Annotated in this window: 52 protein-coding genes, 4 tRNA genes and 1 other RNA gene (1 of these 57 only partly in view); 20 read left to right on the top strand and 37 right to left on the bottom strand. The window is 69.2% G+C overall.

Features of this window, described 5'->3' with window-relative positions:
* The 11 genes from ACT3SQ_RS05605 to ACT3SQ_RS05555 all read right to left on the bottom strand — a co-directional run.
* Window positions 1-85, bottom strand: a tRNA-Leu gene (locus tag ACT3SQ_RS05605); it reaches 1 nt to the left of the window's first position.
* A 92-nt stretch (window positions 86-177) separates the two neighbouring features.
* Window positions 178-609 (bottom strand): hypothetical protein, encoded by a 432-nt coding sequence (locus ACT3SQ_RS05600; RefSeq protein ID WP_441443000.1) that lies wholly within the window; start codon window positions 607-609, stop codon window positions 178-180.
* Between the two features lie 172 nt (window positions 610-781).
* A complete protein-coding gene (locus ACT3SQ_RS05595) occupies window positions 782-1,657 on the bottom strand; it encodes a shikimate dehydrogenase (protein ID WP_441442999.1) in 876 nt (291 codons plus the stop codon).
* Window positions 1,636-2,823, bottom strand: a complete 1,188-nt coding sequence (gene mltG, locus ACT3SQ_RS05590) for an endolytic transglycosylase MltG (protein WP_441442998.1) — start codon at window positions 2,821-2,823, stop codon at window positions 1,636-1,638. The genes ACT3SQ_RS05595 and mltG overlap by 22 nt, the downstream gene beginning before the upstream one ends.
* Window positions 2,820-3,350 carry a Holliday junction resolvase RuvX gene (gene ruvX, locus ACT3SQ_RS05585; RefSeq protein WP_441442997.1) on the bottom strand — a complete coding sequence of 177 codons (531 nt, stop codon included), beginning with the start codon at window positions 3,348-3,350 and terminating at the stop codon, window positions 2,820-2,822. The genes mltG and ruvX overlap by 4 nt, the downstream gene beginning before the upstream one ends.
* Window positions 3,347-6,055, bottom strand: coding sequence for an alanine--tRNA ligase (alaS, locus tag ACT3SQ_RS05580; protein WP_444600918.1), 2,709 nt, complete (start codon window positions 6,053-6,055; stop codon window positions 3,347-3,349). Before alaS ends, ruvX begins: the two co-directional genes overlap by 4 nt.
* Before the next feature lie 134 nt (window positions 6,056-6,189).
* Window positions 6,190-6,816: a 30S ribosomal protein S4 gene (gene rpsD, locus ACT3SQ_RS05575; protein WP_299305334.1), complete on the bottom strand. Its 627-nt coding sequence runs from the start codon at window positions 6,814-6,816 to the stop codon at window positions 6,190-6,192.
* 277 nt (window positions 6,817-7,093) lie between these two features.
* Window positions 7,094-8,455 (bottom strand): replication-associated recombination protein A, encoded by a 1,362-nt coding sequence (locus ACT3SQ_RS05570; RefSeq protein ID WP_442331675.1) that lies wholly within the window; start codon window positions 8,453-8,455, stop codon window positions 7,094-7,096.
* Between the two features lie 43 nt (window positions 8,456-8,498).
* Entirely contained in the window at window positions 8,499-9,605 is a 1,107-nt protein-coding gene (locus tag ACT3SQ_RS05565) for a quinone-dependent dihydroorotate dehydrogenase (RefSeq protein WP_444501874.1), read from the bottom strand.
* Window positions 9,606-9,638: 33 nt separating this feature from the next.
* Window positions 9,639-10,130 (bottom strand): hypothetical protein, encoded by a 492-nt coding sequence (locus ACT3SQ_RS05560; RefSeq protein WP_442331677.1) that lies wholly within the window; start codon window positions 10,128-10,130, stop codon window positions 9,639-9,641.
* Window positions 10,127-10,489 carry a hypothetical protein gene (locus tag ACT3SQ_RS05555; RefSeq protein WP_441442992.1) on the bottom strand — a complete coding sequence of 121 codons (363 nt, stop codon included), beginning with the start codon at window positions 10,487-10,489 and terminating at the stop codon, window positions 10,127-10,129. Before ACT3SQ_RS05555 ends, ACT3SQ_RS05560 begins: the two co-directional genes overlap by 4 nt.
* A gap of 64 nt (window positions 10,490-10,553) precedes the next feature.
* On the opposite strand from ACT3SQ_RS05555, the gene ACT3SQ_RS05550 reads away from it, so the two are divergent.
* From ACT3SQ_RS05550 to sucB, 3 genes are all read left to right on the top strand, one after another.
* Window positions 10,554-12,044: a leucyl aminopeptidase gene (locus ACT3SQ_RS05550; RefSeq protein WP_444600917.1), complete on the top strand. Its 1,491-nt coding sequence runs from the start codon at window positions 10,554-10,556 to the stop codon at window positions 12,042-12,044.
* Window positions 12,045-12,191: 147 nt separating this feature from the next.
* On the top strand, window positions 12,192-13,595 hold the full coding sequence (lpdA, locus tag ACT3SQ_RS05545) for a dihydrolipoyl dehydrogenase (RefSeq protein WP_441442990.1): 1,404 nt from the start codon (window positions 12,192-12,194) through the stop codon (window positions 13,593-13,595).
* 23 nt (window positions 13,596-13,618) lie between these two features.
* Window positions 13,619-15,451, top strand: a complete 1,833-nt coding sequence (sucB, locus tag ACT3SQ_RS05540; RefSeq protein WP_444501875.1) for a 2-oxoglutarate dehydrogenase, E2 component, dihydrolipoamide succinyltransferase — start codon at window positions 13,619-13,621, stop codon at window positions 15,449-15,451.
* Window positions 15,452-15,575: 124 nt separating this feature from the next.
* Here sucB and ACT3SQ_RS05535 read toward each other — a convergent pair whose 3' ends face one another.
* Window positions 15,576-17,135, bottom strand: a complete 1,560-nt coding sequence (locus tag ACT3SQ_RS05535; RefSeq protein ID WP_444600916.1) for a hypothetical protein — start codon at window positions 17,133-17,135, stop codon at window positions 15,576-15,578.
* A gap of 80 nt (window positions 17,136-17,215) precedes the next feature.
* Here ACT3SQ_RS05535 and lipB point away from each other — a divergent pair, with 80 nt between their 5' ends.
* The 3 genes from lipB (at window position 17,216) to ACT3SQ_RS05520 (ending at window position 19,775) form a co-directional block, all read left to right on the top strand.
* Window positions 17,216-17,914: a lipoyl(octanoyl) transferase LipB gene (gene lipB, locus ACT3SQ_RS05530; protein WP_444600915.1), complete on the top strand. Its 699-nt coding sequence runs from the start codon at window positions 17,216-17,218 to the stop codon at window positions 17,912-17,914.
* Between the two features lie 62 nt (window positions 17,915-17,976).
* Window positions 17,977-18,999, top strand: a complete 1,023-nt coding sequence (gene lipA, locus ACT3SQ_RS05525; protein ID WP_441442986.1) for a lipoyl synthase — start codon at window positions 17,977-17,979, stop codon at window positions 18,997-18,999.
* 32 nt (window positions 19,000-19,031) lie between these two features.
* Complete coding sequence (locus ACT3SQ_RS05520) at window positions 19,032-19,775, top strand: DUF4191 domain-containing protein (protein ID WP_444600914.1); 744 nt, start codon at window positions 19,032-19,034, stop codon at window positions 19,773-19,775.
* Between the two features lie 406 nt (window positions 19,776-20,181).
* Here ACT3SQ_RS05520 and ACT3SQ_RS05515 read toward each other — a convergent pair whose 3' ends face one another.
* A complete protein-coding gene (locus ACT3SQ_RS05515) occupies window positions 20,182-20,616 on the bottom strand; it encodes an RDD family protein (RefSeq protein ID WP_441442984.1) in 435 nt (144 codons plus the stop codon).
* Between the two features lie 175 nt (window positions 20,617-20,791).
* Here ACT3SQ_RS05515 and glnA point away from each other — a divergent pair, with 175 nt between their 5' ends.
* A complete protein-coding gene (glnA, locus tag ACT3SQ_RS05510) occupies window positions 20,792-22,222 on the top strand; it encodes a type I glutamate--ammonia ligase (RefSeq protein WP_441442983.1) in 1,431 nt (476 codons plus the stop codon).
* Between the two features lie 158 nt (window positions 22,223-22,380).
* Entirely contained in the window at window positions 22,381-22,707 is a 327-nt protein-coding gene (locus ACT3SQ_RS05505) for a 2Fe-2S iron-sulfur cluster-binding protein (protein WP_441442982.1), read from the top strand.
* Between the two features lie 99 nt (window positions 22,708-22,806).
* On the opposite strand, the gene ACT3SQ_RS05500 is transcribed toward ACT3SQ_RS05505, so the two are convergent.
* The 9 genes from ACT3SQ_RS05500 to ACT3SQ_RS05460 form a co-directional block, all read right to left on the bottom strand.
* The gene (locus tag ACT3SQ_RS05500) at window positions 22,807-23,148 is read right to left on the bottom strand and encodes a YciI family protein (protein ID WP_441442981.1); all 342 of its coding nucleotides are present in this window, start codon (window positions 23,146-23,148) and stop codon (window positions 22,807-22,809) included.
* A gap of 89 nt (window positions 23,149-23,237) precedes the next feature.
* The gene (locus tag ACT3SQ_RS05495; RefSeq protein WP_444600913.1) at window positions 23,238-24,893 is read right to left on the bottom strand and encodes an ABC transporter permease; all 1,656 of its coding nucleotides are present in this window, start codon (window positions 24,891-24,893) and stop codon (window positions 23,238-23,240) included.
* Window positions 24,890-25,936 carry an ABC transporter ATP-binding protein gene (locus ACT3SQ_RS05490; protein WP_444600912.1) on the bottom strand — a complete coding sequence of 349 codons (1,047 nt, stop codon included), beginning with the start codon at window positions 25,934-25,936 and terminating at the stop codon, window positions 24,890-24,892. The genes ACT3SQ_RS05495 and ACT3SQ_RS05490 overlap by 4 nt, the downstream gene beginning before the upstream one ends.
* Entirely contained in the window at window positions 25,933-26,595 is a 663-nt protein-coding gene (locus ACT3SQ_RS05485) for a TetR family transcriptional regulator (protein WP_444592119.1), read from the bottom strand. The genes ACT3SQ_RS05490 and ACT3SQ_RS05485 overlap by 4 nt, the downstream gene beginning before the upstream one ends.
* 168 nt (window positions 26,596-26,763) lie before the next feature.
* Window positions 26,764-27,681: a PD-(D/E)XK nuclease family protein gene (locus ACT3SQ_RS05480; RefSeq protein ID WP_442331685.1), complete on the bottom strand. Its 918-nt coding sequence runs from the start codon at window positions 27,679-27,681 to the stop codon at window positions 26,764-26,766.
* A 139-nt stretch (window positions 27,682-27,820) separates the two neighbouring features.
* Window positions 27,821-30,976, bottom strand: coding sequence for a bifunctional [glutamine synthetase] adenylyltransferase/[glutamine synthetase]-adenylyl-L-tyrosine phosphorylase (locus ACT3SQ_RS05475; RefSeq protein ID WP_444600911.1), 3,156 nt, complete (start codon window positions 30,974-30,976; stop codon window positions 27,821-27,823).
* A gap of 88 nt (window positions 30,977-31,064) precedes the next feature.
* The gene (locus tag ACT3SQ_RS05470) at window positions 31,065-32,402 is read right to left on the bottom strand and encodes a glutamine synthetase family protein (RefSeq protein ID WP_444600910.1); all 1,338 of its coding nucleotides are present in this window, start codon (window positions 32,400-32,402) and stop codon (window positions 31,065-31,067) included.
* Window positions 32,403-32,498: 96 nt separating this feature from the next.
* Window positions 32,499-33,008 (bottom strand): hypothetical protein, encoded by a 510-nt coding sequence (locus tag ACT3SQ_RS05465; protein ID WP_444600909.1) that lies wholly within the window; start codon window positions 33,006-33,008, stop codon window positions 32,499-32,501.
* 30 nt (window positions 33,009-33,038) lie between these two features.
* The gene (locus ACT3SQ_RS05460; protein ID WP_444600908.1) at window positions 33,039-33,599 is read right to left on the bottom strand and encodes a hypothetical protein; all 561 of its coding nucleotides are present in this window, start codon (window positions 33,597-33,599) and stop codon (window positions 33,039-33,041) included.
* Window positions 33,600-33,766: 167 nt separating this feature from the next.
* On the opposite strand from ACT3SQ_RS05460, the gene panB reads away from it, so the two are divergent.
* Window positions 33,767-34,585: a 3-methyl-2-oxobutanoate hydroxymethyltransferase gene (panB, locus tag ACT3SQ_RS05455; RefSeq protein WP_444600907.1), complete on the top strand. Its 819-nt coding sequence runs from the start codon at window positions 33,767-33,769 to the stop codon at window positions 34,583-34,585.
* 10 nt (window positions 34,586-34,595) lie between these two features.
* On the opposite strand, the gene ACT3SQ_RS05450 is transcribed toward panB, so the two are convergent.
* A complete protein-coding gene (locus ACT3SQ_RS05450; RefSeq protein WP_441442971.1) occupies window positions 34,596-34,814 on the bottom strand; it encodes an SPOR domain-containing protein in 219 nt (72 codons plus the stop codon).
* Window positions 34,815-34,851: 37 nt separating this feature from the next.
* On the opposite strand from ACT3SQ_RS05450, the gene map reads away from it, so the two are divergent.
* Both map and ppgK read left to right on the top strand, forming a co-directional pair.
* Window positions 34,852-35,739, top strand: a complete 888-nt coding sequence (gene map / locus ACT3SQ_RS05445) for a type I methionyl aminopeptidase (RefSeq protein WP_441442970.1) — start codon at window positions 34,852-34,854, stop codon at window positions 35,737-35,739.
* A gap of 128 nt (window positions 35,740-35,867) precedes the next feature.
* On the top strand, window positions 35,868-36,776 hold the full coding sequence (gene ppgK / locus ACT3SQ_RS05440) for a polyphosphate--glucose phosphotransferase (protein ID WP_444600906.1): 909 nt from the start codon (window positions 35,868-35,870) through the stop codon (window positions 36,774-36,776).
* Between the two features lie 74 nt (window positions 36,777-36,850).
* On the opposite strand, the gene rnpB is transcribed toward ppgK, so the two are convergent.
* Window positions 36,851-37,213: RNase P RNA component class A (gene rnpB, locus ACT3SQ_RS05435), an RNA gene on the bottom strand.
* Window positions 37,214-37,417: 204 nt separating this feature from the next.
* Here rnpB and ACT3SQ_RS05430 point away from each other — a divergent pair.
* Window positions 37,418-38,194 (top strand): YaaA family protein, encoded by a 777-nt coding sequence (locus ACT3SQ_RS05430; protein ID WP_444600905.1) that lies wholly within the window; start codon window positions 37,418-37,420, stop codon window positions 38,192-38,194.
* Window positions 38,195-38,196: 2 nt separating this feature from the next.
* Here the strand turns inward: ACT3SQ_RS05430 and ACT3SQ_RS05425 are convergent, their stop codons facing one another.
* From ACT3SQ_RS05425 to ACT3SQ_RS05415, 3 genes are read right to left on the bottom strand one after another with little or no spacing between them, the layout of a single operon-like run.
* Window positions 38,197-39,033, bottom strand: coding sequence for a Nif3-like dinuclear metal center hexameric protein (locus ACT3SQ_RS05425; protein WP_442331699.1), 837 nt, complete (start codon window positions 39,031-39,033; stop codon window positions 38,197-38,199).
* Between the two features lie 32 nt (window positions 39,034-39,065).
* Window positions 39,066-39,521 (bottom strand): Fe-S cluster assembly sulfur transfer protein SufU, encoded by a 456-nt coding sequence (gene sufU, locus ACT3SQ_RS05420; protein WP_441442966.1) that lies wholly within the window; start codon window positions 39,519-39,521, stop codon window positions 39,066-39,068.
* Window positions 39,518-40,795, bottom strand: coding sequence for an aminotransferase class V-fold PLP-dependent enzyme (locus ACT3SQ_RS05415; RefSeq protein WP_442331688.1), 1,278 nt, complete (start codon window positions 40,793-40,795; stop codon window positions 39,518-39,520). The genes sufU and ACT3SQ_RS05415 overlap by 4 nt, the downstream gene beginning before the upstream one ends.
* Before the next feature lie 188 nt (window positions 40,796-40,983).
* On the opposite strand from ACT3SQ_RS05415, the gene ACT3SQ_RS05410 reads away from it, so the two are divergent.
* A complete protein-coding gene (locus tag ACT3SQ_RS05410) occupies window positions 40,984-41,205 on the top strand; it encodes a hypothetical protein (RefSeq protein ID WP_444600904.1) in 222 nt (73 codons plus the stop codon).
* A gap of 157 nt (window positions 41,206-41,362) precedes the next feature.
* On the opposite strand, the gene ACT3SQ_RS05405 is transcribed toward ACT3SQ_RS05410, so the two are convergent.
* The 4 genes from ACT3SQ_RS05405 to ACT3SQ_RS05390 form a co-directional block, all read right to left on the bottom strand.
* Window positions 41,363-42,115 (bottom strand): esterase/lipase family protein, encoded by a 753-nt coding sequence (locus tag ACT3SQ_RS05405; RefSeq protein WP_444600903.1) that lies wholly within the window; start codon window positions 42,113-42,115, stop codon window positions 41,363-41,365.
* The gene (locus tag ACT3SQ_RS05400) at window positions 42,112-42,924 is read right to left on the bottom strand and encodes an alpha/beta fold hydrolase (RefSeq protein ID WP_444600902.1); all 813 of its coding nucleotides are present in this window, start codon (window positions 42,922-42,924) and stop codon (window positions 42,112-42,114) included. Before ACT3SQ_RS05400 ends, ACT3SQ_RS05405 begins: the two co-directional genes overlap by 4 nt.
* 492 nt (window positions 42,925-43,416) lie before the next feature.
* Window positions 43,417-43,490: transfer RNA gene (locus ACT3SQ_RS05395), tRNA-Val, on the bottom strand.
* A 73-nt stretch (window positions 43,491-43,563) separates the two neighbouring features.
* Complete coding sequence (locus ACT3SQ_RS05390; protein WP_444592123.1) at window positions 43,564-43,983, bottom strand: DUF3052 domain-containing protein; 420 nt, start codon at window positions 43,981-43,983, stop codon at window positions 43,564-43,566.
* 306 nt (window positions 43,984-44,289) lie between these two features.
* On the opposite strand from ACT3SQ_RS05390, the gene aceE reads away from it, so the two are divergent.
* The 5 genes from aceE (at window position 44,290) to ACT3SQ_RS05365 (ending at window position 50,790) form a co-directional block, all read left to right on the top strand.
* On the top strand, window positions 44,290-47,037 hold the full coding sequence (gene aceE, locus ACT3SQ_RS05385) for a pyruvate dehydrogenase (acetyl-transferring), homodimeric type (RefSeq protein ID WP_444600901.1): 2,748 nt from the start codon (window positions 44,290-44,292) through the stop codon (window positions 47,035-47,037).
* A gap of 111 nt (window positions 47,038-47,148) precedes the next feature.
* A complete protein-coding gene (locus tag ACT3SQ_RS05380; RefSeq protein ID WP_444600932.1) occupies window positions 47,149-48,096 on the top strand; it encodes an ACP S-malonyltransferase in 948 nt (315 codons plus the stop codon).
* Between the two features lies 1 nt (window position 48,097).
* A complete protein-coding gene (locus tag ACT3SQ_RS05375; RefSeq protein WP_444600900.1) occupies window positions 48,098-49,099 on the top strand; it encodes a beta-ketoacyl-ACP synthase III in 1,002 nt (333 codons plus the stop codon).
* 126 nt (window positions 49,100-49,225) lie between these two features.
* Window positions 49,226-49,474 (top strand): acyl carrier protein, encoded by a 249-nt coding sequence (locus ACT3SQ_RS05370; protein WP_010551652.1) that lies wholly within the window; start codon window positions 49,226-49,228, stop codon window positions 49,472-49,474.
* 74 nt (window positions 49,475-49,548) lie between these two features.
* Entirely contained in the window at window positions 49,549-50,790 is a 1,242-nt protein-coding gene (locus ACT3SQ_RS05365; protein WP_444501880.1) for a beta-ketoacyl-[acyl-carrier-protein] synthase family protein, read from the top strand.
* 171 nt (window positions 50,791-50,961) lie between these two features.
* Here ACT3SQ_RS05365 and ACT3SQ_RS05360 read toward each other — a convergent pair whose 3' ends face one another.
* From ACT3SQ_RS05360 to ACT3SQ_RS05345, 4 genes are all read right to left on the bottom strand, one after another.
* Window positions 50,962-51,453: a DUF3145 domain-containing protein gene (locus ACT3SQ_RS05360; protein ID WP_441442959.1), complete on the bottom strand. Its 492-nt coding sequence runs from the start codon at window positions 51,451-51,453 to the stop codon at window positions 50,962-50,964.
* A gap of 88 nt (window positions 51,454-51,541) precedes the next feature.
* Complete coding sequence (locus tag ACT3SQ_RS05355) at window positions 51,542-52,033, bottom strand: peptide deformylase (protein ID WP_441442958.1); 492 nt, start codon at window positions 52,031-52,033, stop codon at window positions 51,542-51,544.
* Window positions 52,030-52,497 (bottom strand): OsmC family protein, encoded by a 468-nt coding sequence (locus tag ACT3SQ_RS05350; RefSeq protein ID WP_444501882.1) that lies wholly within the window; start codon window positions 52,495-52,497, stop codon window positions 52,030-52,032. Before ACT3SQ_RS05350 ends, ACT3SQ_RS05355 begins: the two co-directional genes overlap by 4 nt.
* A 77-nt stretch (window positions 52,498-52,574) precedes the next feature.
* Window positions 52,575-52,646 (bottom strand) — tRNA-Asn (locus tag ACT3SQ_RS05345).
* A 173-nt stretch (window positions 52,647-52,819) separates the two neighbouring features.
* Here ACT3SQ_RS05345 and ACT3SQ_RS05340 point away from each other — a divergent pair.
* Window positions 52,820-52,893, top strand: a tRNA-Ile gene (locus ACT3SQ_RS05340).
* A gap of 215 nt (window positions 52,894-53,108) precedes the next feature.
* Here the strand turns inward: ACT3SQ_RS05340 and ACT3SQ_RS05335 are convergent.
* The gene (locus tag ACT3SQ_RS05335; RefSeq protein ID WP_444592125.1) at window positions 53,109-53,666 is read right to left on the bottom strand and encodes an OsmC family protein; all 558 of its coding nucleotides are present in this window, start codon (window positions 53,664-53,666) and stop codon (window positions 53,109-53,111) included.
* Window positions 53,667-53,985: 319 nt separating this feature from the next.
* On the opposite strand from ACT3SQ_RS05335, the gene ACT3SQ_RS05330 reads away from it, so the two are divergent.
* Entirely contained in the window at window positions 53,986-54,141 is a 156-nt protein-coding gene (locus tag ACT3SQ_RS05330; RefSeq protein ID WP_442331690.1) for a hypothetical protein, read from the top strand.
* Window positions 54,142-54,279: 138 nt separating this feature from the next.
* Here the strand turns inward: ACT3SQ_RS05330 and ACT3SQ_RS05325 are convergent, their stop codons facing one another.
* Window positions 54,280-55,623, bottom strand: coding sequence for a suppressor of fused domain protein (locus ACT3SQ_RS05325; protein ID WP_444600899.1), 1,344 nt, complete (start codon window positions 55,621-55,623; stop codon window positions 54,280-54,282).
* Window positions 55,624-55,707: the final 84 nt, after the last annotated feature.

The following is a 55,707-nucleotide window of genomic DNA, read 5'->3' as shown; positions in this document are numbered from 1 at the left end:
GTCCGGAGGGGGACTTGAACCCCCACGCCCGATAAAGGGCACTAGCACCTCAAGCTAGCGCGTCTACCAATTCCGCCACCCGGACGGGTGATCGCCGTAGCGACTAGAGCAGATTAGCACGCACCTGCGGATGGTTCGCACCCGAAAGCGGCACTGCCAGGGCGAACGTGAAGACAATCACGCCGGGGCTCCGACGCGGCCTTCCGCCATCATGGAGTGGAGCAGCACCAGGACCGCCTCGACGCGGGCTGCCAGCAGCCCATCGGGGTTCGGTAGCCGTGCGGCGAGGTCTTGGAGGGCGGCCGCACAGAGCACGGTCATCGTTGCGTCGGGCGTCTCCATGAGGTGCGCAGACCACTCCCCCATGGAGCTCAGCAGTGCGGAGAGCTCATCGGTCGCGGTGCGCCGACTCTCGGTGAGCAGCTCCACCCGGGCTCGGGCCGCGAGCGCCGTGCAGCGCCGCAGCACCGCGACCGACTCGTCGGCATCGATGGGGACCCTGTCGGGTTCCGCCGCAGCCCCTCGCCGATCTCCCCTCGAGGAAGGCTGGCCGAGGCCGACCTGGGCCACCGCATCGATCTGTTCGCCCGCTTCGCGCTCCAGCTCCATGAGTCACTTCCCTCGTGCTCTCCCCGGGCCCGTCGGGCCTGTCCGTCGTCCATGACTTTACCCATGCTTTACCTGTGGAGACAAGGGTCTTTACCAGCCGGAAGACGAGGCCTGATGAGAGCTGGAGCCTGCCGGGTGACCAGGCCTGCTGGGGCGGAGCCGAGATGCTCGCTCAGACCTCGGTGACGGACCTGCGCCGGGCCAGTTCCGTGCGCGCTGCAGCGAGCATCTCCCGCACCGGCGCGGCCGGGATCGCGAGCATGGAACGGAGCTGCATATCGGCCTGGTGCGCCAGCATCTCGAGTCCGTCCGCCACCTCGCCCCCGCAGCTCTGGATCACCTCGGCGATCGGCGCGGGCCATGGGTCGTAGAGCACGTCGAGGACCACCCCGGGCACGGCGAGATCGGACTGAGCCCGCCATTGCTCGGCGACCGCACGGGCCCCCTCGATGGCCAAGGCGCTGACCACCACATCTGCGGCGAGCACCTCGTGATGCCGCTCCCAGGGGATCTGCTCCACGGCCACCCCACGGATGGCGGCATACTCCTCGAGCGATGCGAGCTTGTGCGCGCTGCGGGCCGAGAGCAGCACCCTCTGCACACCGAGCTCCGCCAGGGCGGCGAGGGCGCTCAGGGCGGTGGCACCCGAGCCGAGCACGGCACCGGTCTCCGGAGCGGCGGCACCGTGGTCCTGCAGTGCGGCGACGATGCCGTGGACGTCGTGGTTCTCGGCGCGCCATCCCTGGCCGGTGCGGATCAGGGTGTTGGAGATGCCGAGCTGGCGGGACGTCTCGTCGGCCTCGGAACCCAGCGAGAAAGCCTCGGGCTTGCCCGGCATGGTCACGCTGAGGCCCTGCAGCCCCCGCCCGGGACCCTGGCGGAGGAACTGCGCGAGCTCCCCGGCGCGCACCTGATGACGTTCGTAGACGGCGTCCGTGATGCCGAGCGCCTCATAGGCGGTGCGGTGGAGGATGGGCGAGAGGGAGTGCTCGACCGGCGAGCCGACCACCGCGAACCGACGCGGGCTCATCCCTTCGCGTCCGCCCATTCCTGCCACTCCTTGACGTTCTCCTCGTGCTCGGCCCAGGTGGCCGCGAACTTCGTCTCCCCGGTGTCGGTGTTCACGCTGACGAAGTACAGCCAGTCACCTTCAGGCGGCGCGTCGACGGCATCCAGCGCATTGGCCCCGGGCGCGGCGATCGGTCCAGGCGGCAGCCCCTGGTACTTGTACGTGTTGTAGGGGCTGTCCGTGGCGCGCTCCGCATCGGAGGTCCCCACGCTCGCGGACTTCCCGGTCACGTAGTGGACGGTGGAGTCGAACTGGAGCTTCATCGGCTTCCCCTTGGCCTCGCCGGCCCCCTCCAGACGGTTCTCGATGGTCCGCACGACCTTGCCGTAGTCCTCGGGTTTGCGCACCTCCATCTCCGCGAGGGAGGCGATGGTCAGCGACTCGTGCCACTGCTCCTGCGGGATGTCACGAGCGGTCAGCTCCTTCTCCATCCGATCCCACATCATCTGGATGACATCCTCGGCGGTGGCATCCTCGTAGATGTCATAGCGGCCGGGCCAGAGGTAGCCCTCGAGCGATCCGGCAGCGTTCTCGGGGATCCCGTAGCTGGTGTAGTCCTCGGCCGCAGCGGTGAAATCCTCGACCGGGATATCCGTCTCCGCAGCCAGCTGCTCCCAGATCTGGGTCAGCCGCTTCCCCTCGGGGATGATCACCCTCTGGCCGGCGAGGTTCGACGGATCCAGCAGTGCCTCCAGCGCATCCGCGGAGGTCATCTCCAGCTTCAGGCGGTAGATGCCGGGCTCGATGCGAGCGGCCTCGGGAGTGTTGGAGAAGAGGTTGACGAATGGGCCGGCGCTCTTGATCACTCCCATCTCCACGAGCGTGCCGGCGATGTCGGTACCGGTGTCGCCTTCGGCCACCTCGACCACCGCCTCGCCGCTGCCGGGCCCCGGATAGTCTGCGGCCTCCTGCTCGAGGCTGACGTTGGACGTGATCCAGCGGTACCCCTGGATCCCGCCGACGATGAGCCCGCCCACCACCAGCAGCACCAGCAGCACCGGCAGCACCCCCCGCAGGAATCCGTGGCGTCGACGCGACCGCTTGGGCCCTCTGCGACGTCCGCGTGCGCCATCCCGACCCGCCGCTGCGGGCTCGCCGCCCTGAGAATCCGCCAGGTCGACGAAGGAGAGCTCCTCGTCGTTCACAGGGTGTCCTCCTCGGTCGATGGCGGGATGGCGGTGGCGGGCACCCGCTCACCAGCGCGCGCCGCGGTGGACCGTTCGATGTCCAGCGCCTGCTGGAGGATCATCACTGCGGCCACCTGGTCGACGACCTGGCGGTGCTTGCGGCCCTTCCTGCCGGAGCTGTGGAGCGCCTTGTGCGCGGAGACGGTCGTCAGCCGTTCGTCGATGAGCCTGACCTCGAGCTCCGGAGAGCCTGCGGCGAGCTCCACGGCGAAGGTTCGCGCCTTCTGTGCCGCGACGCCTTCAGTGCCGTTCAACGACCGTGGGAGCCCCACCATGATGACATGCGCGTCGAGCTCCGCAGCCTCTGCCAGCACTCGCCCCACCGCCGTGTCACGGGCGAGGGTCTCGACCGGAGTGGCGATCATCCCGTCGAGGTCGCTGCGTGCCAGACCGACCCGCACATCACCGACGTCGACCCCGAGCCTGACCCCGCGGGGCAGCGACGGGGGCTGCTGTCGGGACTCCTCGCCGTTGCCCGGGCTCATGCGTCCTGAGCCGCCTCGATCGCCGCGTGCACAGCGGCCAGTGCCGCAGGCACCTGGGCGGGCTCGCCGCCGCCGCCCTGCGCCATGTCCGGCTTGCCACCGCCACGGCCACCCATCGCCTCGGCCGCGATGCGCAGCAGGGAGCCCGCGGCGAGGCCACGCTCGCGCGCGGCGGCGTTGGTGGCGATCACCAGGGCCGCCCGACCGCTCTCGTGGCCGGCGACCGCGACCGTCACCGGCGAGTCCTCGCCGAGCCGGGAGCGGAGGTCGAGGGCGAGGGTGCGCAGATCTCCTGCGGCGACACCTTCACCGGCATCGTGCGTCAGCACCCGGATGCCGGCGACCTCGGTGGTGGAGTCCACGAGTCGCCCGGCCTCAGCCTGCAGCTGCTGGCCGCGCAGCGCCGCGAGCTGCTTCTCCATGTCCTTCATCCGCTGGGTGAGGACGCGCACCCGCTCGGGCAGCTCCTCGGCGGCGCCGACCTTCAGCAGCTCGGACAGCTGGGAGACCAGTGCGTGCTCCTTGGCCTGGTGGCGGTAGGCGGAGAGCCCCACCAGCGCGTCGACGCGCCGCACCCCGCTGCCGATGGACGCCTCGCCCATCAGCTGCACGGTGCCGATCGCGCCGGTGCTGGAGACATGGGTGCCGCCGCACAGCTCACGGGACCAGTCACCGCCGATGGAGACCACGCGCACGACCTCCCCGTACTTCTCGCCGAACAGCGCCTGCGCGCCGAGGGACTTGGCCTCGTCCAAGGACATCTGCTGGTCGGTGACGGTCAGCTCGTCCTGCAGGAGCGTGTTCACGCGGCCCTCGATCTGCTCGAGCACCGACTTCGGCACGGCCTGGCCGTAGCGGAAGTCGAAGCGCATCCTGCCCGGGGAGTTCTCGGAGCCGGCCTGGGTGGCGCTGTGGCCGAGCTCCTCGCGCAGGGACTCGTGGACCATGTGGGTGGCGGTGTGGGCGCGGGCGATGGCGCCGCGTCGTTCGCCGTCGATGGTCGCGATCGCGGAGGCGCCCTGCGCGAGAGAGCCCTCGACGAGGCGCCCGCGATGGACGATCAGTCCGCGCACGGGCTTCTGCACGTCGTCGACCTCGATCAGGCCGCCGCCGGTGAGCGTGATGCGGCCCTGATCGGCGAGCTGGCCGCCGGACTCCGCGTAGAAGGGGGTGGAGGCGAGGACGACCTCGACCTGGGCCGGGGCCTCGACGGCGGTGACCAGCTTGCCGTCCACCAGCACCGACTCGACCGTGGTGGCGACGGTGTCCTCGGTGTATCCCAGGAAGGGCACCTCGCCGCCGCGCTCGGTGAGCAGCCGGTTGTAGATCGCGGTGTCGGTGTGTCCGGACTTCTTCGCGGCGGCGTCGGCACGCGCGCGCTCGCGCTGCTCCTGCATCGCTCCGCGGAAGGCGTCCGCGTCGACCTGCAGCCCGACCTCCTGCGCCATCTCCATGGTGAGGTCGATGGGGAAGCCGTAGGTGTCATGGAGGCGGAAGGCGTCGTCGCCGGCCAGGACCCGGCCGCCGCCGTTCTTCACCTCGCCCGCGAGCTGCTCGAAGATGGAGGTGCCCGTCTCCAGGGTGCGACGGAACGCCTCCTCCTCGGCGTAGACGATCTCGCTGATCCGCGGGAAGTCCGCCTCGAGCTCGGGATAGGACTCGACCATCAGGGATTTCGAGATCGGCAGCAGCGCGGGCATCGACGGCTGCGCGTAGCCGAGCAGCCGCATCGAGCGCACCGCCCGCCGGATCAGCCGGCGCAGCACGTAGCCGCGTCCCTCGTTGCCCGGGCGCACCCCGTCGGAGACCAGCATCAGCGCGCTGCGCACATGGTCGCCGATGATCCGCAGGTGGACGTCGTCCTCCTCGTCCCCGCCGTAGGCACGGCCCGAGAGCTCCTGCGCCTTCTCGATGACCGGGAAGATCTGGTCGATCTCGTACATGTTCTGCTTGCCCTGCAGCAGGTAGGCGACGCGCTCGACGCCGAGACCGGTGTCGATGGACTTCTGGTCCAGCTCGCCGAGGAGGGGGTAGTCCTTGCCCTTGCCCTCGCCGCGCAGGTACTGGTCGAAGACCAGATTCCAGATCTCGATGTAGCGGTCCTCGCCCTTCTCGTCTCCGGGCCATTCGGGGACGGTGCCGGTGACGGCGTCGGGTCCGTACTCGGGGCCGCGGTCGTAGTGCCACTCGCCGCACGGACCGGCGGGACCGGGCTGGCCGGTGTCCCAGAAGATCTCCTCGCGCGGCAGGCGCACCACGCGCTGCGGGTCCAGGCCCACGACCTCCGTGACGTGGCGGTAGGACTCCTCGTCCTGCTCCCAGACGGTGAACCAGAGGCGCTCGGGGTCGAAGCCGAATCCGCCGTCCTCCTGCGAGGTGGTCAGCAGCTCCCAGGAGAGGTCGATCGCGCCGGTCTTGAAGTAGTCGCCGAAGGAGAAATTCCCGGCCATCTGGAAGAAGGTGCCGTGGCGCGTGGTGCGGCCGACGTTCTCGATGTCATTGGTGCGGATGCACTTCTGGACGCTCGCCGCGCGGGGGTAGGGAGCCTTCTCCGTCCCGACGATGTACGGGATGAAGGGGACCATCCCGGCGATCGTGAACAGGATCGACGGGTCGGAGGACACCAGCGAGCTGCTGGGCACGATCTCGTGGTTCTTCTTCGCGAAGAAATCGAGCCAGCGATGACGGATCTCGGAGGTGCGCATGGTCGGGAGGTGTCCTTCCTGGAACAGCCGGGGTGGGCCCGCTCTGCGGGCGAGGTGCTTCTGCGGACACGAAGGCCCCGGTCAGGGTACCGGAGTACACCCGCCGGGGCCTGTCGCGCCGCGGTGAAGAAAGGTCAGCGAGCGTAGTACTCGACGACCATCTGGACCTCACAGGTCACGGGGACCTCAGCGCGCTTGGGGCGCGCGACGAGCTGGGCCTTCAGCTCGGGAAGCTCGACCGAGAGGTACGAGGGGGTCTTGGCGAGGACGTCGGAGTTGCCGCCCTCAGCAGCGATCTGGAACGACTCCATCGCCTGTGACTTGGGCTTGACCTGGATGGTCTGGCCCGGGGAGACGCGGTACGAGGGACGGTCCACCAGCTTGCCGTCGACCAGGATGTGGCGGTGCACCACGGCCTGGCGGGCCTGGAGGGTGGTGCGGGCGAAGCCGGAGCGCAGGACGAGCGCGTCCAGGCGCATCTCCAGCAGCTCGACCATGCTCTCACCCGTCAGACCGGGCTCCTTCTTGGCGTCCAGGTAGGCGCGGTGCATCTGCTTCTCGCGGATTCCGTACTGCGCGCGCAGACGCTGCTTCTCCTTGAGTCGCACTGCGTAGTCCGACTCGGTACGACGGCGAGCACGGCCGTGCTCGCCCGGGGGGTACGGGCGCTTCTCGAAGTACTTGACGGACTTCGGGGTGAGCGGGAGCCCGAGGGCTCGGGACAGGCGCGCCTGACGGCGCGCGCGGGTGACGTTGGTCACGAGGTATACCTCTTGTTCGCGTGTGGTGAATCCAGTCGTGCAGCCGCGGATTCAGCGACCCACATTACCGCAGCAACTCCTCGAGGTCCACGATCGACGACACTGGTCACGCCTTACTTCCTGTGGAGTGCCTCACGCCGGCTCCCGGCCGGGGCGGCGTGCCTGGTGCGGCGCCTCAGCGCCCCCGCGCATCGCCCCGCGCAGCAGCTCATCGGCGTCCGTGCATTTCAGCATCGCAGCGCCACCTCCGCTATCGCAGCGCCACCTCAGCTCGAGGTCACGAGCGCAGGATCCGTCGCAGCGCCTCGACCCGGCTCCGGGTGCGCTCCTCGTTCCCGTGGCCCTTGGGGTGGTAGTAGTCCACGCCCACCAGGTCATCGGGTGCGTACTGCTGGGCCACCACCCCGTGCGGGGCGTCATGCGCGTACCGGTACTCGGTGCCGTGCCCGAGCTTCTTCGCGCCGGAGTAGTGCGCATCGCGCAGGTGCGCCGGGATGCCCTGGCCCTTCCCCGCCCGGACATCGGCGATGGCCGCATCGAGTGCCTGGTAGGAGGCGTTGGACTTGGGCGCGGTGGCGATATGGACCACGGCCTGTGCGAGCGGGATCCTCCCTTCGGGCATGCCGAGCATCTGCACCGCCTGCATCGCGGCGACGGCGACCTGGAGGGCGCTCGGATCGGCCATGCCGACCTCCTCCCCGGCGGCGATCACCACTCGGCGGGCGATGAAGCGGGGGTCTTCCCCCGCCTCGATCATCCGCGCCAGGTAGTGCAGGGCTGCGTCGACATCGCTGCCGCGCATCGACTTGATGAAGGCGCTGGTGACGTCATAATGCTGGTCCCCGGCCCGGTCGTAGCGCACGGCGGCTCGGTTGACGGCCTGGGAGAGCACCGCAGCATCGATCTCCGGGGTCTCCTTCATCAGCGCCGCCGCCGCGGCCGCCTCGAGGGATGTGAGGATCTTGCGGGCGTCCCCGCCGCCGAGCCGCAGCAGCGCCTCGCGAGCGTCGTCGGTCAGGGTCACGGAGCCCGCCAGGCCGCGCTCGTCCTCGAGCGCACGATCGACGAGCGCGTCGAGGTCCTCCTGCTCCAGCGACTCGAGGGTGAGCACGATCGAACGGGAGAGCAGCGGCGAGATGACCGAGAAGTAAGGGTTCTCCGTGGTCGCGGCGATCAGCGTGACCCAGCGGTTCTCGACGCTCGGCAGCAGGGCGTCCTGCTGGGATTTCGAGAAGCGGTGCACCTCGTCGACGAACAGCACCGTCTCGCGACCGATCGTCCGCAGCCGGGAGCGGGCCTGGTCCACGACCTCACGGATGTCCTTGACGCCGGCGAGGACGGCGGAGACCTCGACGAACTCGCGATCGCCGGACTGTGCGACGACGTAGGCCAGGGTGGTCTTGCCGGTGCCGGGCGGGCCCCACAGGATCAGGGAGCTGGGCGCGGTGCGGGAGTCGTCGGCTCCGACCAGGCGCCGCAGGGGGCTGCCCGGCTTGAGCGCGTCGCGCTGCCCCACCACCTCCTCGAGGGAGCGCGGGCGCATTCGCACCGCGAGCGGTGCGCGGTGGTCGCGGTTGCGATCCGAGAGCGTGCGCGGTGCGGGTTCATCGCCGCTCAGCGAGAAGAGGTCCTCGTCCATCCCCCCAGCCTAGGCCGAGGTGGCGACGCGGGCGCGCCGGGGCTCAGCGGCGGGGATCGAGCTCACGGGAGAGCCGTCCGGGCCACGCGGGGCCCTCGTAGATCATCGCGGTGTAGCCCTGGACCAGATCTGCGCCGGCATCGAGGCGGTCGCGCACGTCCTGGGCGCTGGTCACGCCGCCGCAGCTGATGATCACCGCGTCCTGCGGAAGGGTGGTGCGCAGCAGCTGCAGCACCTGCATCGAGCGGTCGGCGAGAATCGGCCCGGAGAGCCCGCCGGCACCGATCTGCTCGACCCGAGAGCGCGCGGTCGCCAGTGAGTCCGGGCGGGCGATGGTGGTGTTGGTCGCGATCACGCCCGCCAGCCCCACCTCGGCGGCGAGCCGGGCGACCGCCTGCACATCGCCGTCATGCAGATCAGGGGCGATCTTGACCAGCACCGGCACCTCCCGACGCAGCCGGGTCCGTACCGCAACAGCTTCCTGGACCACCGCCTCGAGGATCGGTCGGAGCATCTCGACGCTCTGGAGATCCCGCAGTCCGGGGGTGTTCGGGCTGGAGACGTTGATGGCGAGATAGCTGGCGTAGGGGGCGAGCAGCCGGGCGGAGAAGCGGTAGTCCTCAGCGGCGTCCTCGAGGGCGGTCACCTTGGACTTGCCGATGTTCACGCCGATCACGGCGCGCTGGCCACGTTCGGTGCGGCGCGCTCTGGCCAGCCGACGCGCCAGCGCCTGAGCTCCGTGGTTGTTGAAGCCCATACGGTTGATCAGGGCCCGGTCCTCGATCAGCCGGAAGGATCGCGGCCGGGGGTTCCCGGGCTGTGCCTTGGCGGTCACGGTGCCCACCTCGACATGGCCGAAGCCGAGATCGAGCAGTGCCAGCGGCACCTCGCCGTCCTTGTCGAAGCCTGCGGCCAAGCCCAGCGGGCTGCGGTGCTCGGCGCCGAGCACCCGGCGGGTGGGCCCGGTGTCCCGCAGCGGGTCCGTACCGCCGAACAGGGCCCGCAGCAGCTGCGGGCCTCCCGGCAGGCGATGAGCGTTTGCGAGCGCCCGCACCGTGAGCCGATGAGCCTGTTCCGGGTCGAGCCGGCTCAGCACGCGGCGGAAGAGCACGTCATAGGGCCCACGTCGAGGGGCGTCGTCAGGGGTCACGAGGGATACCGTACGCGTTCCTGGTCGCGGATCTCAGTCCACAGGTCCCGAACGGCGTACTCGCGGTGCTCGCGACAGGTAGAACAGGGCGAGCACGGGCAACAGCAGGGGGACGAAGCCGTAGTCCTTGCCGTAGACGCCCCAGACCGTCCCATCCGGGAACAGCGCCGGATCGAGCAGGGTGAGGGTGCCGACGATGAGCACCCCAGCGAGTTCCGCGATGCACAGCGCCCTCGCCACCGGGGAGCCGCGGCCGCGACGCACCAGAGCGATGGTGACGGCGATGTAGGTCACGGCGGCGAGCAGGGAGAGGCTGTACGCGACCGGTGCGAAGGAGAAGTCACGCAGCACCTGCACCAGGCTGCGCGCGGTCGCCGACAGCGCGAAGATGCCGTACACCGCGATCAGCACGATCTCGAAGCCGCGCCCGGCGCGCTCGGGGCGACCCGGCGACGCCGCCGCCGCGCCCTTGCCGTGCTCAGCGCCCTTGACGTTCTTGACGTTCTCGACGTTCTCGACGTTCATGCGAAGCCTCCCGGCCAGATCTGCTCCAGCCTCATCAGCAGCACCATGGAGACCGCCGCGCAGACGGCGATGACGAGGCTTCCCCAGCGGCTGCGTTCGAACAGTCCCATCCAGCCGCCGCCGACCGCCATCAGCAGAGCCGTGAGGAGATAGCCGTAGAGCGTGACCCGCTCGGGAGGGTTCCCGCCGGCGAGGTCCTTGAGCCCCAGGGCGATGCCCAGCACGGCCCAGGACGCGGCCAGCAGGGCGCACGCGCCCAGCAGCACCAGATCGGCGTTCAGGTCACGCGCTGTGTAGTAGATCCCGAGCAGGGCGGTCAGCCCGCCCAGCACCAAGACCACGATGCTCAGCACCGTCATCTGCTTCTCCGCCCTCCTCCGTGGTACGCCGACATCGTGTCCGGCCCGCCCCTACGATAGAGCCATGCCCACCATCACCATCACCATCACCATCACCGATGCATCTCTGCGCGACGTCGCTGCCGACGTCCTCATCCTCCCCCTCCTCGCGGGCGCCGACGGCGCCCCCGCGACGGTGCCCGGCGCACCGGAGATCTCCGAGGCCATCTCGGGTCTCGATGCCTCCTCCGCCCGAGGCGATCTCCACCGGATCCCCTCCTACGGACTGGCCTCCGCAACCTCGCTGCTGCTGGTCGGCCTCGGTGACGAGGATCTCGCCAAGGTCGAGGACGAGGACTTCCGGCTCGCCTTCGGCGCGGCCACCCGCTCGCTCGCCGGGGTCGAGAACGCCGCGATCGCCGTGCCCACCGCCACCACGCAGCAGCGCGCCGCAGCCCTCGAGGGCGCCGCGCTCGGCGCCTACACCTTCACCACCTACAAGACCGGCACCGGTGCCGGTGCACCGAAGGCCGCCCTCGCAGCCCTCACCCTGATCACCGAGGGCGACGCCGACGCCGCCCAGACCGCGGTCGACCGCTCCGGCGTGCTCGCCGAGATCGTCGGCATCGTGCGCGACCTCGTCAACACGCCCCCGAACCTGCTCCATCCCGCCGAGTTCGCCCGCCGCGCCGAGGAGCTCGTCGCCGAGCTGCCGATCACGGTGACCGTCCTGGACGAGAAGCAGCTTGCCGAGGGCGGCTACGGCGGCATCGTCGGCGTCGGCCAGGGATCGACTCGCCCGCCGCGCCTGGTGCGCCTGGAGTACGCCCCCGCGAAGGCCACCAGCTCTGTCGCCCTGGTCGGCAAGGGCATCACCTTCGACACCGGCGGCATCTCGCTCAAGCCCGCGGCCGGCATGGACGACATGACCTCCGACATGACCGGCGCCGCCACCGTGCTGGCGGCAGCTGTCGGTGCCGCCCGCCTCGGCCTCGAGGTCAAGGTCACCACCTACCTCGCCCTGGCCGAGAACATGCCCGGCGGTGGGGCTCAGCGCCCCGGTGACGTGGTCACCATGCGCAATGGGAGGACTGTCGAGGTGCTCAACACCGATGCGGAGGGGCGGATGGTGATGGCCGACGCGCTGGTCGATGCGGTCGCCGAGAACCCCGATCTGGTGGTCGACGTCGCCACCCTCACCGGTGCGGCGGTGGTGGCGCTGGGCAAGCGCACCGCCGGCGTGATGGGCACCTCCGAGGGCCGCGACCTCGTGATGGCGGCCTCTGAGACCACCGGCGAGCCGTTCTGGCCGCTCCCCTTCCCCAGCGAGCTGCGTGCCGATCTCACCGGCCGCGTCGCTGATCTGCGCAACATCGGGGACCGACCGGGCGGTGCGCTCTCGGCGGGCATCTTCCTGGCCGAGTTCGTGGGCGATACCCAGTGGGCGCATCTGGACATCGCGGGACCGGGCTACGCCTCCTCGCCCCTGGGCTACATGGGCAAGGGCGCCACCGGGATGAGCACCCGCACCGTGCTGCAGATCCTCGCGGACGTCGCCTCACGCCCCGCACCGTGATGCGCACCGCACCACAGCACTGAGAGATCGCGCGAAGCAGTCGGCCCGGCGCCGCCTGGTGGCCTAGCATGGGACACGCAGGCGGCGCCGTCGGCCATCCAGGTCCGGGCGGGTCGCGGAGTGACGTATACACCGAGGAGCACACAGGTGGCGGAGACAACCACTGACCAGTTCGACGTCGTGATCCTGGGCGGTGGCAGCGGCGGCTATGCGGCCGCGCTGCGCGGAGCCCAGCTCGGCCAGAAGATCGCGCTCGTGGAGAAGGACAAGCTCGGTGGCACCTGCCTGCACCGCGGCTGTGTCCCGACCAAGGCGCTGCTGCACGTCGGCGAGCTCGCCGACGCCCCGTCCGAGGCCGCTGATGCCGGCGTCGACCTCACTCTGAACGGCATCGATGCCGCGAAGGTGCTCGGCTTCAAGGACAAGATCATCGGCCGGCTCTACAAGGGCCTGCAGGGCCTGGTGAAGTCGCGCAAGGTCGAGTACGTCGAGGGCTTCGGCACGCTCACGGGACCGAACACCGTCTCGGTCGAGACCGAGTCCGGCACCCGCACCCTGACCGGCAAGAACATCATCCTGGCCTCCGGCTCGTACTCGAAGACCCTTCCGGGCATCGACCTCGGCGGCCGCTTCCTCGACTCCGAGGCCGCGTTGCAGCTGCCCGAGATCCCCAAGAACCCCATCATCCTGGGCGGCGGCGTGATCGGGGTCGAGTTCGCCTCGATCTGGAAGTCGCTCGGCGCGGAGTCCGTGACCATCATCGAAGGCCTCCCCCACCTGGTCGCCAACGAGGACGAGGCGCTGTCCAAGGCACTCGAGCGCGCGTACAAGAAGCGCGGGATCAAGTTCTCGCTGGGCATCTTCACCGAGAAGGCCGAGCAGACCGAGTCCGGGGTGAAGGTCACCCTCGCCGACGGCAAGGTCTTCGAGGGCGACTACCTGCTGGTCGCTGTGGGTCGTGGCCCGAACACCTCAGGGCTCGGCTACGAGGAGCAGGGCATCGAGATGGATCGCGGCTTCGTGCTCGCGAACAACGAGACCCTCGAGACCAACGTCCCCGGCGTCTACGCCGTGGGTGACATCGTCCCCGGCCTGCAGCTCGCGCACCGCGGCTTCGCCCAGGGCATCTTCGTGGCCGAGCGGATCGGCGGCCTGAACCCGGCACCGATCGTCGAGTCCGGCATCGAGCGGATCACCTATTGCGAGCCCGAGCTCGGTTCCGTGGGTCTGTCCGAGAAGCAGGCCAAGGAGCAGCTGGGCGAGGACGCCGTCGAGGTCTACGAGTACAACCTCGGTGGCAACGGCAAGTCCCAGATCCTCGGCACCACCGGCTTCATCAAGCTCGTCCGCGAGAAGGACGGGCCCATCATCGGCGTCCACATGATCGGCTCGCGCACCTCCGAGCTCATGGGCGAGGCGCTGCTCATCGTCAACTGGGAGGCCTACCCCGAGGATGTCGCCTCCCTCATCCACGGCCACCCCTCGCAGCACGAGGCCCTGGGCGAAGCTGCGCTCGCCCTCGCCGGCAAGCCGCTGCACGCCCACGCCTGAATCTTCCAGGAGGAGAAAACCCCATGTCTGAAACCGTGAAGATGCCGGCACTCGGCGAGTCTGTCACCGAGGGCACCGTCACCCGCTGGCTCAAGGCCGTGGGCGACACCGTCGAGGTCGACGAGCCGCTGCTGGAGGTCTCGACCGACAAGGTCGACACCGAGATCCCCTCGCCCGTCGCGGGTACCATCGAGAAGATCCTGGTCGAGGAGGACGAGGACGCCGAGGTCGGCGCCGATCTCGTCGTCATCGGCGATGGTTCCGGCTCTGAGGCTGCCGGATCGGCTGTTTCCGGTGCTGAGGCCGCTTCCGAGGAGGCCCCCGCCGAGTCGGAGGACGCTCCCGCCGAGGGCGAGGATCTCGCCTCCGACGAAACCGTCGCCCCGTCCACCGATGAGGAGGCTCCGGCCGGCGAGGACGAGAAGCCTGCCGAGGCTTCCGGCGATGCCGATTCCGGCACCTCCGGCGGCGCCGCCTCCGGTGAGGAGGTGACGATGCCCGCGCTCGGCGAGTCCGTCACCGAGGGCACCGTCACCCGCTGGCTCAAGGAGGTCGGCGACACCGTCGAGATCGACGAGCCGCTGCTCGAGGTCTCCACCGACAAGGTCGACACCGAGATCCCCTCCCCTGTCGCGGGCACCCTGCTGGAGATCAAGGTCCAGGAGGACGAGGACGCAGAGGTCGGCGCCGTGCTGGCAGTGGTCGGCTCCGGTGCTGCGGCCTCTGCTCCCGCAGAGCAGCCCTCCGCCCCGGCGCCCAAGGCTGAGGAGAAGCCTGCTGAGGCTCCCGAGGCCGAGGAGAAGCCTGCCGAGGCACCCAAGGCTGAGAAGGCTGAGGCTCCGAAGGCAGAGCCCGCGAAGGCTGAGGCCCCCAAGGCAGAGGCAGCTGCGGCGGCGCCGAAGGCCTCCGATGCCGTCTCCGGTGCGGAGTCCTCCGGCTATGTCACTCCGCTGGTACGGAAGATGGCGGCCGAGGCCGGCGTCGACCTGTCGAACGTCAAGGGCTCCGGCCTGGGCGGACGCATCCGCAAGCAGGATGTGCAGCAGGCGATCGATGCGCAGAAGGCCGCCGCTTCGGCTCCTGCCGCCGCCGCAGCGCCCGCAGCCGCCCCGGCAGCCCCCAAGGTCGAGGTCTCCTCGAAGCGTGGCACCGAGGAGAAGATGCCGCGCATCCGCAAGGTCATCGGCCAGCGGATGACGGAGTCGCTGCACGGGATGGCCCAGCTGACCACCGCGGTCGAGGTCGATCTGACCCGTATCGCGAAGCTGCGCGCCCGCGCCAAGGAGGACTTCGCCGCCCGTGAGGGTGCGAAGCTCACCTTCCTCCCGTTCCTGATGATGGCAGCGGTGGAGGGTCTGAAGACCTACCCGCAGCTGAACTCCAGCATCGAGGGCGACAAGATCGTCTACCACGGCTCCGAGAACATCGGCATGGCGGCGGACACCGAACGCGGTCTCGTGGTTCCTGTGATCCGCAATGCCGGCGATCTGAACCTGGCGGGCCTGGCTCGTCAGATCGGCGATCTGGGTGGCCGTGCCAAGGGCAACAAGCTGGTTCCGGACGATCTCGCCGGTGCCACGTTCACCATCACCAACACCGGTTCCGGCGGTGCGCTGTGGGACACCCCCATCGTCCCCGCGCCGCAGGTCGGCATCCTGGGCACCGGCACCATCACCAAGCGTCCGGCGGTCGTGCAGAACGCCGAGGGTGACGACACCATCGCCATCCGCTCGATGATGTACCTGTTCCTCTCCTACGACCACCGCATGGTCGACGGCGGCGACGCCGCACGCTTCCTCACCTTCATGAAGAAGCGGCTCGAGGAGGGCGCGTTCGAGGCAGAGCTGGGCCTGTGAGGTCCTGAGCTTCCTCGTCTGGGCGCGTCCCGCGCACTGAGCGATGTTGAAGGGCCCCGATATCAGTTCTCTGGTGTCGGGGCCCTTCGGCGTGCCCGGTGGAGGTGCGGCTGCATGGGGACGATCAGCTCGCTCCGGTATCCCCCGGCGCTGGCTCCGCTAGCTGGTCCGGTTCCACTGGCTCACCCGGCTGCACTGGCTCGTCCGGCTCCACCGCCTCGACCTCCTCGACCGCCTCGACCGCCTCGACGAGCCATCGCTCGCCATTCCAGTGGAGGGTCAGCCGGACTTCGCGCGGGGCAGTCGCGGGAACGTGCGTGAGCTGCCCGGCGCGGTCCTCGAGCTCATGCTCTGCGGTCGAGGTGACCGCGCGCAGCACCACGGTGCCGTCGCCGTCCGGTCCCGCGAGCAGCTCCGCCTCATGGACCACCGGCCCACCGCCTCGGACCTGATGGCCCTGGTATGCGAGGCGGGTCTCCTCGTCAGCCGTGAACGCCTCACTCCCCGGCACAGCCACCGGCTGCGCGGATACTCCGGAGATGTAGGCGTGCCGGGCTCCGGCGACGTCTGCGACCAGGGCCCAGGGATCCTCGATCCGGGGCGCCCCGCTGGGCGGTGCTGGCGTCGCGACGGGAAGCTGTTCATGACCGGGAGCCTGCGCGGGACGCTCACTGGCCCACCACGCACCCATCGCCGCAGTGGATCCCAGCAGCAGAACCACGAGGGCACTCCCGACGGCAACTCGTCGCAGCGGAGGCTGACTCAGCACCTGACGGATCGCTGACAACCCGCGTCTCCCGGTCCCCGTCAGCGGGCCGACCAAGGTCCGAAGGCCAGCGGGGTGCGGCGTGCGGCGTCCGTACACGCCCACCGCTGCAAACTCGCCCCGCTCCCGCCGCCGGAGCCGGCGGGGTCGCGGCAGAGCCGCACCCGCGTGCTCCACCTCCGGACCCTCCACCCCGTCCGGCCCCTCCAGCTCCGCCTCGGCCTCCTGTCCGGACGCCGCTTGTCCGGACGCCGCTTGTGCGGCCGGCTCCATTAGCACTTCGGCAGCAGGGCCGGGACCGAGCAGCGAGCGTTCCTGAAGCGGCCAGGAGGGGGCCACGAGATCGATCCGTCGGCGCAGGGTCCGCTCCTGGTCCCCGAGCACCGAGTCGACCCAGCGGCGGTCAGCCTGCCGGGCGGAGAGCGTCTCATCCCGCCGCAGCCCGGCCAGGTCGAGGGCCACCACACTCCCGTCTGGACGGACACCGAGCCCCTGCCCCGGTCCCGCTCCCAGCACCCATCCCCGCTGATGGACCGCATCGATCAGATCATCGAGATCGTCCCGGGCCCGCGCGAGGGCGAGACGCTCAGCGGTAGGTGGGGCGCAGTCCTCGGCAGCCCGCCGGCCGGAACGACGCCGCAGAGGAGGTGCGGCTTCGCGAAGGTATCCGTCGTCCTCGATCTCGAGCACGTTCGGTGCCGCCGTGATCCCCGCGACCTCGAGCGTCGCCAGCAGCTGGAGCTCATCGCGGATGCTGTGGCGGGCGTCTTCATCCAGCCCCTTGACCTCCACCTGCTGGCCGTGCCCGGCAGATTCTCGCTGCCTCTCCTGCCGCGCCGTTCCGGCGCGAGGCGGGCTCACGCCCGGTCCGAACGTGCCGGGGCCCCGGCGGGAGCTCTCCTCGTCGTTCTCGTCCATGACAGCAGTGAACCGCATCGCAGTGAGCTCTCCGCGATTCATCCACAACGCGCAGGTGGGAGGCGGAGTAGCCTGGGTCGATGCTCGACGTGATCCGTCTCGGTTTCAGCGAACCCGTCCCCGGTGGGGACCGCTATGAGGAGTTCGGCCTGCCCCCGGGCCCGGTCGAGTACCGAGCTGCCTGGGCGCTGCAGCGCGAACTCCACGCCGAGGTGGTCTCGGGCAGCCGTCCCGACACGCTGCTGCTGCTCGAGCATCAGGCGGTCTACACAGCAGGCAAGCTCACCGAGGACCACGAGCGCCCCCGTGATGGTGCTGAGGTCGTGGACATCGACCGCGGCGGGAAGCTCACCTGGCACGGCCCGCAGCAGCTCGTCGGCTACCCGCTGGTGAAGCTTCCGATCCCGATCGATGTGGTGGGCTTCGTCCGTGATCTCGAGCGGACCCTGATCGACGTCTGCGCCGCCGTCGGCGTGGCGACGATGCCGGTGGCCGGTCGCAGCGGCGTCTGGGTCGCGCCGGAGGGCGAGGAGTCGCGCAAGGTGTGTGCGATCGGCATGCGGGTCTCGAAGCGTGCCACGATGCACGGTTTCGCGCTGAACTGCGCGAATGATCTCTCCTGGGCCGCGAATGTAATCCCCTGTGGGATCGATGATGCCGGAGTGACCAGCCTCAGCCGAGAGGCCGGGCACCGGATCGCGGTTGCCGACGTGGTGGACATCGCCGCGACGGCCATGACCGAGCTCGTGGCACACCGCACCTCGCCCCGCGTGGGCTGAGTGCCCTGGGACCTGGCCAGGTCGATAGACTCCAGGGAACGTCGAGATGAGGAGGCATCAGGGTGACATTCGCCCCCGAAGGCCGACGCATGCTGCGCGTCGAGGCTCGCAACGCCGAGGTCCCGATCGAGCGCAAGCCCGAATGGATCAAGACCCGGGCCGTGATGGGCCCGGAGTACACCGCGATGAAGAAGCGCGTGCATGGTCAGGGTCTCCATACGGTCTGCGAGGAAGCCGGCTGTCCGAACATCTTCGAATGCTGGGAGGACCGCGAGGCGACCTTCCTCATCGGCGGTGACACCTGCACGCGGCGCTGCGACTTCTGCAACATCGCCACCGGCAAGCCGATGGCCGTCGATCCGATGGAGCCCTTCAAGGTCGCCCAGTCCGTCAAGGAGATGGGTCTTCGCTACTCGACCATCACGGGTGTGGCCCGCGATGATCTCGAAGATGGGGCGGCCGGTCTGTTCGCCCGCACCTGCGAGCAGATCCATGCGATGAACCCGGGCACCGGTGTCGAGCTGCTGATCGATGACATCAAGGGCAACGGCCAGCACCTGCAGCAGGTCTTCGAGGCCAAGCCCGAGGTGTTCGCGCACAACCTCGAGACCGTCCCGCGCATCTTCAAGCAGATCCGTCCCGCGTTCCGCTACGAGCGCTCCCTCGACGTGATCTCGATGGGGAAGGAGGCCGGGATGATCACCAAGTCCAACCTCATCCTCGGGATGGGTGAGACGGATGAGGAGATCCTCGAGTCGCTGCAGCGTCTTCACGATGCCGGCTGCGACATCATCACCATCACGCAGTACATGCGCCCGTCGAAGCTGCATCACCCGATCGACCGCTGGGTCAAGCCCCAGCAGTTCGTCGAGCTGTCCCAGGCTGCTGAGGAGATGGGCTTCCTCGCGGTGATGGCCGGGCCGATGGTCCGCTCCTCCTACCGCGCCGGCAAGCTCTGGGCGCAGTCGATGCGGAAGCTCGGCCGCGAGATCCCGGAGAACCTCCGCCACCTCGATTCGAACCAGCCCGCCCGTCAGGAAGCTGCGAGCGTCGTCGCCCGCACCCAGCAGGCCGTCGCGAGCTGACGCCCGCCCGGCCCCGAGAGGACCCACCGCACATGGCTCGCAAGTCCGAGACCAAGCCCGAGAAGGGCACGAAGAAGAACGCCGACGGCTCCAAGAAGCAGGGTCGGATCAAGCAGATCATCGAGGTGTACAAGTACACCCAGGAGATCGATCGCACCACCTTGCCGTGGATGATCGGTGCGATCCTCGGTGCGATCGCGCTGGGTGTCCTGGTGAGCTGGCTGGTGCTGAACAGCCCCTGGTACGGCATCTTCATGGGCCTGGCCATCGGTGTGCTGGTCGCGATGATGATCCTGGCCCGCAAGGCGGAGCGTGCCGCCTTCGGCCGCATCAAGGGTCAGCCGGGGGCGGCGCTCGCGGCGATGCAGTCGATCCGTCGCGGCTGGAACATCGACGAGGAGCCGGTCCAGATCGACCCCCGCAGCCAGAAGATGCTCTTCCGCGCCTCGGGCCGGGCGGGTATCGCGGTGGTCGCTGAGGACTCCTCTGCGACCTCCATGAAGCTGCTTGAGAAGGAGCGTCGCAGCATCCGTCGCGTGCTCCAGCACGACAACGTCCCGGTCCATCAGATCGTGGTCGGCGACGGCGATGGCGAGGTCCCGCTGCACAAGCTGCCCAGCCACATGCAGCGGATGAAGAAGCAGCTCACCAAGGATGAGGCCGCCCAGGTCACGAAGCGGCTGAACGCTCTGCGCCGCTCGCTGCGGCAGTCAATCCCTAAGGGCGTCGACCCGATGCGCGCCCGCCCCAATCGCAAGGCGATGCGAGGCCGCTGAGCCCCTCTCCCCTGCTGTGAAGCCCCCGCCTGGAGTTCCAGACGGGGGCTTCGTCGTGCCCAGTCGGGCGAGGCCTCCTGCTGGGCCGCTCCACGTGCGGGCGCGGCCCCACCTGCGCGCACTGACCCTCCTGCGGGCTCGGCTCTCCTGTCGGCGCGGGCCTCCCATCGGCACGGGCCTCCCGTCGGCGCTGCCATCAAGCTGACGCGGCTCTCCTGCTGGCGCCGCCCGCCGGCCACCACGCCGTTACCGTCCCGTTACCTCCGTGATCTTTTCGTGACATTGACTATCGTCGCAGGTCAGCGGCTTGAGGAGGGGCGATGTTCATGAAGGGTCGGAGCGCACAGCGGCCGCGGATCGGGCACCTCGGAGGCCAGCTGTCGCGCCTCAGACGGGGATGGACAGCTCAGACGGTGACGACAGCCGTACCCGCGGCCACGTCGTGCAGCGGCTGCGCGTCCTTGTTCCAGACCACCGTCGGGAGCAGCAGCAGGATCATCCCCGTGCGGATCATGGACCTCAGCAGCATCGGGCTGCGCCCGCGGACGGGCCGCACTCGCAGCTTCAGCACGAACTGTCCCACGGTTGCCCCGAAAAGCGTCAGGAACAGCACGTTCATCGCCACGAAGAGCACCAGGTTCGCCAGCGCATCACCGTCGAACACGAGCGCCGAGGCCAGCATGCACAGCCCCCAATCGATCACCACCGACAGCGGCCGGCGCCAGAACGGCGCCACGGAACCGGGCCCTTCCGCGGGCAGCCCGATGGAGGAGCCCTTGACGTAGCCGGTCTCGTGGGGGGCGCCTTCGAGCCAGGCACCGAGGTCCTTGCGTTCGATCACGAGCACGACCATAGTGCGCCGATCTGGGAGCGCCGGTTCCCGGAGTGCTGCGGGACACAGCATTAGGATTGGGCGCACCCGAGCTCAGGTCCCTTGGGGGCCGACGGAGCTCATCAGGTGACGCCCATCGGGGTCAGACAGCACAACACGCGCCACGGGCGCGAATGGAGGGCATGTGTTCAACAATCCCAGCGAGGTCGTGAAGTACGTCGAAGAAGAGGGTGTCGAGTTCATCGACATCCGGTTCTGCGACCTTCCCGGCGTCATGCAGCACTTCAACATCCCCGCGAGCACCTTCGACGCGGAGGCCATCGCGACCGGCCAGCTCTTCGACGGCTCCTCGATCCGCGGATTCCAGGCGATCCACGAGTCGGACATGAAGCTCGTCCCGGATCTGGAGACCGCCTATCTCGATCCCTTCCGCGAGCGCAAGACCCTCATCATCAACTTCTCGATCGTGGACCCGTTCACGGATGAGCCGTACTCCCGCGACCCCCGCACCGTGGCGTCGAAGGCCGAGGAGTACCTGAAGTCGACCGGCATCGCCGACACTGCGCTGTTCGCCGCGGAGGCCGAGTTCTACATCTTCGACGATGTGCGCTTCAAGACGACGGTGAACTCCGGCTTCTACAGCATCGACTCCGACGAGGCGGTCTGGAACACCGACCGCGACGAGTCCGAGTTCGGCGGCAACCAGGGCTACAAGACGCGCCTGAAGGGCGGCTACTTCCCGGTCCCGCCGAACGATCAGATGGCGGATCTGCGCGATGAGATCTGCGCTGTGCTGGAGGAGACCGGCCTGCAGGTCGAGCGGGCCCATCATGAGGTCGGCACCGCAGGCCAGCAGGAGATCAACTACCGCTTCAACACCCTGCTGCAGGCAGCGGATGACGTCATGAAGTTCAAGTACGTCGTCAAGAGCTGCGTGTGGGATGCCGGCAAGACGGCGACCTTCATGCCCAAGCCCCTGTTCGGCGACAACGGTTCGGGGATGCATACCCACCAGTCGCTGTGGAAGGACGGCGAGCCGCTGTTCTACGACGAGCGCGGCTACGGCGGACTCTCCGACATCGCCCGCTGGTACATCGGCGGGATCATCGAGCACTCCCCCTCGCTGACGGCCTTCACCAACCCCACGGTGAACTCCTTCAAGCGCCTGGTGCCCGGCTTCGAGGCGCCGGTGAACATGGTCTACTCGGCTCGCAACCGTTCCGCCGCGATCCGCATCCCGGTCACCGGTTCCTCGCCCAAGGCCAAGCGCGTCGAGTTCCGTGCGCCGGACCCCTCGGCGAACCCGTACCTGGCCTTCGCCGCGCAGCTGATGGCCGGCATCGACGGCATCCGCAACCGCATCGAGCCGCCGGAGCCGATCGACAAGGATCTGTACGAGCTGCCGCCGGAGGAGCACAAGCAGATCAAGCAGCTGCCCGAGTCCCTCGGAGCAGCACTCGATGCCCTCGAGGCCGACAACGACTACCTCACCGAGGGTGACGTCTTCCCGGCGGACCTCATCTCGACCTGGATCGAGCTCAAGCGCACCACGGAGATCGATCCGTTCCGCTACCGCCCGCACCCCCACGAATTCGAGCTCTACTACGACATCTGAGTTCGACTCGTCTGAGGATGGGCCCCTGCTCCGCGTCGCCGCGGGCCGGGGGCCCTTCTCGTTCACCGCACTCGTTCACAGCCCTCGTTCACCGCGTCGTGGGCCAGCCCTCCTGGACCCGACTGGCCCCAGAGCCTCGGAGGGTGTGGAATAGGGGCATGAGCAGTATCGAGATCACCGTCATCGACCGCGAAGGCGTCGAAAACCCCGGCGTCGAATGGGAGGACGACGAGTCCCTCATGGAATGCCTGGTCCGCAACAGCTTCCCGATCCTCGCGATCTGCGGAGGGAACGCCTCTTGTTCCACCTGCCACTCCTTCCTCGACCAGGTCTCCTTCGAGACCGCAGGCGAGATCGATGAGGACGAGGCCGATGTGCTGGACAGCCTGACCGAGGCGGAGCGCGAACCCACCTCCCGGCTGACCTGTCAGATCGCCTGGGACATGGATCTCGCGGGTGCAGTGGTGCGGATCGGCCCGTTCTGATCCTTGGCTCCCGGTGAACCTCAGCTGGCTCTGAGTCACCGTCGGTGCCGGGCCGCGGGTGCTCCCGCCCCGGTCCGCACCCACCACGGCCACTGAGGTTCAGCTCTCCGGATCGTCCCCGAACACCCGCACCTCCTGGGCGCAGCGGCAGGCGACGGCGAGCTTCTGGGCCCAGTCCAGCGCTTCCTCCCGGTTGGCCAGCTCGAGTACGGCATAGCCGCCCTCGATGTGGCGGGTCTCGGCGTAGGTGCTCTCGAGCACCGTGCCGGTGCCGTCGACCATGACGGGCGGCACGCTCTCGTCGATCCCGCCTCCGAACACCCACACGCCAGCCGCCTTCGCCTCGCGCACCACGGCGTGGGAGGCGTCTGCGGCTGCCTGCAGGTCGGGTCCTCGCACGGTCATCGCACTGCTGGGGAAGGAGATCAGGTACTTCGACATCGGGTCCGCCTCTCGTCGGCCGCGGAGTATTCGTCCCGCGGGGTCACGTGCCTGCGTCCGGGCAGTCTCCTCCCCGCGCGCGAGCGCCGCTAGCCCGCTGCGAGATCCCGTCGCCGCAGGAGCAGCAGCCCCGCCACCACGAGCACAGCTGCCAGTCCGCCCATCACCAGCAGCGGCAGGCTCTCGAACTCCGCCGACGGCAGCAGCGGGACGTGGCTCAGCGGGGAGAGGTCCTTCACCCCGTCGGGCAGTCCCAGCATGTCGCCGAGGAAGGTGACCAGCGCGGTGAAGACGACCAGCAGCCAGGCGAGTCCCGTCGCCCGCAGATGCAACCCGTAGGTGGCGAGTGCGAAGGCACCGTAGAGCGCGATCGCGGGCAGGTACGCAAGAGCGGCGAAGGTCATGTCCCCGATCCAGGAGATGTCATCGGTCGCGGCCCACACGCCGATCCCCACCCCGAAGCCGAGCAGCACCTGCATCAGCGCGACCTCGACCAGCACGACCAGGAACCACATCACGGCCAGGCGCACGCGGGAGGTCCCCGCCACCAGCACCCCGGCCAGACGGCCGGCGACCTCCTCGGTGCGCATCCGCAGCACCCCGGAGACGATGAGGGCGGCGGGCCCGATCGCGAGCATCATCAGCACGAAGGCGGAGAACGAGCCGGTGAGGTCATCCAGCGAGATGGGAGCGAACTCCTGGATCGTCGGCATCTCCTCGACGAGGTCCGTGAGCGAAGAGGCGAGGGAGCCGAAGGCGAGGGAGAACAGGAACAGTCCGATGCCCCAGGCGAGCATCGACCCGCTCACCAGACGCCGGGCGAGACCGCCGGGAGCCAGCAGTGCGGATGACGCGCGGCGCGGCCCGCCCGAGGCAGCTCGCAGCCCGGCGCCCACATCACGGCGGCGGGACAGCGCCCCGGCGAGCACCAGCAGGGCGATCACCGCCGCGAGGGAGACCAGCAGCGGCCACCAGCGCAGATCCACGAAGACGCGGGTCTGCTGAGCCCAGGTCAGCGGCGAGAGCCAGGAGAGCCAGGAGCCCTGCCGGTCGATCACGTCGCCGATGCCGCGCACCATGAACGCGAGGGCCAGCAGCCCGAGCGCCATCCCGGAGGCGGTGCCGGCATGCTCGGTGACCTGCGCGGCGACAGCTGTGATCGCGGCGAAGACCATCCCGGTCAGCGCTGTCGCGAGGCCGAGCGCAACAGACCCCGCGACCTCTCCGCCCATGGCAAGGGTGCCGATGGTGATGGCCGCGCCGAGTGCGAGGTTCGCGGCGGTGACGATGAGGAGCGCGGCCACGGCGGGGGCGAGCCTGCCGGTGGGCAGCGCCCGGATCATCTCCAGGCGCCCGGCCTCCTCCTCTGCGCGGGTGTGGCGCACGGTCAGCAGCACGCTCATGATCGCGGCCGGTATCAGGATGTAGAGGAAGAGCTCATTGGCCACCATCGCCCAGAAGGTGTACTGCTCGGTGGCGAAGAACGGCCCGGTCATCATGACGGCCGACGGGTTGTCCAGCAGCATCGCCCGCGCATCGAGCGCCCCTTGATCGGGGTAGGCCTCCTGCATCGCGTAGATCGAGGCGGGCACGAGGACGAGCAGGGCGAGCGTCCAGACGATGATCGCGCGGCGTGAGATCCGCCCGTAGAGCCGCACCAGGGAGCCCAGACCCGTCAGCGGCGATCCCGCCACCGGTGGGGCCCGATGCGTGTGCAGTGCGGGCGTGCCGGTCACGGCGCTCATGACTCCTCCGTCCCGGTTCCGCGGGGCCCTGCAGTGAGGTCATCTCCGTAGTGGCGAAGGAAGAGGTCCTCGAGCGAGGGCGGGGTGATCGTCAACGCGGTGACGTCCATCCGGGTCAGCGCCGGCAGGACGTCGTGCATAGCGGCGTCGTCGACGTCGAAGCGGAGCCGATCGCCGTCGACCACGAGGTCGTGGACGCCGTCCAGGGCGGTGAGTCGGGCGGGATCCGCGCTCGAGGTGGCCGCGACGGTCGAGCGGGTCAGGTGCCGCAGCTGGGCGAGGGTCCCGGATTCGACGTCCTTGCCGGCGCGGATGATCGTCACCGTGTCGCAGAGCTTCTCGACCTCGGCGAGGATGTGGCTGGACAGCAGCACGGTGCGGCCATCGGCCCGCAGGCGGGCGACCTCGTCGGTGAAGATCGCCTCCATCAGGGGGTCCAGGCCCGAGGTGGGCTCGTCCATGATGTACAGGTCCACGTCCCGAGACAGCGCTGCGACCAGGGAGACCTTCTGCCGGTTGCCCTTGGAGTAGGTGCGGGAGCGTTTGGTGGGATCGAGCTCGAAGCGCTCGATGAGCTCGCTCCGGCGACGCTGGTGGGCGGCGCCCTTCTCGCCGCGGGTGAGCACGTCGATCGCCTCTCCCCCGGTGAGGTTCGGCCAGAGGTTCGTATCTCCCGGCACGTAGGCGAGTCGGTGATGAATCTGCACGGCGTGGGACCACGGATTCATGCCGAGCACCTCGGCGGTGCCCGAGCTGGCCCGCAGCAGTCCGAGCAGGACGCGGATGGCGGTGGACTTCCCGGCGCCGTTGGGTCCGAGGAAACCGGTGACCTGGCCGCGGGGCGCGGTGAGGTCGAAACCGTCCAGGGCTCGGGTGGTGCCGAAGGTCTTGGTGAGACCTCGGACCACGACGGCGGCATCGGTGGTCGGCGGCGCATCGGTGGGGGCCGGAGCATCGGTGGTCGGCGGCGCATCGGTGGTCGCCGGAGCTGAGCCGGTGCGGCCGGCGGCGGGGTCGGGGTCGGGGGCATGGGCAGTGTTCATGAGGTGTTCCCTTCGGTGGTTGTCGGGGTGTGGTCGCCGCTCGCTGCGGCAGTGCGATAGGCATCCAGCAGCGAGCTGTCCTGCAGCAGGGGCGTCGTGAAGAGCTCGAGCATCGGGAGCATCAGCGAGTCGGTGTAGCTGCGCAGCCAGGTGGGGAGGTCGGCGAGATCGAGATGGTCCCGCTGGGCGGGCAGCTGGAGCAGCAGTGCGCCGAGTGCCATCTCCGTGAGCACGCGGGCGCGCGCCACAGGATCGCGGCTGGGGCTGATCAGCCCGGCGTGCACGCCCTGCTCGAAATAGTCGGTGGCGTCGACGACGAAGTCCGCGACCAGCTGCTGTGCCAGGGGTCCGCCGGCCTGGAGCCGGCGCAGCACGTAGCCGACCACCGGGGCGTAGCGTTCGGTCTCGGCGAGCTGGGCGAGCATCACCCCGGAGCCGCCGGTGAAGGCGTCGAGCTTGTTCTCGTGGGTCACCTCGAGCGCCTGTCGGTCGCACGCCTCGAGGAGGCGCTCACGAGAGCCGTAGTGGTGGATGATCAGACCCGCGCTGACCCCGGCGTCCTGGGCGACGGCACGCAGTGGCGCGCTGAGCCCGTCGACGGCGAAGCGCTGCAGAGCGGCGCGAAGGATGCGCTCCTCGGCAGGTGGGGTGGGTTCCATGGGCGCTCCCTCGGCTCGCTTCGAGCCTCGAACAGGGGCTCCATTGAACTGACGTTCAACACCCTATACGCGTGTTCAATGTAGGGCAAGGGAAAATCACAGAACGTCCGTAGCGTGCTCGCCGCGGACTGGTGCGGGGAACGGGCAGGGAGGGCCTCCCGCAGGGCGTCAGCCCAGAGTGTCGAGCCCGCCCTTGCTGCGCAGCAGCGAGAGCAGCAGATCCTTGGGCCCGTCGGCCGGCTCGAGCGCACACTCGTCGGGCTCGAAGGACCAGGCCGCGCGCAGGGAGCGGAACACCTCGAACTCGGCGTCCCCGGTGCGCAGCGGCACCGCCTTGTAGCCACCGGCTTCGGGCAGGTGGATGATGAACGCGCCGGTCAGCTCGGGCATCTCGCGCGTGGTGCCGTCGTCGTCCAGCAGCAGCTCGGCGCGGCACACGGCGACCCCCTGCAGGGCGTAGTCTCCGCGCACCTTCTTCGAGGTCTTGATGTCTGCGCTGAGCACGGTGTTGCCGATCTTCACGATCGCATCGGTGGTGCCGGCGTAGCCCACGGTGTGGTTCACGACGGTCTGCTCGATCTCGAGGAACTCGGGCTGATAGTCCTCGAGGAAGCGGCCATAGCCGTCCAGGCGCACCTCGGCGCGGGAGATGAGGGCCCGGGGATCCTTCTCGTCGGCGAAGCTGCCGTGCGCGGTGCGCATCTGGTCGATGAGCGCTCCGAGGTGGGCGGCATCGGGACGGGCGCCGCTGGTGCTCCAGTCCTCGCAGGCGGTGTGCACGAGGGTGCCGAAGTCTGCGGCGGAGCGGGTGTACTCCGGGGCGGCCGCCGCGATGCGCTTCTGCGTTCCCCAGCGGTCACGGGTCACCCGGGAGATCTCTGCGGAGGCACGCTGCGGGTTCCGGTCCAGCCAGGCATACATGTCCAGCGCCCGCTTGGAGGCCATCGTCGCGTACCAGCCCTGCAGGAAGTCCTTCGCACGCGCTCCCGCGACCGTGGTGATCGAGGGGTACATGAGCGGCCCGTCGGGCTCGAGTCGGTACATGCGGCCGCGCGGGGTGTCAGCGCTGAGAGAGGGCGTGGTCATGAGTCCTCAGGAGGGGAACTGGCGTCGCCAGGGCGACGAGGATGATGGACGACGCCCACCGTACGCCGCGGCGCGCACAGGTGAGCCCAGCCGGTGCGCGGACGCGCCGGGCCGCTCCCCCGGATCACACGCGAGCCGCTCATTCCTCCTCACCGAAGATGAGCCGCTCGGCGATGATCCTGGCCCGACGGGTCAGGCGGAAGTAGCGCTCTTCGAGCTCGGAGGCGGAACCATCCTCGCCATCGATCAACAGCGCCAGGGCGCGCAGGTCGTGACGGTCAGTGGGCAGCACATCCCCCTCGCGGCCCTTCCACAGGAACAGTCCGCGCCGGATCTGCCAGGCCAGGGTCCAGGCATCGGTGAGCTCCTGGGCCTCGCGGGCGGTGAGCAGGCCCGCTTCCGCGGCGGCCGTGAGCTGGTCGAGGGTGCGGGGCGTGCGCAGCCCCTCGACCTCGTGGCCGTGCTCAAGCGCCAGGATCTGGGCGGACCATTCCACGTCCGTCATCCCGCCCCGGCCGAGCTTCACATGGAGAGAAGGATCCGTGTTCCGGGGCAGCCGCTCGGACTCCACCCGCGCCTTCATCCGGGTGATCTCACGGCGGGCCGACTCCGGCAGCCCGCCCTCGGGATAGCGGTAGCGGTCCATCTCCTCGCGCAGCTGCTCGGCGACCGCTTCGGAGGCGACCACGGGCCGCGCCCGCAGCAGGGCCTGCTTCTCCCAGGTCTCCGCGTCGCGGCGGTAGTAGTCGCTCCAGGAGTCGAGGCTGCGGGCGAGCGGACCCACCTTCCCCTCGGGGCGGAGGTCCGCGCTGACCCGCATGTCTGAGCGTGCGGTCGGGGCGTTGAGGATCTTCTGGATCTGGGCGGCGACCGCACCGGCGATCTCGACCGCAGACTTGCCGGCGCCGCGGTCGATCACGACGAACTGGACATCGGCGTCAGAGGAGTAGCCCATCTCGCGGGCTCCGAAGCTGCCCATTGCGATGATCGCCATCTCGATCCCCAGCGCCCGTGCCGGGTCGGAGCGCTTCTCGCGCAGGCGCAGTGCGGTCTCGACATCCACCTCCGGCTCGCTGTCGAGGGTCTCGGCGTCCTCCCCCACCACCTCCCGGTGCCGGGCCACGACGTGCAGGGCGACCAGCATTCCGGCCTCGAGCACCGCCTCGGCGAGGTCGGTCAGGGCCCGAGCGACCACGGCCGGGCTCGCCACGCCGGTGAGGTGGGCGAGGGCGATGCGCAGCAGTTCGCGGTTGCGGGTGCGGCGCAGCACATCACGGGCCACCTCCGCGTCATCGACCCGGGAGATGACGGCGAGGAACTCCCGCCCCAGCAGGTCGCGGGCGAGGGGTCGCAGCTGTTCATCGCGGGCGAGCCAGCGCACCCCTTCGGGGATCCGCTCGAGCTGCTCGCCGACGTAGCGGCCGGAAGCGAGCACCCGGGTGAGGCGTTTGGCGGCGAGGCCGGAGTCGCGCAGCAGGCCCAGGTACCAATGGGCGGAGCCGATCGTGTCCGAGAGCCGGCGGAAGCCCAGCAGGCCGAGGTCCGGGTCGACGCCGTCAGCGAACCATTCGAGCATGGCGGGCAGCAGCTGACGCTGGATCTTGGCGCGGCGGGAGATGCCCTCGGTGAGCGCGGAGATGTGGTCGAGCGCCCGGGAGGGGTCGCGGTAGCCGATCGCCGAGAGGCGGGCGGCGGCGTCCTCCTGGCTCAGTCGGATCTGCCCGTCGCTGAGCTGCGAGGCGGTCAGCAGCAGCGGCCGGTAGAAGATCTCCTCATGCAGCTGCCGCACCCGGCGCCGGGTGCGCTGGTAACGCTGATGGAACTCGTCGGTGGACAGGCCCACGCTGCGCGCGAGCCGGCGCAGATCGGAGGCTGCGGTGGGCAGCACCTGGGTGCGCCGTAGGCGGTGGAGCTGGAGGCGGTGCTCGATGCAGCGCAGGAAGCGGTAGGCCTCGTCCATCTCCGCCACATGATCCCGTGAGATGTATCCGCCCTCGCCGAGCCGGGCGAGGGAGTCGAGGGTGGAGCGGCCCTGGAGCACCTCATCCGCGCGCCCGTGCACCATCTGCAGCAGCTGCACGGTGAACTCCACATCCCGCAGCCCGCCCGGTCCGAGCTTCAGGTTCCGCTCGACCTCCGCACGCGGGATGTGGGCCACCACCCGGCGTCGCATCGCACGGGCATCCTCGACGAAGCCGTCCCGGGTGGAGGCCTGCCACACCCAGGGCTCCACCATCGCCTCGTACTGAAGCCCGAGCTCGCGGTCCCCGGCTGCGGCGCGCGCCTTCAGCAGCGCCTGGAACTCCCAGGACTTCGCCCATTCGGTGTAGTAGCGACGGTAGGAGGGGATCGTGCGCACCAGGGGCCCGTCCTTGCCTTCAGGACGAAGGTTGGCATCGACCTGCCACAGAGACCCCTCCCCGGTGCGCTCGGAGCAGGCCCGGGCCAGCTCGCGGGCCAGCGCCGAACCGATCGCGATAGCGTCCTCCTCGCCCTCACCCTCGCTCTCGCTCTCCGCCTCGCCCTCGTTCTCCCTCTCGTCACCGTCATCAGCGCGCGGCGCGGCGGGGGCGACGACGTGCATCACGTCGACGTCGGAGATGTAGTTGAGCTCGCGCGCACCGGTCTTGCCGAGCGCGATCACCGCCCAGCGCACCTTCTCCTGGCCCTCGATGGTGGCGCGTGCGATCGCAGCGGCGGCCTCGAGCGCCGCGTCGGCGAGGTCGCTGATCGCGACCGAGACCCGAGGCTGGAGCGCTGTTGGATCCACGGCGCCGACGTCCGCTGCAGCGATCTGCGCGAGCCGGCCGTGATAGGCGATGCGCAGGGCGTCGCGCACCTCGCGGCCGCTCTCGCCGGCGACCGGGACCTCAGCCTCGGGGTCCGCGCCGACGGCCTCCAGCAGAGTGCGCCGCACCTCGGCGCCGGTCATCGAGAGCTCATCATCTCCCTCACGCAGCAGAGTCAGATGCTCAGGATGGCGGGCCAGGAAGTCTCCGAGGGCAACAGAGGTGCCCAGCAGCGTGATGAGCCGGTGCCCGGCGGTGCCCGCCGTCCCGATGCCGCCGAGGAACTCCTGCATCAGCGACTGCTCGCCCGCCTCCTGGGCGGCTTCGGCCAGCCGCAGCAGCCCCAGCACCGCGTCATCACCGTCGGCGGTGCGGCCCAGAGCCCGGGCGGCGTCGCCGCCGAGCCCGGCGAGGGCGGGCTCGGCCAGGAAGCGGCGGACCCGATCAGTGCTGCTGAAGCCGAGGCGCGCGAGGGCCCCGGTGGTGGTCGACGGTTCGCTGCTCACGTGCTCTTCTTTCACTGACGCGGCCTACACTCACGCGGCTCTCACTCACGCGACTTCCAATGACGCGGCGTTTTCAGCGCCGGTGTCCTCAGACCCGGCTGAAGGTCGACCGCAGCTCGTAGTCGGTCACCTGCTCGCGGTAGCGCTGCCATTCCTGGCGCTTGTCCCGCAGGAAGAACTCGAAGACCTGCTCGCCGAGCGTGCTGGCCATCAGCTCGGAGCTCTCGAAGACCTCCAGCGCCCGGAAGAGATCGGTGGGCAGGGGGTCGATGCCCATCGCCCGGCGCTCCCGCTCGGAGAGATCCCAGACCGCGTCCTCCGCCCCCTCGGGCAGCTCGTACTCGCCCTCGATGCCCGCCATGCCGGCGGCCAGCAGCACCGAGAAGGCGAGATAGGGGTTGGCCGAGGAGTCCAGCCCCCGGAACTCGACGCGCGAGCTGGTGCCCTTGGTGGGCTTGTGGAAGGGGACCCGCACCAGCGCGGAACGGTTGTTGTGCCCCCAGCACACGTAGCTCGGTGCCTCCTGCGCGCCCCATAGGCGCTTGTAGGAGTTCACCCACTGATTGGTCACCGCGCTGTACTCCGGGGCATGGCGCAGAAGTCCTGCGATGAAGTGCCGGCCAGTCCGCGAGAGCCCGTATTCGGCGCCCGGCTCGTGGAAGGCGTTCTTGCCGCCCTGGAAGAGCGAGAGATGGGTGTGCATGCCGGAGCCGGGCTGGTCGATCATCGGCTTGGGCATGAAGGTGGCGACCTGGCCCATCGACAGCGCGACCTCCTTGACCACGGTGCGGAGGGTGACGATGTTGTCCGCCGTGGTGAGCGCGTCGGCGTAGCGCAGGTCGATCTCGTTCTGCCCGGGCCCGTTCTCGTGGTGGGAGAACTCCACCTGGATGTTCATCGCCTCCAGGTGCTGGATCGCGGTGCGCCGGAAGTCCTGGCCCTGCCCGCGGTGGACGTGATCGAAGTAGCCGGCGTTGTCGATCGGGCGCAGCGGCTCGCCCTGCGCATAAGGCTCATCGAAGAGGTAGAACTCGATCTCGGGGTGGGTGAAGAACTCCAGCCCCTTCTCCTCCGCTCGGCCGAGGGCCTGGCGCAGCACCCGCCGTGGATCCGAGGCGGCCGGTTCACCGTCGGGGGTCAGCACGTCACACATCATGCGGCCGGTCGCGTTGGTCTCGCCTCGCCAGGCCAGCAGCTCGAATGTGCCCGGATCCGGGCGCAGGAGCATGTCCGATTCGTAGCTGCGGGTGAGGCCCTCGATGGTGGAGCCGTCGATGCCGATGCCCTCGGTGAATGCGGTCTCGAGGTCCGAGGGGGAGATCGCGATGGACTTCAGCGTCCCCGCGATATCGCAGAACCACAGCCGGATGAAGCGCACGTCCTGATCGGAGACGGTGCGGATGACGTCATCGTGGAGATGTCCCATGCGACCAGTGTGCCTCAGGCTTCAAGACTCCCGGAGACGGAACGCCCCGGCATCCGAATGCTGGATGCCGGGGCGCCGATCTCACGGGTGGGAGACTCAGATGTAGTCGCTGCCGTCGATGTACCACTGGCCGTCTTCGGCCTTGATGAAGGTCATCCCCGCATCCTGACCCATCATGCTGACCCCGGCGGTGCCGTCTCCATTGTCGACGCCCTCGAACATCGAGCGGTCGAGCGATTCGAGCAGGGAGGGGTCAACGTCTGTCTCCCCGGCCTCGCCCTCGAAGCCGATGGCGCACTGCTCAAGCACGGTGCCCTCCATCGGTTCGTCGGTCATCGGGTTGAGGATCATCGTGCACGCGGCCGTGCCGTCGCTCTGGGCGGCAGCCTGCAGGAACTCGTAATAGCGGTCACCCACTACGGTGAGATCCTGCTCGCTGATGGCCTCGCCAGCGGCGGCGTCATCGCCAGCAGCTGCGTCGTCGCCCTCGTCGGTGCTCGCGTCTCCGTCACCTTCATCGGTGCTCGCGTCGCCGCCGACGCGGATGCCGACTGCGCACAGATTGGCACAGCAGATCCTGCGCTGTCGCTGGGGAGAACTCCCCATCGCGCACCGCCGCGATCCCTCACGGCAGGCTCAGAAGGGGAGGGAGAAATACCATTCCTGGTCGTCACCCTGCACCATCGGGATGTCCACCGGCTCCCCGAGCAGGCTGAGCGAGACGGTCCCGTCACCGTTGTCGGTGGCCTCGACCATGGAGGTGTCGATCACGTCGAACCGGCCCGGCACCAGCAGCTCGGAGTAGGAGGCGAGGGCGGGTTCCACCCCGTCGGCGCATTCCTGGAGCCGCTCTCCCTCGGGGGCAGTACGGGTGGTGGGATCCAGCACCAGGGCGCATGCCGCGTCCCAGTCCTGGTCATCCAGCAGCTGCAGACCCTCGACGAAGCGCTGCGAGGCGGCCTCGAGCTGCTCGTCGCTGAACGGGCTGCCGGCGGCCTGCCCCCCGCCGTCGCTCGCAGCGGGGGTGCTCTCCTCCGCCGGCGCAGGTCCCGGTGCATCCTGCGGCGAGGTGCTGGCCCGCGGCGACTCGGGCGGTTCGTCCTCACCGCCGGTGCAGGCCGCGGCGCCCAGCGCGAGCGCCAGCATCCCGGCGCCCGCGGTGATGCGGCGGCCGATGCCTTGCTTCCTCGTTCTCACGTCGCCTTCTCCTCCTGGCCGACCGATGAGTGGGTCGGCACCAGAGTGGCACACTCCGGGACCTCCTGCGGCAGGAGACCGGCGACCGGGCGGAGGCGCTGGGGGTGGCCCCGACGGCGATAGGCTGGAGTGCAGTTCCCCACCCGTTCACTGCCCAGGAGCACCTCGTGAGCACTGAGTCCCCCACCGGTCCGGCGAAGATCCGCCTGCGTCATCTGCAGCTGGCCAAGTCGCAGGGACAGCCCTTCGCGATGCTCACGGCCTACGACCAGTTCGCCGCTCAGGTCTTCGAGGCGGCGGGCATCGAGGTGCTGCTGATCGGGGATTCCGTGGGCAGCACGGTGCTGGGTCACACCTCCACCACCTCGACCACCCATCAGGACATGCTCACGTTCACCGGTGCGGTGGCCCGCAGCGTGCGCCGCCCGCTGGTGATGGCGGACCTCGCCTTCGGGACCTATGAGAGCGGGCCAGCGGACGCGCTGCGCCATGGCGTCGAGCTGATCCGTGCCGGCGCGGAGGTGGTCAAGCTCGAAGGCGGAGCGGAGGTCACCGCCCAGGTCCGAGCGCTGGTCGATGCCGGGATCCCGGTGTGTGGCCATCTCGGCTTCACCCCGCAGTCGGTGAACTCGCTCTCGGGCCACCGGGTCCAGGGCCGTGACGAGGCCGGCGCCGAGAAGCTCCTCGCCGATGCCCTCGCCCTCGAGGAGGCAGGAGCCTCCGCCATCGTGCTCGAGCTGGTCCCCGCCGCGCTCGCCGCACGCGTGACCGAGGCGGTCTCCGTTCCCACCATCGGGATCGGCGCCGGGCCGAGCTGCGACGGCCAGGTGCTGGTCTGGCAGGACATGGCCGGGCTCTCCGGCTTCCAGGGCAAGTTCGTGAAGGCGTTCGCGGATCTGCGCGGAGATCTCCAGCAGGCCGCGCAGCAGTACCGCGCCGAGGTCCGGGAGCGCAGCTACCCGGGTCCTGAGCACTCCTTCGAGTGAGCCGGGAGGCTCAGCGCGCGCCGTCGGGCTTCGCCGGCGGGGTGCCGTAGTCCTCCCACTTCTCGTCGGCCTCCTCCCACTTCTCATTGCGGGCGGCAGCGGTCTGCAGTGCCCGCTCCGCCTCCTGTCGGGTCGCGTACGGCCCCATCAGGTCCGTGCCGGGGGACTGCTGCCCCTCCTCCACGTTCCCGGTGCTGAGGTTGTAATAGAACTGCGTGCCCTCGCTCACGTCTGGCTCCTTCTAAGTCGGTGAGAGACTGGTGGACATGACTGTAGAGCAGGAATGGACCCGTCCAGAAGGCCGCGCGCTGCTGGTGCCCGGCACCATCGGCCCCCGTCGCAGCGTGCCGGCGCGCATCGAGCGCCCCGAGTACGTCGACAAGGACGAAGCGGTCTCGGACAGCGGTCCCCGCGTGCAGACCCCTGAGGTGATCGAGCGGGTGCGCGAGGCCTCACGCATCGCCGCTCTCGCCCTGCAGGCCGCTGGCGAGGCGGCTCAGCCGGGGGTGACCACGGACCGGATCGACGAGGTCGTCCACCAGGTGCTGATCGAGCACGGCGCCTACCCCTCGACGCTGGGCTACCTGGGCTTCGAGAAGTCCTGCTGCACGAGCCTGAACGAGGTCATCTGCCACGGCATCCCGGACTCGACCGTGATGGAGTCCGGGGACATCCTCAACGTGGACGTCACCGCCTTCATCCATGGAGTGCATGGGGACTGCAACGCCACGTTCGCGGTGGGCGAGATCCACCCCCGCGCGCAGGATCTGATCACCGTCGCGCACGAGACGATGATGCGCGGCATCAAGGTCGCCAAGCCCGGCCGTGAGGTGAACGTGATCGGTCGCGTGATCGAGAAGTACGTGGCCCGCCACGGCTACGAGTCCGTGCAGGACTACACCGGCCACGGCGTCGCCGAGGGCTTCCACAACGGGCTGATCATCCCCCACTACGACTCCGCTCCGATGTTCGACGACGTCATCGAGGAGGGCATGACCTTCACGATCGAGCCGATGGTGACGATCGGTTCGCAGGACTGGGAGCAGTGGGACGACGGCTGGACCGTCGTGACCAAGGACCGCTCCTTCACCGCGCAGTTCGAGCACACGATGGTGATCACCGCCGAGGGGCCCGAGCTGCTGACCGTCGTCTGAGGCGGCGCGGACCGCGCGCCGCCGCCACCGCTGCGCCGGGTATTCTGAACCGTTGTGAGCACCGCCACGTCCGGTGCACAGATCCGCGGGGCCTCTTCGCGCCCCGCCCACGGCAACCAGGAGACACGATGAGCAAGAAGGCCTTCGGGATCGACATCGGCGGCAGCGGCATCAAGGGGGCCCCGGTGGATCTGGCCACCGGTGAGCTCCTCGCGGAGCGGGTGCGGATCGCGACCCCGCAGCCCTCGACGCCCGATGCCGTCGCGGACACGGTCGCGGAGCTGATCGCCTCCTTCGACATCGACGACGACATGCCGGTGGGCGTCACCTTCCCCGCCGTGATCCAGGCCGGGGTGGCCCAGACCGCAGCGAACGTGGACAAGTCCTGGATCGGGACCGACGTCGATGCGCTGCTGACGAAGCGCACGGGCCACGACGTCTTCGTGGTCAACGACGCGGACGCCGCCGGCATCGCCGAGATGACGTTCGGCGCGGGCCAGGACACCTCGGGGGTGGTGCTGGTGGTCACGCTGGGCACCGGCGTGGGCAGCGCGACCTTCGTGGACGGGCGGCTCGTGCCCAACACCGAGCTCGGCCACCTGCTGCTGCACGGGGACTCCGCCGAGAAGTACATGGCCAGCTCCATCCGTGAGAAGGAGGACCTCGACTGGGAGACCTGGGCCGGCCGGCTCCAGGAGTACTTCTCGCACGTCGAGTTCCTCTTCAGCCCCACCCGGATCATCGTCGGCGGCGGTGTGTCCAAGAAGCATCAGAAGTTCCTGCCGCTGCTGGATCTCAAGACCGAGATCGTGCCGGCGGAGCTGCGCAACGAGGCCGGGATCGTCGGCGCCGCAGCCCTCGCCCGCCACGAGCAGAAGTCACTGAAGAAGGCCGCGAAGAAGGCGAAGAAGGCTGGGAAGACGTCCGACGGAAAGTCAGACGAGAAGTCCGCCAAGAAGGCTGCGAAGAAGGCCGCGGAAAAGTCCGAGCAGCAGGCGGGGGAGAAGGAGAAGGTCAAGCGCGAGGCAGCGAAGTAGGCCGCTGCCTTCTGCCCCCTGCACACGGCTCGCGCCGCGCCCCTTCAGGGTCGCGGCGCCTGGGCCCCGAAGGGCGGACCAGCCGGCCTATAAGCCGGGTTCTGTAATCGGCAGCCATCCCTCTACGATCGCCGTTGCCGACGACCTCCAGCGGTCTACCCAGGGACTCGGGCCGGCGCCCTCGAACATCCCCTGTCTGACCTTGCTCCCGGTGGGGTTTACCGTGCCGACCTCGTCACCGAGGCCGCGGTGGTCTCTTACACCACCCTTTCACCCTTACCGCCGCTCCCCGAGGGGTGCGGCGGCGGTCTGCTTTCTGTGGCACTGTCCCGCGGATCACTCCGGGTGGGCGTTACCCACCACCGTGCCGGATGGAGCCCGGACTTTCCTCGGCCCCGAGGCCGGAGCCTCGAGGACGCGGCTGCCCGGCCGACTGGTCCGGCTGCAGTCTACGGGCAGCAGCGGTCTCGACTGCACTCGCAGGGGCACTGACTGCGCGCACTCGCCGCTCTCACCCGCACAGACCCGCACCGACCGCGAGCTGGAGCACGGGCTGGAGCACGGGTTGGACAGGGCCGACGTGCGGAACCTCTCCCCGAGCCCTGACCAGCGGGCGCGCGCGGCGGGACCAGAATGGTCGGATGCTGATCCTGCTGCCGCCCTCGGAGACGAAGACCCGCCCCCCGGAGATCACCGCGGGTCGGCTGGATCTCGAGGAGCTCTCGCTCCCGGCCCTGTTCGAGGCGCGGCAGACGATGCTGCGGGCTGCCCAGCGCACGGCTGCGGGAGCTGATGCCGCGCTCCGCCTCGGCGTCCCGGCCTCCGCACCGGAGCTGGTGGGGCGCATGCTCCATCTCGAGCAGGAACCCGTCGACCGGCCGCTCACGGTCTACTCAGGGGTGCTCTACGACCAGCTCTCAGAGGGCCTCTCCCCTGCTGCGGACCGTCAGGTGCTCGTACAGAGCGCCCTGTTCGGGCTGGTCGACGCCGCTCATGACCGCATCCCCGCCTACCGGCTCTCCGCCGGGTCCTCGCTCTCCCGGCTGGGCAAGGCGGGCACGTGGTGGGCCCGGCAGCTGCGGCCTCTCGCCGCGCAGCTGCGAGCCGAGCAGGCCGAGAGCGGCTCTCCCCTGGTGATCGACTGCCGCTCGGGCTCGTACGGGTCGATGATGCCGATGCGCAGCGGAGACGGGGTGCGGGTGCTCGACGTGGCACCCGTGCAGGAGCGCGCTGGTGTGCGCAAGGTGATCTCCCACGACGCGAAGCGATATCGCGGACTGGTCACGCAGGTGCTGATGGATCTGGAGCGCGCACCGGCCACGCCGGATGAGGCCGTCGACGCGGTCAGCTCCGGGTTGCCCGGCCTGCAGGTCGAGCTCGACGGCGACACCCTCGTCCTGGTGGATCGCGCGGCCTGAGCTCAGCCGGCGCGGCCGCCCCAGGGGTCGGTGGTGTGCTCGCTGAGGAGCACCTCGAGGCCTGGCACCGCGGTCTCGAGCAGGTCCTTCGCGAGCGGAAGCCAGAGCGCCTCGCTCGCGGCATGGGGCACATCGATCAGGGCCGGCACCACCGCGGGATCAGCGGCCGATTCGAGATGCTCGAGCGCCGGATGGTGGCGCAGGTCCGAGGTGATGTACACATCGACCTCGGCGCCGGCGGCGGCGTCGAGGAAGGAGTCCCCGGCCCCCGGGCAGACGGCGACGCGGCGCACCGGACGGTCGGCGTCACCGGTGTGAAGGATTCCGCGGGCGGTCGCGGGGACGAGGCCTGCGATCGCGGAGGTCAGCTCCCCCACCGTGGTGGGCGCGGGGAGGGTGCCCACGGCGCCGAGTCCGAAGCGGTGGGAGCCGTGCGCCGCCTCCGCGGGCACCTCCCCCGGGATCAGCGCGGAGGCGTCCTGCAGGCCGAGCTGCGAGATCCATGCTCCGACGGTGCCGCGGGTGGAGCGGTCCACGTTCGTGTGCCCGCACCACAGGGCGGTGCCGTGCCGCAGCAGGTGGGTGACCACGGCGCCCTTGCCGTCGTCGGCCGGGAGGAAGCTCGCGCCGCGCAGCAGCAGAGGATGGTGGGTGACCAGGAGCTCTGCGCCTCGGTCCACCGCCTCGCGCGCCACCGCGACCGTCGGATCCACCGCCAGCAGCACGCGCTGCACGGCGGCGCCCCGCTCCCCCAGCACCAGGCCCACCCGGTCCCAGGACTCCGCCCACGCGAGCGGGTAGGCGTCCTCGAGGGCGCCGATCACGGAACCGACGGTCATGTTGCCGGCAACCCGGTGGCTCTCCACGACGCTCACGCTCCCAGCATCTGTGCTTCGACCAGTGCCGCCTGGTAGGCCTTCCAGGGCATCAGCACACACTTCACGCGGGCAGGGAACTTCGCCGCGCCGAGCAGCGCGATGCTGTCGCCGATGAGGTCCTCGTCGCCCTCGAGCCGCCCCCGGGAGCGCATGGCCGCCTCGAAGTGGTCCTGCGCGGGGGCGACCTCCTCGATGGTGCGACCGATCAGCAGGTCCGCCATCATCGAGGCGGCGGCGCGGCTCATCGCGCAGCCGACGGCGTCATAGGAGATGTCCTCGATCCGCTCACCCCCGTCGGCGAGCTGCAGACGAAGGGTGATCTCGTCCCCGCAGGTGGGGTTCACGTGATGGACCTCGGTGGAGAACGGCTCGCGCAGCCCGGCATGCAGGGGGCGCTTGTCGTGCTCGATCACGAGCTCGGTGTACAGGGCGGACAGCTGGCTGCTCATGAGAGGGATCCGAAGAAGTCGATGGTGTGGGCGACGCCGGCGATGAAGGCGTCGACCTCGGCGGCGGTGGTGTGGACGGAGAAACTGGCACGAGTGGTGCCGTGCACGCCGTAGCGGCGATGCAGGGGCCATGCGCAGTGGTGCCCCACACGCACCTCGATGCCCAGCGAGTCGAGCACCTGGCCGACGTCATGGGGATGCCGGCCGGCGACGTCGAAGGCCACCGCGCCCGTGCGTGACGGGGACGCCGCAGGGCCGATGATCCGCACCCCGTCGATCGCGGCGAGGCCGGTCAGCGCCTGCTGGGTGAGCGCCTGCTCATGGGCGGCGATCCGCTCCATCCCGAGAGCGTCGAGATAGTCGCAGGCCGCTGCGAGCCCCACGGCCTGCGAGATCGGCGGGGTGCCGGCCTCGAAACGGGCGGGCGGCTCGGCGAAGGTGGAGCGCTCCATATCGACCAGCTCGATCATCGAACCGCCGGTGAGGAAGGGCGGCATCTCGGCGAGCAGCTCGTAGCGTCCCCACAGCACACCGATCCCGGTGGGGCCCAGCATCTTGTGCCCGGACGCGGCGACGAAATCCACCCCGAGCTCAGCGACGTCGAAGGGCATGTGCGGCGCGGACTGCGCGGCATCCAGCACGGTGAGGGCGCCGACGGCGCGCGCGGCCTCGACCAGCGTGCCGACCGGGTTCACGGTGCCCAGCACATTGGACTGATGGGTGAAGGCGATGACCTTGGTGCGCTCGGTGACCAGCGAGTCGAGATCGGTGAGGTCGAGGGTGAACTCGTCGGTCACCGGGATCCAGCGCAGGGTCGCGCCGGTGCGCCGGGCGAGTTCCTGCCAGGGCACCAGGTTCGCGTGGTGCTCCATCTCTGTCACCAGGATCTCGTCCCCCTCGCGCACCCGCAGCCGGGCCGGGGTGGACTCGTCGCCGTTGCCGAGTGAGTATGCGACCAGGTTCAGCGCCTCGGTGGCGTTCTTGGTGAACACCACCTCGTCCGGAGAAGGGGCGCCGAGGAAGTCCGCGATGCGTTCGCGGGCATTCTCGTAGGCGTCGGTTGCGAAGCCCGCCATCCGATGGGCGCCGCGCTTGACCGCGGCGTTGTCGCTGAGGAGGTAGGCGACCTCGGCATCGATCACCTGCTGGGGGCGCTGCGAGGTGGCACCGCCGTCGAGGTAGATCAGGGGGGTGTCCGGATCGAGCATCCGGGTGAGGATCGGGAAGTCTGCGCGAATCGTCTCGACGTCGAACTCTCTGCTGGGTGCACTCACCTGCGCGGCTCCTCCTTCAACGGGGCTCCGGCCGAGGCCCCGCGAGCTGCGGAGCACGCCGGTCATGGCTGCCCTGCCAGTATAGGAAGCGTCCAGGTGGACGGGCCGGGCCGTGAGACCCTGTGCACAGTCCCTGACCCCTGCGACCTTCCGGAGGCACCGCCATCACGAATCTCATCCTGCTCGCCATGGCCGTGGCAATTCTGGTCTCGGTGGTCGTCCTGGTCGGACAGCTCCTGGTGCGGCGCCAGCGCGCCCGCGAGGAGTGGGAGAAGTCCGGACGGCCGGAGGCCCCCGCGCCGACGCCCGAGGAGAAGGCGAAGGAGCGTCAGACCGCAGTCATCTGGGGCTGCCTGATCGTCGCGGTGCCGGTGGTGCTGGTGCTGCTGTATGCCGTGACCGGCCTCTAGCCGCGTCATGAGCGCGGATGAGAAGCCGGGCAGGAGGTAGCCCCTGGCCCTCTGCGAGGCGCAGAGTTCGGTGCCACGCCAAGCCAGAGGTACCTTCCGGACGCCGGTGCGGCACCGAAACCGTGAACTGTCCGGAAAGTCGAGCCCGGCACCGCTCTCAGCGCGTGAGCAGTCGGATTCCGTCGAGAACCGCTTCGTGCACTCGAGCATCTCCGAGAGGCAGGAAGTGCCCGCGCGTCTCCAGCTGCACGTTGTGCGCTCCCTCCAGGTGGCTGCCGCCCGGGATGTGCGGGTCGAAGCGGCCGTAGATCGAGATGATGTCCTGATCCACGTGTCGGCTGGCGGCCAGCTCGGCCAGCTCGGGGGAGTGTGGCAGGAAGACGCGGATCGCGGGCAGCGGCAGCAAGCGGGCCAGCGGGGAGCCTTCGAACGGCGTGTTGAGGGCCACGAGTCCCTGGATCACGCCGGTCTCGTTGTACCGGGCGAGCAGGAGCTTGCCGATCAACCCGCCCTTGCTGTGGGCCACCAATACGCAGTGCCCGATGCCTTCACGGCGGATGAATCCGTCCACGAGGTTCGCCATGTCTTCGATGCTGCCGCCGTTGTACCCCATGTCGACGACTGCACGCACGTCGTAGCTGTGCTCGCGCAGCACGTCAGCCACCGGACGCATGAAGGACCAGGTCTCGTAGACCCCGGGCAGAAGAACGACGACGAGCTTGTCCGGACCAGGCTGGCGGTAGGTGTGGGGGTCGGGCCGGCGGACCAGCGCGGTGATCTGCCAGCGGAGGGCGTAGGCGTAGTCGCGGGCCCAGGCATCGAGATCGGCTCCGGCCTCGGCGAGCATCTCAGGCAGGCGACTCAATGGACCGGGAGAAAGCTCTTTCAGGCGCAACCTGCGACCGGTCATGCGCTCGGGGAGGTGGTCTGCGGACCGGGACGGCCGCCGTTGACGGCGGCGAGGAACGGTGCGCAGGCGGCGGCGAGATCGTGCGGCCGAATGTGCTGGACGTTATGGGAGCCGCCGGGGATCTCCCGCAGGGCGGCGTCCGGGGCCAGGCGCACCAACAGGCGCACCCACTCGGCGGACGCGATCGGATCCCGCGCCCCGCGGACCACAAGTCCCGGAACGGTGCACCGTGGAATGGTCTCCTCGGTGTGGTCAGCGAGCATGTGCCGGGCAGTGCGCAGATACCGCAACGGGCCCATCCGCAGATAGTTGCGGAACACCACGGCGTTGCTGAGGGGCGACTCGATCAGGGTGTCCCGCAACAGCCGCATGCCTTGGGCGTGCAGGCTGCGCGCGGCCGGGTCCACGGTCGGGCCGATCAACATATAGCCGGCGCACAACCCCGGATGGTCGGCGATCGCGTCCGCGACGATCTGGCAGCCCATGGAATGACCTACGAGGACGGGCGCATCCAGCCCCAGCGTCGTGACCACCCCCACGACCACGTCGCTCAGCTCCGGGACGGTGAGCGCGCGGACCGGCTGCGGCGTGCTGCCGTAACCCGGCAGATCGAGGGCGTACACGTCGTGAGTGACTGCGAGCAGGTCGGCGTACGGCAGGAAGTACTCCCCCGACATGCCGATCCCATGCACCAGCACGATCGGTGGGCGCTCCGGGGTGAAGGTACCGCGCACGTCCACGGTATGGCCGCCAACGTGCACACGCCGTGTGTGGAGCCCGGCGCCCGGCTCATCCTTCTGGCACACCATCGTCCTTCCTGAACCCCATGGGGGCCTGCTGGAGGCGCCGGTCATCTGTTCTCGCTCAGGACCCGGTCGCACTGCTGGGTAGCATAGAGGGTTCCGTCGAGCTCCGCCGGCGGGACGTCGTCGAGCTCGCCGTGGGGGCTCGTCGTCCCCGGACTCCGTATTCCTCGAGCGGTCCGCGCCCCACCGGTCCCACGCATCCGACCGCGGTCCGCCGCCCACAGGCCCGGCACGCCCAGGTGCGATGGCCTCCCTCAGTCGGCCCGGCGCCGCACCGGCAGGCGCGCCAGCCGATCGTGTGGCAGTCGCTGCCGCAGTCGCACGGCGGAGGCATCGGCTCGACCCATCCGCGGGATGCGCGGACCAGCCAGGTCGTGGTGATCATGGGCCCGAGTCTGCGGCTCGCGCCGGACAGTCGACGCCGCCCTTTTGCTCAGAGCAGCTCGGGAATCCTGGCTCTGCGCTGTTCGTACAGGCCAGAGGCCTTTCGTGAAGTGGGTCGTGAGGGGCTCGAACCCCCGACCTCCTGGGTGTAAACCAGGCGCTCTGACCAACTGAGCTAACGACCCGGACGGGGGCGGACCCCCGTGGCCTCCAGCACACCGGAGACCGTGACGCTCCTCACCGGAGCGTCGTCTCGGCTCAGCTGGGGCGGCTGGCCAGGCGGGTGCCGTTCCAGTCCGGGGCGAGGCTCACCGAGCTCATCACCCGCAGCCCGGCGATGCTCGCACTCTCCTGGATGTCTCCCGGCATCACGTGACCGGGGCGGCCTGCCTTGGGGACCAGCATCCACACCGGCGCACCGGGCTCGATGTTCCGCAGGGTGTCCACCATGGCGTCGGTGAGGTCACCGTCGCCATCGCGCCACCACAGCACCACGGCGTCCACGATCTCCTGGGTGTCCTCATCCTCGAGCTCGTCGCCGATGAGATCCTCGATCGCATCGCGCAGGTCAAGATCGACATCATCGTCGTAGCCGATCTCCTGCACGATCTGGCCCGTGGTGAAGCTCAGCACCTCGGCGAGGGAGCTGGACGAAGTGGCGTCTGCCGACGGTGACAAGAAAGGACTCCTTCAGAGCGGGGGTATGACGAACTCGGCAGCGACGGGGGCCTGCAGGGCCCGAGGCCGTGCTGCGCGGGCCTGATTCTATGTCACGCGCACCTCACATGCATTCCGGGACGAGAGTCCCGGTGCCAGCACCGGAGAATTCGATGTCCGACGTGTCACAGATGCGGACGGTGCGTGGAGGTCCCGCGCCCTCCTGGCAACGGTAGGCTTGCACGCACCGAGGCCGACGGAGCAGGGCCCACCGGCGATTCCCGCTCCCCCGGCCGGTCCGCCCCCTCCCGTAGAGAGAAGGACAGTGTGACTTCGCACGAGACCCCTCGTCCCATCGGCATCAACCTGCCGAGCCATGCCCAGGATCCGGATCCGGAAGAGACCCGGGAATGGTTGGACTCGTTCGACGGTCTCGTCGAGCACCGCGGTGCCGAGCGCGCCTCCGAGATCGTCCAGAGCGTCATCCAGCACGCCCGGGAAGAGGACATCCACCTCCCGGAGTCGCTCACCACGGACTACGTGAACACCATCTCGGTCGAGCAGCAGCCGGAGTACCCCGGTGACCTCGAGCTCGAGAAGGAGCTGCGCAACATCAACCGCTGGAACGCGGCGATGGTGGTGCACCGGGCGCAGGCTCCCGGGATCGGCGTCGGCGGGCACCTCTCGAGCTACGCCTCGATCGCGACCATGTACGAGGTCGGCTTCAACCACTTCTTCCGCGGACGCAACCATCCCGGCGGCGGCGACCACGTCTTCTTCCAGGGCCATGCCTCCCCCGGCATCTACTCACGCGCCTACATGATGGGCCGCCTCTCCCAGGACGACCTCGACGGCTTCCGCCAGGAGGTCTCCAGCGAGCACGGGATGCCCTCCTACCCGCACCCGCGGGCGATGCAGGACTTCTGGGAGTTCCCGACCGTCTCGATGGGCATCGGCCCGGTCGCCGCGATCGAGCAGGCCTCCTTCGACAAGTACCTCCAGAACCGTGGCCTGAAGGACACCAGCGAGCAGCACACCTGGGCATTCCTCGGCGACGGCGAGATGGACGAGGTGGAATCCCGCGGCGCCCTGCACATCGCCGCCAAGGAGCACCTGGACAACCTCACCTTCGTGGTGAACTGCAACCTGCAGCGCCTGGACGGCCCTGTCCGCGGCAACGGCAAGATCATCCAGGAGCTGGAGAGCCAGTTCCGCGGTGCCGGCTGGAACGTCATCAAGGTGATCTGGGGCGCGGGCTGGGATCCGCTGCTCGAAGAGTCCACCGACGGCGCGCTCATCGACCTGATGAACGCCACCCCGGATGGCGACTACCAGACCTACCGCGCCGAGTCCGGCGGGTTCATCCGCGACAACTTCTTCGGCCGCGACCCCCGCACCAAGGCACTGGTCGAGGACATGTCCGATGAGGACATCTGGTGGAAGCTGAACCGCGGCGGTCACGACGCGAAGAAGATCTACGCAGCGTTCAAGCAGGCCACCGAGAGCAACGGCAAGCCGACCGTGATCCTGGCCCACACCGTCAAGGGCTACCGCCTGGGCAAGAACTTCGCGGGCCGCAATGCGACCCACCAGATGAAGAAGTTCACCCCCGAGGACCTCATGGCCCTCCGCGACACGCTGCGCATCCCGATCAGCGACGAGCAGCTCGAATCCGCCGGCAGCGTCTACGACGCACCGTTCTACCTGCCGGACGACGATGCACCGGTGATGAAGTACCTCAAGGAGCACCGCGCCGCCCTCGGCGGTCCGGTCCCCTCACGCCGCACCGAGCACAAGCCGCTGAACCTCCCCGGCGACAAGGCCTACGAGGTCGTCAAGCGCGGTTCCGGCAAGCAGGAGATCGCCTCCACGATGGCGCTCGTGCGGCTGCTGAAGGACCTCATGCGCGACAAGGAGACCGGCAAGCGCTGGGTCCCGATCGTCCCCGACGAGGCCCGCACCTTCGGCATGGACTCGCTGTTCCCGACGGCGAAGATCTACAACCCCGACGGTCAGAACTACCTCTCCGTCGACCGCGATCTGCTCCTGGCCTACAAGGAGTCCACCTCCGGCCAGATCAAGCACATGGGCATCAACGAGATCAGCTCCACCGCAGCCTTCACCGCGGCAGGCACCTCGTACGCCACGCACGACTTCCCGATGATCCCGTTCTACATCTTCTACTCGATGTTCGGGTTCCAGCGCACCGGTGACTTCTTCTGGGCCGCCGGCGACCAGATGGCCAAGGGCTTCGTGATCGGCGCGACCGCCGGCAAGACGACGCTCGCGGGCGAGGGCCTGCAGCACATGGACGGCCACTCGCCGATCCTCGCGTCGACCAACCCCGGGGCCGTGATCTACGACCCCACCTATGGGTATGAGCTCGGCCACATCATCCGCGACGGTCTCCAGCGCATGTACGGCGAGGACGACCGCGTCGCAGAGGTCTTCTACTACATCACGGTCTACAACGAGCCGATGGTGCAGCCCAAGGAGCCCGAGGGCCTGGACGTCGAGGGGCTGCTCAAGGGCATGTACCTGCTCGAGGCCAAGCCTGACGGCGATGGCCCCGAAGCTCAGCTGCTCGCCTCCGGCGTCGGTGTCCCGTGGGCGCTGCACGCCCGCGAGCTGCTGGCCGAGGACTGGGGCGTGAAGGCGAACGTCTGGTCGGTCACCTCGTGGACCGAGATGCGCAAGGAGGCCCAGGAGGTCGAGAAGCACAACCTCCTGCATCCTGAGGATCAGCGCACCCCGTGGATCTCCCAGCGACTCGAAGGCGTCGAGGGTCCGTTCGTCGCGACCTCCGACTACGACTTCATGGTCCCGGACATGATCCGCGAGTGGATCCCGGGTCGCTACGGCGTTCTCGGAGCCGACGGCTGGGGCTTCTCGGACACCCGTCCGGCAGCTCGCCGTCACCTGAAGATCGATGCGCACTCGATGGTCGTCAAGGCCCTCCAGCTGCTCGCCAAGGAGGGCAAGGTGGACCCCTCGGTGGTGCGCCAGGCCATCGACAAGTACGACCTGACGAATGTGAACGCCGGCCAGTCCGGCTCCTTCGGCGGCGAGTCCTGATCGCCCCGTCGGGCCGCCCATCCTCGTGACGGGAGGCCCGACGGTCTCTCCCCCAGCCGGCCCGTCTCGTCCTCCGAGCGGGCCGTGCCCCGTCTCTCCCTGGAGGTACCAGTGCTCGCGATCGTCTGTCCCGGACAAGGGGCGCAGAAGCCCGGATTCCTGAGCCCGTGGCGTGAACTGCCCGGCGTCGAGGAAGCGCTCTCAGCCCTGTCCGAACCGGCAGGCGTCGACCTGCTCCGTCACGGCACCGAGTCCGATGCGGACACCCTCCGCGACACCGCCGTGGCCCAGCCGCTGCTGGTCGCCGCGGGCATCATCGCCGCTTCGTCCCTGTACCAGGAGCAGGGCCTGCCCGCCGCTGACGCCTTCGCCGGCCACAGCGTCGGAGAGCTCACGGCCGCTGCACTGGGCGGGGTGCTGAGCAACGAGGACGCGATGCGTCTGGTCGCCGTCCGCTCCCAGGCGATGGCGAAGGCCGCGGCGGCGGAGCCCACTTCGATGGCGGCCGTCGTCGGCGGTACCCGCGAGGACGTCATCGCGACGATCCGGCGCCACGGCCTGCACCCGGCGAACATCAACTCCGCCGCCCAGGTGGTCGCAGCCGGGACGGGTGAGAAGATCGCCGCCCTGGTCGAGGACGGTCCCGCGAAGGCTCGCGTGATCCCCCTCCAGGTCGCCGGCGCCTTCCACACCCCGTACATGGCCGGGGCCCGCGAGGAGCTGGCAGCGTTCGCGCCCGGCCTGCACCCCTCGGACCCGTCGGTGCCGCTGATCTCCAACGCCGGTGGCGAGGTCATCACCTCCGGTGCCCGCTACCTCGAGCTGATCGTGAACCAGGTCGCCTCCCCCGTGGACTGGGAGGCCTGCATGGCGGCGCTGCGCGAGCGCGGCGTGACCGCGCTGATCGAGGTCGCCCCCGCAGGGACCCTCACCGGGCTCGCCAAGCGCGAGCTGAAGGGGATCGCGCTGGCGAACCTCAACACCCCTGACGATCTCGAGTCGGCCCGTGCCCTGGTGCGCGAACATGCTGGCGTCGCCCCCACGGATCAGGAGAACTGACATGACCGTCGCCCTCACCTCTCAGAAGACCGTCCCCGGCTCGCAGGTCCTCGCCTATGGCGCGGCCCGCGGCGATGTCGTCGTACCCAACGACGACCTGGTCGGTCCGATCGACTCCTCCGATGAGTGGATCCGGCAGCGCACCGGCATCATCACCCGCATGCGGGCCAGCAAGGACGTCGGCGTCAAGGACCTCTCGCTCACAGCGGCCAAGGAGGCGATCGAGCGTTCCGGTATCGATCTGGAGACGCTCGACGCGATCATCGTCTCCACCATCTCGTTCCCCTACCCGACCCCGTCCCTGGCCACGCTGCTGGCCGGAGAGCTGGGTCGGCCCGACGTCATCGCCTATGACATCTCCGCCGCCTGCGCCGGCTTCGCCTACGGGATCGGTCAGGCGGATTCGCTGATCCGCTCAGGTGCCGCCCGTCATGTGCTGGTGATCGGCGCGGAGAAGCTCTCCGATTTCGTCGATCCCACCGATCGCTCGATCTCCTTCCTGCTGGGTGATGGCGCGGGAGCCGCGATCGTCGGACCGAGCGACGCTCCCAAGATCGGCCCCACCGTGTGGGGCAGCGACGGCGACAACTGGAACACCATCCGGATGACGAACTCGCTGGTGAACTTCCGCGACGGCAACGGCCCGTGGCCCACCCTCGAGCAGGACGGCCGCACGGTGTTCCGCTGGGCCGTCTGGCACACCGCCGAGAAGATCCGCGAGATGCTCGAGAAGTCCGGGATCGGCATCGAGGACATCGACGTGTTCGTGCCCCACCAGGCCAACATGCGGATCATCGACGAGCTCGCCAAGCAGCTGAAGCTGCCTGATTCCGTGGTGATCGGCCGAGATATCGCCGAGACCGGGAACACCTCTGCCGCCTCGATCCCGCTGGCCACGCACCGTCTGATCGAGGAGGGCGCCGCCAAGAGCGGCGACGTGCTCGTGCAGTTCGGCTTCGGTGCCGGCCTCGCCTACGCGGGCCAGGTCCTGATCCTGCCGTGATCCGTCGCGGGCGCACTGTCGCCCGCATCACGCCTCACGGGGGACACGATCCCCGCTGGCCGATTACCGCGCGGTAGCACGGGTAGTCTGTGACCGCCACACATCCGCACACCTGAAGGAGCACCCATGGCACACACGGAGAACGAGATCCTCGAGGGCCTCGCCGAGATCGTCAACGAGGAGACCGGTGTCGCCACCGAGGACGTCAAGCTCGAGAAGTCATTCACCGACGACCTCGACATCGACTCCATCTCGATGATGACCATCGTCGTCAACGCCGAAGAGAAGTTCGACGTCCGCATCCCCGACGAAGAGGTCAAGAACCTCGCGACCGTCGGCGACGCCGTCAAGTACATCGCGGGCGCCCAGAACTGAGCCCCGCCTGACGCCCGGGACGATCCCGTCCCGGGCGTCGCCGTTTCGTCTGCCGCCCCGACCCGGAGGTCCGTATGCCCGCTCCCCGTTCTCGTGTCGCCGTGACCGGCCTCGGCACCGTCAACCCGCTCGGCGGTGACGTGACCTCCACCTGGGAGGCCGCTCTGGCCGGGACCTCCACCGCGCGCACCTTCGACAACGACTGGAAGGAGCGCTACGGGCTGTCCGTGGACTTCGCCTGCCAGATCGTTCCCGGCGCTCTCGATTCCCTCACCCGGCCCGAGTCCAAGAAGCTGGACCCCTCCGGGCAGTACTCCATGGTCGCCGCACGTGAGGCCTGGGCCGATGCCGGTGCCCCCGAGGTCGCCCCCGAACGGCTCGGCGTCGTGGTCGGCACCGGCATCGGTGGCATCTGGACCACCCTGGACCAGTGGGACGTGGTGCGCGAGCGCGGCGCCCGGCGGGTCAACCCGTTCACCGTCCCGATGCTGATGGCGAACTCCTCGGCCGCCAACATCTCGATGGAGCTCGGCGCCCGCGCCGGTGCCCACACCCCCGTCTCCGCCTGCGCCTCCGGCGCCGAAGCGGTCGCTCTGGGCATGGGGATGATCCGCGACGGCCGGGCCGACGTGGTCGTCGTCGGCGGCACCGAGGCATCGATCCACCCGATGACCATCGCCGCCTTCGCGAACATCCGCGCCCTCTCGACCCGGGTCGATGATCCCGAGCACGCCTCGCGCCCCTACGACGTGGACCGCGACGGCTTCGTCCTCGGCGAGGGCGCGGCCATCCTGGTGCTCGAGAGCGAGGAGCACGCCGCCGCCCGCGGTGCCCGCGTGTACGCCTACGCCTCGGGGCGCGGCATGGCCTCCGACGCGCACCACATCTCCGCCCCCTCCCCCGAGGGTCAGGCCAGCGCAGTGCGCGAGGCCGTCGAGGATGCGGACGTCGCCGCGCAGGACATCGTGCACCTCAACGCCCACGGCACCTCCACCCCGCTGGGCGACATCGGCGAGCTCAACTCCGTCTCCACCGCGCTGGGCGGCGTCACGGACCAGATCGTGGTCTCCTCGACCAAGTCGATGACCGGCCACCTGCTGGGCGGCGCCGGCGCACTCGAGTCCGTCTTCTCGGTCCTCGCCTCGCACCACCGCCTCGCCCCGCCGACGATCAACATCGAGAACCTCGACCCGGAGACCCCGATGCGGATCGCACAGAACGCGCCGGCCGAGCTGCCGGGCGGCGACATCGCCGTGCTGAACAACGCGTTCGGCTTCGGCGGCCACGACATTGCGGTGGTCTTCACCAGCGCCTGATCGACGTGCCACGCGGCGCGTTCTCGCGCCGCGCAGCACCCTGCCCACCGCGCAGTCCGCTGAACGGCGTTCGGAGCACTTCCCTTACCGGAGAGTGTTCCGGGCGCCGTTCCGGTCTTCCATGGGCTTGGCTTCCACGGACCGGGCCTCCAGGGATGAGTGCAGCTGCGCTCAGCTCACGCGGTGCAGCCACCGCATCGGCACGCCCTCACCAGCATGACGGTAGATCTCGAGGTCGTCGTCCCAGGGGGCACCGAGGGCGATGTCGAGCTCATGGCGGAGGGCGTGCGGGTCGTTCCCTGCCCGTTCCATGCAGCCGCGCACATGGTCCTCGGTGAGGACGATGTTCCCTGCATGATCGGTGGCGGCATGATGGATGCCGAGCTCGGGGGTGCAGCTCCAGCGGGCACCGTCCACTGCGGCGGTGGCCTCCTGGGTGACCTCGAAGCGCACCTCGTTCATGCCGCGCAGCGCACTCACCAGCTGGGCCCCGGTGTCCTCGCGCCCGCGCCAGGTCATCTCGGCACGTTGCAGCCCACGGCTCACCGGCTGGTCTTCCCAGCGGATGCGTGCGGGCACGCCGAGAACTCCGCTGGCGGCCCATTCGATATGCGGCGTGAGGGCCCGCGGAGCGGAGTGAATATACAGAACGCCCTGAGTCATCTCGTTCCTTCCGGTCTCCGATGCGTCTTCCCCAACGAATCGGTACCGCGGATGGATCTGATGACAGAGGTGGCTGTCGGTGTAGAGCTTAGAGGGTCTCCCTGATCTGGCGCAACGCCCGCTTCTTGACCGAGCGTTCGAGGCCGTCGATGTACAGCGCACCGTCGAGATGACCGACCTCGTGCTGGATGAGCCGTGCGATGAGCCCCTCCCCCGCGAACTCGATCTCCTCACCTTCGAGGTTCGTGCCGATGCACCGGGCGTAGGCGGAGCGGGTGCGCGGGAAGAACAGCCCGGGCACCGACAGGCAGCCCTCGTCGTCGTGCTGAAGCTCCTCGGAGAGCTCGACGATGACGGGGTTCAAGATGTATCCGAGCTCCTGCTTCTCCACCAGGTGCCAGGAGAAAGCACGCAGGTTCACCCCGATCTGATTGGCGGCGACACCGGCCCGCCCCTCGTCGTCCACGGTGTCCAGCAGGTCGCGCACCAGGGTGCGGGTGCCATCGGTGATCTTCGTGATCGGGTCGCAGGCAGTGCGCAGAACAGGGTCGCCGACGACCCTGATAGGGCGGATGGTCATGCCTGCGCCTCCCGCTCAGCACCGAGCACGCGGTGGGTGACCTCCATGCCGGGGACGACGGACCGCTCGACCGTGCAGCCGGCGGCGACCGCGCGGCCGAACACCTTCACCACGGTGGCGATCTCGCTCTCGGTGAGCCCTTCAAACGCGAGCTGCACCTCTTCGGCGATGCTCAGGTAGCGGTTCTCGGCCGCGTCGGAGGCCCCGTGGGCCCACAGGCGCATCGGGAAGTCATCCCCCAGGCGGCGAGCGAGATTCACATCGCTGCTCATTCCGGCGCAGCCGATCAGCGCGAGCTTCAGCAGCTCACCGGGGTTGATCTCCCCGTCGCCATGGCCGATCGGGATCTCGACCCCGCGCTGGTTGCGACCCACCAGGGTGCGGGCACCGGAGCGGTCCGCCCAGACGCTGCCGGGACCGAAGCTCTCCGGGAGCTCGAAACGGTCATCGGGGACGGTGGGCATCGTCCTTCTCCTTCACGAGAACCATCAGGAAATGGGACAGCCCCGGATGATCTCCGGGGCTGTGCTCCTGTACTGGGCTCCCGCACTTGGATTCGAACCAAGAACCGCTCGATTAACAGTCGAGTGCTCTGCCGTTGAGCTATGCGGGATCGACCTGAACGACTGTAGCAGGATCTGGCCGGTGCTCGCATCTCCGTTCTGCCCTCCCACCGGCTGATATGACGAAGGTAACGCCGCGCAGCCCAGGTTCCGACGGCGCCGATTCGGGTGCGTCCCGGTGTCCCGTGTGCGGTAGATTCGGGTGCGCTCCTCAGGAGCGCACGGCCCAGTAGCTCAGCCGGTCAGAGCAGCGGACTCATAATCCGTCGGTCGCGGGTTCAAGCCCCGCCTGGGCTACGACGTAGCTGGGACTTCAACGAAGAGTCCCGTCACCCCCAGAGAGGATCCGGCATGGCCTTGGTACTTGACCTTCTCCTAGAGCTGTTGGCTGCGCTCGTCCCCACCAGGAAGCGCAGGAAGGGGCCCCGCAGGGGCGGCAACAGATCCTGACCCCGGCCCGCAGCGGGCCGGGGAGTCCTGCCCCGGCCGTGGTCACACCGGCAAGGCGGTGATCACGCGCGGGTGACGGTGGTCTTGACCGGAGTCGGATTCTGGAAGATGTCGAGCACCGGGCAATGGGCATCGACGGCCTCGCGCAGCGCGTCGTAGCGCTCGCTCGTCTCCGGTCCCGAGAGCTCGATATCAAGCCGCACCTCGGAGAACCCGGCACGCACGGACTCGTCGGCGCCGAACAGACGCGCCGCGTCCAGATCGGCTTCGGCCCTGATGACGATGTCATCGAACGGAATGCCGAGCTGCTGCGCGTAGAGGCGATAGACGACGACCTGGCATCCGACCAGCGCGCCGAGCGCGTATTCGACGGGGCTGGTCCCGGCGTCATCGCCAGCTAGCGCTGCGGGCTCGTCGACGACGAAGGAATGCTTGCCAGCGCGCACAGTCGTTGCCACTGAACCGGCACCGGCGCCTTCGACCGCGTAGGTCAGATGGGCTTTCGACCGATCGGCATCCATGCGCTCGGCCCATGCGCTGCCGGCGTTCGTGAGGCGAGCGGCGCGATCTTCGGCGGAGATGTCGGGGACGGCGGACTGGATGCTTGCTGTGGCGGTCATGACGGCGACGATAGAAGGGCCTGCCGTGGGTACCAAGACCTGCGAAACCTTCCGTCATCGAGTGTCATCTGGAGCCATGAGCGCTTCTGGATCAGCCCAGCTTCTCTGCCGCTGCTCCTGGCACAGGACGCGGAGGATCGACTCGACTGCGCTCCGGCACGTGTCACCGTGGCCGGCAGGCGATCTCGATCAGTCCCTCGGCAGCGAGCTCCCGGGCTGGTCGATCCTCGGCGAAGAGGTGTGCGGACAGGTGCTGGCGCGGTGGGTCCCAGGTTGCCTCTGCAAAGTCCTGCCATCGGCCTGTTCCTCCCACCCGGCAGTGCCAGTCGCTCCGGGGAGCGGCCCTCAGGAACGGCTCGATCACCAGGGCCAGCAGATCAGCGAGGGTCGCCTCGAACGGCACCTCCACCTGTCGGTGCAGATCGTGCTGGTCGCCGGCGTGGGCATCGAGGCGCTGGGCGTCGACGAGGAGTGAGCCCGGGGCGGACGGTGCGAGCTGCGGACGATCCATCCACGAGCCCGATTCCTCGGATACCCGGCGCGCGGCCCCCTCGCGAGAGGTCATAGCGCCCCGCCGGCGGGGTCCCACCTGGGAAGGTCCGCCACGGGCATCTCAGTCGTCTTCGATCGCGAAGGTGCCGGACTCGTCAGCGAACAGCGCCGTCTGGCCTGGAACTGCGACGCGGAGGAATCCGTCGACCATGGGGAAGCGGTCTCGGAAGGACCCGACGGACCAGACCTCGTGGTTGCTCGCATCGTCCATATAGGCCTCCGACTCGAGCCCCGTGACCGACTGGACCTCCCGGCCGGTGAACGTCACCCACCGCGGAGGATGCTCGGCGTGGAGCTTCGAGAGGAACACAGGCATCGCATCGGGCAGTCCGGCCGCGCCGACCGCACTCCCCCGGGTCACGTCCAGCAGGGCATCCACAGATCCTGCCTCGTCGCGCAACGAATCCCAGCCGCTCGAGGCGATGTGACTCGCCTCGGCATCGGTGAGCAGCCGCAGGGTGCACACGCGGCCGAGGACCTCGCCGTCCTCGGAGCGCACCTCGTCGAAGGCGGCGCCCCACCGGGAGCCCGTCGCGAGGATCGCAGAGATCCCGGTGCCCGAGAGGAACGGCTCGCTGTTGCGCCACGGCGTGCCCATCGGCGGCACGCGCCGGTTGTTCGCGATGTCGTCGCAGACGATCCTCATCGCCACCAGGGCGGCGCCCTGCTGACCGTCGACCACCTCCACCGCGAGCTCGACCCGTTCACCCGAGTCGGTGGGGATCTGGGAGGCCCCGGCGGTGATCAGGGTGATCGGTCCGTTCTCGGGGCGCTTCTCGACGACCATCACGGAGCCGCCGATCCGGTCCTCCAGGACGATGGGCTCCGTGCCGAGGGCATCGAAGACGTGGTTCGGGAACGCGTCGAGAGCTGCCATGACGAGAGTCTGGCAGAGGGACGTCGACACCGGAACTCCGACAACGCGACGGGTCCGGCGTCGCGCAGGCGCACTGACGCGCCCGCAGAACCGGGGATGGTCCGCGATGATCGTGAGCCCGGAACGGATGATGAAGATCATCAGGAACAGGTTCAGGAAATGCTGCCAGCCGAGCCACGCCGGCAACCCGACCGGGGCACCGTCAGGGAGGTCGGACTCGCCTGGGTATTGCGCGATGAATTCCTGGACCCGCGGGAGCTCCCGGATCCCCTTCGCCACGGCAGCACCGACGATGAGAAGGAAGAATCCGATCGGGATCAGCCATAGGAGGTTGAACCATTTGCTCTTCCCGATCCGCACGTGGGGCGCGACCCCGTACTGAGGCTCCACCCCTCCGGCCCAGGAGGCATCGACGACGTCCTCCCGCTTCGTGACCAGCTCGGTGCGGAAGCTGGTCCGCACTCGTCCGTGCGCGCCCTGGTCTGCAGCGGGCGATGGGGGTCTGGTGTACTCGGGCGAAGCATCCATGAGGTGGAGCGGATCTACCGGTTGACGCTCTATCGCAGGCTACGTTGAAGCCATGTCCGACGTTCCGATACGCCCAGCATGCGC

This window comes from Brachybacterium sp. AOP42-C2-15 (assembly GCF_052377065.1).
GTDB lineage: Bacteria > Actinomycetota > Actinomycetes > Actinomycetales > Dermabacteraceae > Brachybacterium.
This window is presented reverse-complemented; position numbering and strand designations above follow the sequence as displayed.

Coding starts and splice junctions, on each gene's coding strand:
- ACT3SQ_RS05570 (WP_442331675.1), bottom strand. CDS start 8,455: ATGGACGAGGACCTCTTCTCGCTGAGCGGCGATGAACCCGCACCGCGC.
- ACT3SQ_RS05555 (WP_441442992.1), bottom strand. CDS start 10,489: ATGACGGTGCTGAGCATCGTGGTCTTGGTGCTGGGCGGGCTGACCGCC.
- ACT3SQ_RS05465 (WP_444600909.1), bottom strand. CDS start 33,008: ATGGGGAGTTCTCCCCAGCGACAGCGCAGGATCTGCTGTGCCAATCTG.
- ACT3SQ_RS05365 (WP_444501880.1), top strand. CDS start 49,549: ATGCCCGCTCCCCGTTCTCGTGTCGCCGTGACCGGCCTCGGCACCGTC.
- ACT3SQ_RS05325 (WP_444600899.1), bottom strand. CDS start 55,623: ATGGATGCTTCGCCCGAGTACACCAGACCCCCATCGCCCGCTGCAGAC.
- ACT3SQ_RS05560 (WP_442331677.1), bottom strand. CDS start 10,130: ATGAACGTCGAGAACGTCGAGAACGTCAAGAACGTCAAGGGCGCTGAG.
- ACT3SQ_RS05370 (WP_010551652.1), top strand. CDS start 49,226: ATGGCACACACGGAGAACGAGATCCTCGAGGGCCTCGCCGAGATCGTC.
- ACT3SQ_RS05400 (WP_444600902.1), bottom strand. CDS start 42,924: ATGGTGTGCCAGAAGGATGAGCCGGGCGCCGGGCTCCACACACGGCGT.
- ACT3SQ_RS05405 (WP_444600903.1), bottom strand. CDS start 42,115: ATGACCGGTCGCAGGTTGCGCCTGAAAGAGCTTTCTCCCGGTCCATTG.
- ACT3SQ_RS05335 (WP_444592125.1), bottom strand. CDS start 53,666: ATGACCGCCACAGCAAGCATCCAGTCCGCCGTCCCCGACATCTCCGCC.
- ACT3SQ_RS05360 (WP_441442959.1), bottom strand. CDS start 51,453: ATGACTCAGGGCGTTCTGTATATTCACTCCGCTCCGCGGGCCCTCACG.
- ACT3SQ_RS05520 (WP_444600914.1), top strand. CDS start 19,032: ATGGCTCGCAAGTCCGAGACCAAGCCCGAGAAGGGCACGAAGAAGAAC.
- ACT3SQ_RS05495 (WP_444600913.1), bottom strand. CDS start 24,893: ATGAGCGCCGTGACCGGCACGCCCGCACTGCACACGCATCGGGCCCCA.
- ACT3SQ_RS05505 (WP_441442982.1), top strand. CDS start 22,381: ATGAGCAGTATCGAGATCACCGTCATCGACCGCGAAGGCGTCGAAAAC.
- ruvX (WP_441442997.1), bottom strand. CDS start 3,350: ATGAGCCCGGGCAACGGCGAGGAGTCCCGACAGCAGCCCCCGTCGCTG.
- lipB (WP_444600915.1), top strand. CDS start 17,216: ATGCTCGACGTGATCCGTCTCGGTTTCAGCGAACCCGTCCCCGGTGGG.
- map (WP_441442970.1), top strand. CDS start 34,852: ATGACTGTAGAGCAGGAATGGACCCGTCCAGAAGGCCGCGCGCTGCTG.
- ACT3SQ_RS05430 (WP_444600905.1), top strand. CDS start 37,418: ATGCTGATCCTGCTGCCGCCCTCGGAGACGAAGACCCGCCCCCCGGAG.
- ACT3SQ_RS05355 (WP_441442958.1), bottom strand. CDS start 52,033: ATGACCATCCGCCCTATCAGGGTCGTCGGCGACCCTGTTCTGCGCACT.
- ACT3SQ_RS05535 (WP_444600916.1), bottom strand. CDS start 17,135: ATGGACGAGAACGACGAGGAGAGCTCCCGCCGGGGCCCCGGCACGTTC.
- ACT3SQ_RS05485 (WP_444592119.1), bottom strand. CDS start 26,595: ATGGAACCCACCCCACCTGCCGAGGAGCGCATCCTTCGCGCCGCTCTG.
- ACT3SQ_RS05480 (WP_442331685.1), bottom strand. CDS start 27,681: ATGACCACGCCCTCTCTCAGCGCTGACACCCCGCGCGGCCGCATGTAC.
- ACT3SQ_RS05500 (WP_441442981.1), bottom strand. CDS start 23,148: ATGTCGAAGTACCTGATCTCCTTCCCCAGCAGTGCGATGACCGTGCGA.
- ACT3SQ_RS05350 (WP_444501882.1), bottom strand. CDS start 52,497: ATGCCCACCGTCCCCGATGACCGTTTCGAGCTCCCGGAGAGCTTCGGT.
- alaS (WP_444600918.1), bottom strand. CDS start 6,055: ATGCGCACCTCCGAGATCCGTCATCGCTGGCTCGATTTCTTCGCGAAG.
- ACT3SQ_RS05595 (WP_441442999.1), bottom strand. CDS start 1,657: ATGGGCGGACGCGAAGGGATGAGCCCGCGTCGGTTCGCGGTGGTCGGC.
- sufU (WP_441442966.1), bottom strand. CDS start 39,521: ATGAGCAGCCAGCTGTCCGCCCTGTACACCGAGCTCGTGATCGAGCAC.
- ACT3SQ_RS05410 (WP_444600904.1), top strand. CDS start 40,984: ATGGCCGTGGCAATTCTGGTCTCGGTGGTCGTCCTGGTCGGACAGCTC.
- ACT3SQ_RS05490 (WP_444600912.1), bottom strand. CDS start 25,936: ATGAACACTGCCCATGCCCCCGACCCCGACCCCGCCGCCGGCCGCACC.
- ACT3SQ_RS05550 (WP_444600917.1), top strand. CDS start 10,554: ATGCCCACCATCACCATCACCATCACCATCACCGATGCATCTCTGCGC.
- ppgK (WP_444600906.1), top strand. CDS start 35,868: ATGAGCAAGAAGGCCTTCGGGATCGACATCGGCGGCAGCGGCATCAAG.
- ACT3SQ_RS05600 (WP_441443000.1), bottom strand. CDS start 609: ATGGAGCTGGAGCGCGAAGCGGGCGAACAGATCGATGCGGTGGCCCAG.
- ACT3SQ_RS05375 (WP_444600900.1), top strand. CDS start 48,098: ATGACCGTCGCCCTCACCTCTCAGAAGACCGTCCCCGGCTCGCAGGTC.
- ACT3SQ_RS05425 (WP_442331699.1), bottom strand. CDS start 39,033: ATGACCGTCGGTTCCGTGATCGGCGCCCTCGAGGACGCCTACCCGCTC.
- sucB (WP_444501875.1), top strand. CDS start 13,619: ATGTCTGAAACCGTGAAGATGCCGGCACTCGGCGAGTCTGTCACCGAG.
- ACT3SQ_RS05470 (WP_444600910.1), bottom strand. CDS start 32,402: ATGGGACATCTCCACGATGACGTCATCCGCACCGTCTCCGATCAGGAC.